This is a genomic window from Breznakibacter xylanolyticus, from assembly GCF_003254275.1.
Lineage (GTDB): Bacteria > Bacteroidota > Bacteroidia > Bacteroidales > Marinilabiliaceae > Breznakibacter > Breznakibacter xylanolyticus.
The window spans coordinates 56,739-114,409 of record NZ_QKZK01000007.1; the positions used below are offsets into that span (position 1 = coordinate 56,739).

General features: G+C 48.2%; 50 protein-coding genes and 1 pseudogene (1 of these 51 only partly in view). 29 read left to right on the top strand and 22 right to left on the bottom strand.

What is annotated here, in order from left to right:
• From LX69_RS17710 to LX69_RS05555, 4 genes are all read left to right on the top strand, one after another.
• A protein-coding gene (locus tag LX69_RS17710) for a hypothetical protein (RefSeq protein WP_221621285.1) crosses the window boundary here: on the top strand, positions 1 to 444 show its 3' portion. The gene continues 1,056 nt to the left of window position 1, outside the view; the window shows 444 of its 1,500 coding nt (coding positions 1,057-1,500); the start codon falls outside the window, past its left edge; its stop codon occupies positions 442 to 444.
• Positions 445 to 536: 92 nt separating this feature from the next.
• The gene (locus LX69_RS05545; RefSeq protein ID WP_170124250.1) at positions 537 to 1,361 is read left to right on the top strand and encodes a phage portal protein; all 825 of its coding nucleotides are present in this window, start codon (positions 537 to 539) and stop codon (positions 1,359 to 1,361) included.
• Positions 1,362 to 1,675: 314 nt separating this feature from the next.
• Positions 1,676 to 2,326 (top strand): phage portal protein, encoded by a 651-nt coding sequence (locus tag LX69_RS05550; protein WP_262509752.1) that lies wholly within the window; start codon positions 1,676 to 1,678, stop codon positions 2,324 to 2,326.
• Positions 2,326 to 3,957, top strand: coding sequence for an ADP-ribosyltransferase family protein (locus LX69_RS05555; protein WP_111444839.1), 1,632 nt, complete (start codon positions 2,326 to 2,328; stop codon positions 3,955 to 3,957). Before LX69_RS05550 ends, LX69_RS05555 begins: the two co-directional genes overlap by 1 nt.
• Before the next feature lie 350 nt (positions 3,958 to 4,307).
• Here LX69_RS05555 and LX69_RS05565 read toward each other — a convergent pair whose 3' ends face one another.
• Both LX69_RS05565 and LX69_RS18335 read right to left on the bottom strand, forming a co-directional pair.
• Positions 4,308 to 4,703, bottom strand: a complete 396-nt coding sequence (locus LX69_RS05565; protein ID WP_111444841.1) for a hypothetical protein — start codon at positions 4,701 to 4,703, stop codon at positions 4,308 to 4,310.
• An 18-nt stretch (positions 4,704 to 4,721) separates the two neighbouring features.
• Entirely contained in the window at positions 4,722 to 4,961 is a 240-nt protein-coding gene (locus tag LX69_RS18335) for a type II toxin-antitoxin system HicA family toxin (protein ID WP_394336309.1), read from the bottom strand.
• Positions 4,962 to 5,067: 106 nt separating this feature from the next.
• Between LX69_RS18335 and LX69_RS05575 the strand changes: the two genes are divergently transcribed.
• From LX69_RS05575 to LX69_RS05660, 19 genes are all read left to right on the top strand, one after another.
• Complete coding sequence (locus LX69_RS05575; RefSeq protein ID WP_111444842.1) at positions 5,068 to 5,682, top strand: hypothetical protein; 615 nt, start codon at positions 5,068 to 5,070, stop codon at positions 5,680 to 5,682.
• A 21-nt stretch (positions 5,683 to 5,703) separates the two neighbouring features.
• The gene (locus LX69_RS05580) at positions 5,704 to 6,234 is read left to right on the top strand and encodes a hypothetical protein (protein ID WP_111444843.1); all 531 of its coding nucleotides are present in this window, start codon (positions 5,704 to 5,706) and stop codon (positions 6,232 to 6,234) included.
• 7 nt (positions 6,235 to 6,241) lie between these two features.
• Complete coding sequence (locus LX69_RS05585; protein ID WP_111444844.1) at positions 6,242 to 7,330, top strand: major capsid protein; 1,089 nt, start codon at positions 6,242 to 6,244, stop codon at positions 7,328 to 7,330.
• A gap of 42 nt (positions 7,331 to 7,372) precedes the next feature.
• Positions 7,373 to 7,693: a DUF6706 family protein gene (locus LX69_RS05590; RefSeq protein WP_111444845.1), complete on the top strand. Its 321-nt coding sequence runs from the start codon at positions 7,373 to 7,375 to the stop codon at positions 7,691 to 7,693.
• A 2-nt stretch (positions 7,694 to 7,695) separates the two neighbouring features.
• Complete coding sequence (locus LX69_RS05595; RefSeq protein WP_111444846.1) at positions 7,696 to 8,007, top strand: hypothetical protein; 312 nt, start codon at positions 7,696 to 7,698, stop codon at positions 8,005 to 8,007.
• Positions 7,998 to 8,492 carry a hypothetical protein gene (locus tag LX69_RS05600; RefSeq protein ID WP_111444847.1) on the top strand — a complete coding sequence of 165 codons (495 nt, stop codon included), beginning with the start codon at positions 7,998 to 8,000 and terminating at the stop codon, positions 8,490 to 8,492. Before LX69_RS05595 ends, LX69_RS05600 begins: the two co-directional genes overlap by 10 nt.
• 2 nt (positions 8,493 to 8,494) lie before the next feature.
• Entirely contained in the window at positions 8,495 to 8,872 is a 378-nt protein-coding gene (locus LX69_RS05605) for a hypothetical protein (protein ID WP_111444848.1), read from the top strand.
• 2 nt (positions 8,873 to 8,874) lie between these two features.
• Positions 8,875 to 9,378: a hypothetical protein gene (locus tag LX69_RS05610; protein ID WP_111444849.1), complete on the top strand. Its 504-nt coding sequence runs from the start codon at positions 8,875 to 8,877 to the stop codon at positions 9,376 to 9,378.
• A 62-nt stretch (positions 9,379 to 9,440) separates the two neighbouring features.
• Positions 9,441 to 9,821: a hypothetical protein gene (locus LX69_RS05615; protein WP_111444850.1), complete on the top strand. Its 381-nt coding sequence runs from the start codon at positions 9,441 to 9,443 to the stop codon at positions 9,819 to 9,821.
• Positions 9,805 to 10,206: an N-acetylmuramoyl-L-alanine amidase gene (locus tag LX69_RS05620; protein ID WP_111444851.1), complete on the top strand. Its 402-nt coding sequence runs from the start codon at positions 9,805 to 9,807 to the stop codon at positions 10,204 to 10,206. The genes LX69_RS05615 and LX69_RS05620 overlap by 17 nt, the downstream gene beginning before the upstream one ends.
• The gene (locus tag LX69_RS05625; RefSeq protein WP_111444852.1) at positions 10,203 to 10,673 is read left to right on the top strand and encodes a hypothetical protein; all 471 of its coding nucleotides are present in this window, start codon (positions 10,203 to 10,205) and stop codon (positions 10,671 to 10,673) included. The genes LX69_RS05620 and LX69_RS05625 overlap by 4 nt, the downstream gene beginning before the upstream one ends.
• 41 nt (positions 10,674 to 10,714) lie before the next feature.
• Positions 10,715 to 10,849 carry a hypothetical protein gene (locus LX69_RS18230; RefSeq protein WP_262509751.1) on the top strand — a complete coding sequence of 45 codons (135 nt, stop codon included), beginning with the start codon at positions 10,715 to 10,717 and terminating at the stop codon, positions 10,847 to 10,849.
• 2 nt (positions 10,850 to 10,851) lie between these two features.
• The gene (locus LX69_RS05630) at positions 10,852 to 11,118 is read left to right on the top strand and encodes a hypothetical protein (protein ID WP_146260648.1); all 267 of its coding nucleotides are present in this window, start codon (positions 10,852 to 10,854) and stop codon (positions 11,116 to 11,118) included.
• Between the two features lie 11 nt (positions 11,119 to 11,129).
• Entirely contained in the window at positions 11,130 to 14,645 is a 3,516-nt protein-coding gene (locus LX69_RS05635; RefSeq protein ID WP_111444854.1) for a tape measure protein, read from the top strand.
• Positions 14,642 to 15,421, top strand: a complete 780-nt coding sequence (locus LX69_RS05640; protein WP_111444855.1) for a hypothetical protein — start codon at positions 14,642 to 14,644, stop codon at positions 15,419 to 15,421. Before LX69_RS05635 ends, LX69_RS05640 begins: the two co-directional genes overlap by 4 nt.
• Positions 15,418 to 20,145 (top strand): hypothetical protein, encoded by a 4,728-nt coding sequence (locus LX69_RS05645; RefSeq protein ID WP_111444856.1) that lies wholly within the window; start codon positions 15,418 to 15,420, stop codon positions 20,143 to 20,145. The genes LX69_RS05640 and LX69_RS05645 overlap by 4 nt, the downstream gene beginning before the upstream one ends.
• 50 nt (positions 20,146 to 20,195) lie before the next feature.
• Positions 20,196 to 20,594, top strand: coding sequence for a hypothetical protein (locus tag LX69_RS05650; RefSeq protein ID WP_111444857.1), 399 nt, complete (start codon positions 20,196 to 20,198; stop codon positions 20,592 to 20,594).
• Positions 20,591 to 20,917 (top strand): hypothetical protein, encoded by a 327-nt coding sequence (locus tag LX69_RS05655; RefSeq protein ID WP_111444858.1) that lies wholly within the window; start codon positions 20,591 to 20,593, stop codon positions 20,915 to 20,917. Before LX69_RS05650 ends, LX69_RS05655 begins: the two co-directional genes overlap by 4 nt.
• A complete protein-coding gene (locus LX69_RS05660) occupies positions 20,914 to 21,462 on the top strand; it encodes a hypothetical protein (RefSeq protein ID WP_111444859.1) in 549 nt (182 codons plus the stop codon). The genes LX69_RS05655 and LX69_RS05660 overlap by 4 nt, the downstream gene beginning before the upstream one ends.
• Before the next feature lie 222 nt (positions 21,463 to 21,684).
• On the opposite strand, the gene hemE is transcribed toward LX69_RS05660, so the two are convergent.
• From hemE to LX69_RS05695, 6 genes are all read right to left on the bottom strand, one after another.
• On the bottom strand, positions 21,685 to 22,722 hold the full coding sequence (gene hemE / locus LX69_RS05665; protein WP_111444860.1) for a uroporphyrinogen decarboxylase: 1,038 nt from the start codon (positions 22,720 to 22,722) through the stop codon (positions 21,685 to 21,687).
• A gap of 125 nt (positions 22,723 to 22,847) precedes the next feature.
• Entirely contained in the window at positions 22,848 to 23,834 is a 987-nt protein-coding gene (gene hemB, locus LX69_RS05670; protein ID WP_111444861.1) for a porphobilinogen synthase, read from the bottom strand.
• Between the two features lie 91 nt (positions 23,835 to 23,925).
• Complete coding sequence (locus tag LX69_RS05675; RefSeq protein ID WP_111444862.1) at positions 23,926 to 24,684, bottom strand: uroporphyrinogen-III synthase; 759 nt, start codon at positions 24,682 to 24,684, stop codon at positions 23,926 to 23,928.
• A gap of 164 nt (positions 24,685 to 24,848) precedes the next feature.
• On the bottom strand, positions 24,849 to 25,769 hold the full coding sequence (gene hemC, locus LX69_RS05680; RefSeq protein ID WP_111444863.1) for a hydroxymethylbilane synthase: 921 nt from the start codon (positions 25,767 to 25,769) through the stop codon (positions 24,849 to 24,851).
• A gap of 81 nt (positions 25,770 to 25,850) precedes the next feature.
• Positions 25,851 to 27,122 (bottom strand): glutamyl-tRNA reductase, encoded by a 1,272-nt coding sequence (gene hemA, locus LX69_RS05685; RefSeq protein ID WP_170124253.1) that lies wholly within the window; start codon positions 27,120 to 27,122, stop codon positions 25,851 to 25,853.
• Between the two features lie 316 nt (positions 27,123 to 27,438).
• Positions 27,439 to 28,200 (bottom strand): SGNH/GDSL hydrolase family protein, encoded by a 762-nt coding sequence (locus tag LX69_RS05695; RefSeq protein WP_221621286.1) that lies wholly within the window; start codon positions 28,198 to 28,200, stop codon positions 27,439 to 27,441.
• A gap of 147 nt (positions 28,201 to 28,347) precedes the next feature.
• Here LX69_RS05695 and LX69_RS05700 point away from each other — a divergent pair, with 147 nt between their 5' ends.
• The 4 genes from LX69_RS05700 (at position 28,348) to LX69_RS05715 (ending at position 35,629) form a co-directional block, all read left to right on the top strand.
• Positions 28,348 to 30,414, top strand: coding sequence for an OmpA family protein (locus LX69_RS05700; protein WP_111444866.1), 2,067 nt, complete (start codon positions 28,348 to 28,350; stop codon positions 30,412 to 30,414).
• Between the two features lie 12 nt (positions 30,415 to 30,426).
• On the top strand, positions 30,427 to 32,583 hold the full coding sequence (locus LX69_RS05705) for a hypothetical protein (protein ID WP_146260649.1): 2,157 nt from the start codon (positions 30,427 to 30,429) through the stop codon (positions 32,581 to 32,583).
• Positions 32,584 to 32,800: 217 nt separating this feature from the next.
• Positions 32,801 to 34,810 (top strand): DUF2264 domain-containing protein, encoded by a 2,010-nt coding sequence (locus LX69_RS05710; protein ID WP_111444868.1) that lies wholly within the window; start codon positions 32,801 to 32,803, stop codon positions 34,808 to 34,810.
• A gap of 102 nt (positions 34,811 to 34,912) precedes the next feature.
• Positions 34,913 to 35,629: a PmeII family type II restriction endonuclease gene (locus tag LX69_RS05715; protein WP_111444869.1), complete on the top strand. Its 717-nt coding sequence runs from the start codon at positions 34,913 to 34,915 to the stop codon at positions 35,627 to 35,629.
• On the opposite strand, the gene dcm is transcribed toward LX69_RS05715, so the two are convergent.
• Positions 35,615 to 36,859, bottom strand: a complete 1,245-nt coding sequence (gene dcm / locus LX69_RS05720; protein ID WP_111444870.1) for a DNA (cytosine-5-)-methyltransferase — start codon at positions 36,857 to 36,859, stop codon at positions 35,615 to 35,617. The genes LX69_RS05715 and dcm overlap by 15 nt on opposite strands.
• Before the next feature lie 216 nt (positions 36,860 to 37,075).
• Here dcm and LX69_RS05725 point away from each other — a divergent pair, with 216 nt between their 5' ends.
• On the top strand, positions 37,076 to 39,946 hold the full coding sequence (locus tag LX69_RS05725; RefSeq protein WP_111444871.1) for a TonB-dependent receptor: 2,871 nt from the start codon (positions 37,076 to 37,078) through the stop codon (positions 39,944 to 39,946).
• A gap of 101 nt (positions 39,947 to 40,047) precedes the next feature.
• Here the strand turns inward: LX69_RS05725 and LX69_RS05730 are convergent, their stop codons facing one another.
• Positions 40,048 to 41,337, bottom strand: coding sequence for a T9SS type A sorting domain-containing protein (locus LX69_RS05730; RefSeq protein WP_111444872.1), 1,290 nt, complete (start codon positions 41,335 to 41,337; stop codon positions 40,048 to 40,050).
• A 483-nt stretch (positions 41,338 to 41,820) separates the two neighbouring features.
• Positions 41,821 to 41,916: pseudogene (locus LX69_RS18340) on the bottom strand (acyltransferase); the annotation flags it as partial.
• A gap of 214 nt (positions 41,917 to 42,130) precedes the next feature.
• On the opposite strand from LX69_RS18340, the gene LX69_RS05740 reads away from it, so the two are divergent.
• Positions 42,131 to 42,520 (top strand): SRPBCC domain-containing protein, encoded by a 390-nt coding sequence (locus tag LX69_RS05740; RefSeq protein ID WP_111444938.1) that lies wholly within the window; start codon positions 42,131 to 42,133, stop codon positions 42,518 to 42,520.
• A 307-nt stretch (positions 42,521 to 42,827) separates the two neighbouring features.
• Here the strand turns inward: LX69_RS05740 and LX69_RS05745 are convergent, their stop codons facing one another.
• The 11 genes from LX69_RS05745 to secE all read right to left on the bottom strand — a co-directional run bounded on the left by LX69_RS05745 (position 42,828) and on the right by secE (position 57,623).
• Positions 42,828 to 44,519: a glycoside hydrolase family 3 protein gene (locus LX69_RS05745; RefSeq protein WP_170124254.1), complete on the bottom strand. Its 1,692-nt coding sequence runs from the start codon at positions 44,517 to 44,519 to the stop codon at positions 42,828 to 42,830.
• 224 nt (positions 44,520 to 44,743) lie between these two features.
• On the bottom strand, positions 44,744 to 45,958 hold the full coding sequence (locus tag LX69_RS05750) for an exo-beta-N-acetylmuramidase NamZ family protein (protein ID WP_111444874.1): 1,215 nt from the start codon (positions 45,956 to 45,958) through the stop codon (positions 44,744 to 44,746).
• A gap of 12 nt (positions 45,959 to 45,970) precedes the next feature.
• Positions 45,971 to 46,282: a DUF3467 domain-containing protein gene (locus tag LX69_RS05755; RefSeq protein ID WP_111444875.1), complete on the bottom strand. Its 312-nt coding sequence runs from the start codon at positions 46,280 to 46,282 to the stop codon at positions 45,971 to 45,973.
• Between the two features lie 109 nt (positions 46,283 to 46,391).
• Entirely contained in the window at positions 46,392 to 50,654 is a 4,263-nt protein-coding gene (rpoC, locus tag LX69_RS05760) for a DNA-directed RNA polymerase subunit beta' (protein WP_111444876.1), read from the bottom strand.
• A 79-nt stretch (positions 50,655 to 50,733) separates the two neighbouring features.
• Positions 50,734 to 54,543 (bottom strand): DNA-directed RNA polymerase subunit beta, encoded by a 3,810-nt coding sequence (rpoB, locus tag LX69_RS05765; protein WP_111444877.1) that lies wholly within the window; start codon positions 54,541 to 54,543, stop codon positions 50,734 to 50,736.
• 101 nt (positions 54,544 to 54,644) lie between these two features.
• Positions 54,645 to 55,022 (bottom strand): 50S ribosomal protein L7/L12, encoded by a 378-nt coding sequence (gene rplL / locus LX69_RS05770; protein WP_111444878.1) that lies wholly within the window; start codon positions 55,020 to 55,022, stop codon positions 54,645 to 54,647.
• A 41-nt stretch (positions 55,023 to 55,063) separates the two neighbouring features.
• Positions 55,064 to 55,579 carry a 50S ribosomal protein L10 gene (rplJ, locus tag LX69_RS05775; RefSeq protein WP_111444879.1) on the bottom strand — a complete coding sequence of 172 codons (516 nt, stop codon included), beginning with the start codon at positions 55,577 to 55,579 and terminating at the stop codon, positions 55,064 to 55,066.
• A 29-nt stretch (positions 55,580 to 55,608) separates the two neighbouring features.
• A complete protein-coding gene (rplA, locus tag LX69_RS05780; RefSeq protein WP_111444880.1) occupies positions 55,609 to 56,304 on the bottom strand; it encodes a 50S ribosomal protein L1 in 696 nt (231 codons plus the stop codon).
• A gap of 19 nt (positions 56,305 to 56,323) precedes the next feature.
• Positions 56,324 to 56,767 carry a 50S ribosomal protein L11 gene (gene rplK, locus LX69_RS05785; RefSeq protein WP_111444881.1) on the bottom strand — a complete coding sequence of 148 codons (444 nt, stop codon included), beginning with the start codon at positions 56,765 to 56,767 and terminating at the stop codon, positions 56,324 to 56,326.
• 104 nt (positions 56,768 to 56,871) lie between these two features.
• On the bottom strand, positions 56,872 to 57,411 hold the full coding sequence (nusG, locus tag LX69_RS05790) for a transcription termination/antitermination protein NusG (protein ID WP_111444939.1): 540 nt from the start codon (positions 57,409 to 57,411) through the stop codon (positions 56,872 to 56,874).
• 17 nt (positions 57,412 to 57,428) lie between these two features.
• Positions 57,429 to 57,623, bottom strand: a complete 195-nt coding sequence (gene secE / locus LX69_RS05795; RefSeq protein WP_111444882.1) for a preprotein translocase subunit SecE — start codon at positions 57,621 to 57,623, stop codon at positions 57,429 to 57,431.
• Positions 57,624 to 57,671: the final 48 nt, after the last annotated feature.

Sequence of the window (57,671 nt, forward strand, 5' to 3'; positions counted from 1 at the left end):
GCAAACCTGTTGAAACATCCATCCAACAAAGCCTTCATTGACACCATTGGCGAAGGTGCCGGGGTTTATTCCCGTTTGGATGAACTGGGCTACAAAAACGCCTTTTCGTGCAAGTTCTCGGAAGGAGCCGAAGGTTTGACTGATGTGACAGGAGTTTATCGATTCGCCAATATGCGGGCATATTTATTCTGGGCTGTTCGTGACTGGTTAAACCCGGCCAATGAGCAAAACCCTTGCCTCCCTCCTTGCGACGAATTAACCGAAGAACTCACTGAAATCAAATGGAAATTCCAGTCAAACGGCTCCATCATTATTGAACCAAAGGACGACATCAAAAAGAGGTTGCGACGATCCACCGACTATTCTGATTCATTGGCCAACACCTTCTATCCGCACGACAAAAGGGAGGAAGAAGTGCAGGATTTGAGCGGGGTGTTTTTTTAATCGTTCACTTAATGGCAAATGGTGACAGATTAAACCCTCGTCCCATTATTGTCTGTTTTTTCGTGGTCTATCTTGGCAATCAAAAAAAGGTCATGGTCATAGCAGACATCCTCGCCCTCACTCCCGACGAAGCTTATAAAAAGCTGACAGCCAAAGCAACCCCAAAAGTATCAGCCGAAGATATTGCCAAGCAAATCGACCCGCTCCAACATGATGTGTTCGACGAATCGAAACGCCCCAAGAAAACGGTCAAAAAAGCCACAGGCAAAGATGCAGCCGGAAATATCACCTATTCCGACAAACAGGAAGAAGTGGCCAGGATAGCAGTACCACTTCAAATGTTGATAGTCGAGCGAACCATTGGCTTCGTACTCGGAAACCCTGTTAAGCTGCGTTCAGATGCAGAAGGTGACAAGCAAATAAGGCTGGTTGACATGGTGAAAAAATTGTGGAAGGATAACAAACTTGACTACAAGAACCGTGAATTAGCTCGAACGCTATTCTCAGAATGTGAGGTGGCCGAGTTGTGGTATTTGGCCAAGGATGAAGAATATTGGGAAAACGCGAACACTAACCTTCGCCCAAAATGCAAGCTCCTGAAACCATCTGACGGCAATAAGCTCATCCCCCTTTACGACGAATATGGAGACATGATGGCCTTCTCTCGCGAATACTTAATCGAGAGGGATGGAAAAAAGATAACGGTTTTAGAGACCTACACAGCGGAAAAAACCATCGTATTTGAAAAGGGTGAAACAGTTACCATCGTAAAAGAAGAAACCAACACATCCAAAAAAATCCCTGTCGTTTACTATCAGCAGAAATATCCGGAATGGCACAAAGTTCAAGTATTAACCCATCTTGCAGCTTTCCATCCAAAATTCATTAAAAAAACACCTTTTTTCACCTCAAAATAGGCTCTTTTGCTCTATTTGCTTTTGTAATACATTGATAATCAGTGTCTGAATTTTCGAAAAATCATTTGTAGTACACAAGGGGGTATTGTATATCAGCGGTTTACATGTTTACTTTGGGGCATGTATTTCAAAGTATCCATGCGCACCAACCCCGAAACGGGAATCTATAGCGGTTATTACCGTGTTTAGTGGAGAGCTAGCGTCATTACGCTACCTTTACAAAGCGAAAATCTGTAGTACACAAATCCGAACTCGAAAATGAACAATTCATTGAAATACAGGCGCTGGCTTTAGGATAGCTGCAAAATGGGTTAATCAACCGATTGGAAACGCTTCTATCCAACTTTGCCGACACCAACGACTACTTTGGGTCGCCAATGATTGCAGTGACAGGTAAGGTGTTGGGGCTTGCCGAAAAGGGAGAGCAAGGGAAAGTTTTACAAATTGAAAAAGAGGGAAATGCCGAGTACTTGTCATGGGATCACGCCCCCGAAAGCGTGAAACTTGAAATTGAAACCTTATTGGAACTTATCTACACGTGCACTCAAACACCCAACATCTCATTCAGTCAAATGAAGGGATTGGGGAACCTATCGGGGGTGGCTTTAAAGCTCATGTTTATGGACGCTCACATGAAGGTGGAAAATAAAATTGAGCTGTTCGGTGAAATGTTTCAACGCCGTTTAAACTTGATTAAAGCCATCTGTTCTAAGGCCGTTGACACATCGTTAGAAGCGGAAGCCAAACTGCTCAACATCGAGCCTGTGTTCAAGCCTTACATGCCCCGAAATGATAAAGAGGAAATGGACACACTCACAACAGCAACGGGTGGCAAAGCAGTTCTGAGTCGCAAAACTGCAATCACCAACAACCTGTTTGTATCAGACCCCGATATGGAATTGGAAGAGATACTAAAAGAAGAAGCAAAAGAGAGTCAACTGGACGCACTTGAACCCACTGAATGATGGAAGAAAGATACAACAATCGGCTTGGGAAAGCATACCAAACCATCATCCGGAAAATAGCCTCCCTTTACGGAATAACCTCCAACGAAGCGGAGGTTTTCTATTTGAGCCAAAAGCCGGCACTCAGGAAACAGTTGGAGGCGATGGTTCAATCACATTTCGAATCGATTTCTGCCAACATAAAAGCGGCAGCATTAGAAGCCTGGGCGGTTTCGAGCATGATGTACGAAAAAGAAGCAGGCAAGCGACCAGCAATTCTCCTGAAGGGGCAAGCGGCCAAAGATGCGACCAAAGCATTCAACGAAGCAAAAGCAAAGTATTTGGCCGATTTGGACAAAAGGCTATCCAAGCGGGTATGGAAATGGGAAAAGCAATTCATGTCCGAAATTGAATTAACCATGCAGGTTGGCTTTAAAGAAGGAGCCAGTGCCGCCAAACTATCAAGGGATGTCCGGCAATATCTTAACAATCCGGAGAAACTATTCAGGCGAGTTCGTGACGAGTTCGGGCAGCTCCATTTGAGTAAAGCTGCGGCTGCTTACCATCCGGGGCAAGGCGTTTATCGGAGCAGCTACAAAAATGCCCTCCGAATGACAGGCACCGAAATAAACCGTGCCTATCGACTTGGCGAGCACCATAGGCGGTTGGCCGATCCGGAAGTGGTTGGCATCGAAGTAAAGCTTTCAAATAACCACACATTGAATGGAGTTCCATTTACCGATATCTGTAACCACTTGGCAGGAAAATACCCGAAGGAGTTTGTATTCACAGGATGGCATCCGAAGTGTCGTTGCAAAACGGTTTCCATATTGGTAACTGATGAAGAGTTCGACAAGATAACAGATGACATTTTAGATGGAGGGGATGGGAGAATAAAAAGCGTAAATGAAGTAAAAGACGTACCCCAAGGCTACAAAGATTGGTGTGATAAAAATGCCTTTAGAAGTCGTGGGTGGAAAGATAACCCATACTTCATCAAAGATAACCCAGAGTACAATCCACAGTTTTTCAACGCCCCAAAATTTACGGAAGCGGGAAAGGTGTTTTTCCGTCATCCTTCAACCCATAAGGCCATTGAACGGATGGATACGCCTGAATACAGGAAGAAATATCCCAAGCACACCAGTTTGGAACTTGGAGCGATACACCATTACACTCGAAGTAATACCATGGCTTACCGCGATTTGAATAAATCGTTGGTGACCGGGAAGATGGATGATTTCAACAGTGCGTTTTCGGAACTTTTGAGCAGCGGGTTAAACAAATTGCCCGATTTTGAAGGAGTTGTGTACCGAGGGTCGATATTAAACAATGCGCAACTATCAGCCTATTTGGATGCTCACACCAGAGGAGCCAGCTATACGCATAAGTTTTTTACATCGGCAAGCAAAGACAATGTTGTGGCCAAAACCTTCCAGAACCTTAGACGATTAAAAAAAGGTGAAACGAAGGTATCGTGTGCGATTCTGAGCAAAAGAGGAAAAAATGTGTCTGATATGTCCGAGTTTAATGGTAAATTTACAAGGACAAATCAACAGGAAATTATCTTCGATAAAGGTGCAAAGTTTGATGTATTAGATTATAGCATAAGCGAAGACGGGGTTTATAGAATTTATATGGAGGAATTGTAATATGCGCTCATTTGATTTCCAAAAATTCTGCGAAGAAGACGACAATCGTCAGCGCGAGTGGGAAGCCCTCCCCGAAGCGGAGAAGGAACGGCAACGCCGTGCTCTTGCCGGATGGGCAGACCGGATAGAAGCCGAGAATGAGGCTTTAGAATTACAGGTGAGAATGGAGCGAGGGGAAATAGTTGATTAGCGGTATATTCCCATCAATGAAGATGTGTGAAAAACAAAAGGTAGTCTCGAAAGGCTACCTTTTGTTGTGGCGCAAGGAACAATATTGCCATCATTCCAGCATAAGCCACCGGCGGTCAGTGACCATCTAGGACAAAGTCCTTTGCAAATATAGTTAAATACTAAACAGAGGAAAGTTCACGCCCTAAACGGTGAATCCCTTCAATGATCTTTTTCCTCTGTTCGGGGCGAGGGTTTCGGATGCCCATCGCATAATGGCCTATTTGTTTAACATTGATGCCGGTTACGCGAGATATTGCACTGCGTGTGACAACCCCATCAAGATTATGCAATATGGCGGATATTTCAAGTTGGTATTCCGTTTCGTAACCGCCACTAACCAGCCACTGTGGGGCATCGCCCTCATCACCTTCTAAGTGGAATTGCAAAGCATCGGCAAAGGCTTTCTTTGCCCCTTCAAACGTTTTTGAGGTTGCAAATACCGCACCGCCTGCCTCACCTGTTGCAGCAACGTAGTTGTCACCGCTCCAGCTTATTTTTACTATTAGTTTTTTCATGCTCCAATTTTTACGGATTCATTTCCATCCGGCCTGTTTCCAAATGCTGTTCAAAATCTCCTGGTCTATGGTGTCACTCGGTTTCTGATTAACAGTTACCGCACCTTTTTTTGTTGGATGTTTAAATTGCCGATGGCTTCCCTTTTGCCTGTGCAGGAACCAACCTTCATCTTCTAACATCCTTATCACTTCTCTGACCTTGTACTTTTTCACCTGAGTCGATGTGTGTTTATGCAAAGATAGTAAAAAGACTATCATTTATGCAAAGGCATTCACCGTTTTTCAATCGGTGAAAGCATAACCCCCTCATTTCTTTGCCCTCAATAGCACCACGGATAACTTGCCGGTCAAAACGCACGGTGCTATGAAAGAAAAAATACAGCAGTTGTTGAGGGCCAAATTTTCCGGAACTCCAACCATCGTAATCGACAGGGTGGCCGACCACTTAAGCCAAACTGTTACCGAAGAATCACAACTCGAAACCGCTATTGCCGGGGTCGAACCACTTGTGACCTCATTTGCCACCATCCTACAATCCGAAACAGACAGACGTGTTACTGATGCCCAAAAGAAAGCGCTGGAAGCTTTCCGAGCCAAACACGGATTGGACGAAAACGGCAAACCCATTCAAAACCCCAATCCGAACCCAACCCCAGGGGGCGGTGATGACAAGCTCGCCAAGGAACTTGAAGAGATGCGGAAGCGTCTTGACGGCTATGAAGCAAAGGAGAAAGCAGGTATGCTGCATAACTCTTTGAAGTCGAAACTGGCCGAAAAGAAGATACCGGACACCTTCATCAAGGGACGCACGGTGGAGAGCGAAGAACAAATTGACGCTGTGTTGGCCGAGATTGAAGCCGACTACACCAGCGTAAAGCAACACCTCATTAACGAAGGTGTGGTTGGAGACGCCCCTCGCAACCCCATTGGCAACCCCAGTAACGTGGATGCTGATATTGCATCATGGGCGAAGAGTTAATCATTTTAAACACGTATCAAAATGGCAATCGGATTTAAAAAAGTCTATTCCACAGAGGGAACGCCTGTTTTCCAAAAAGTATTGGAGAATGCACAGGGTGGTTTCACCCTCGACATGACCGGATTGACCTCGGGAGAGGAAATCCCCAAAGGCGCACTATTCATCTATGATGAATCGACCCGCAAAGCAACCTATGTACGAACAGCAAAAGTGCATGAAACGGTTGCAGCACAAATAGCAGTGAAAGTAAGCAAAGGGCATAAAGTAAAAGTTGGTGATTCACTGGATGGGGTGGCCGTGAACGCCATCAATACCGCCAATGCCGACTACGACACCCTGACCATGGCCTCCAATGTTTCGGCAGATGCCGGAGATATTTTGGCCACTCATGCCACAACAGGTAAAACCACTGGGTTAGGATTTGATGCTATAACAGCTGAAGAAAATGCAACCCTCTCGGTTGTGATTCGCGGCACTGCTTACGCACGTCGTATCCCTCCAGTGGCACAGGAACAACTTCCTGCAACTCTCATTTTGTCAAACTCTTATTAATTAAACAATGGCAGATAGAATTAAATCCATTTTCGGTCCCTATTCCGAGAAAATGCAGGTGATGATCGACACCGCGAAAGACAAGTTCGCGCCCGTGTGGTTCACCAAATATTTAGATTGGGGCACACCAAAAACCACCCTAACCTTTGAAACAGCCATTGGTCGTTCAAGAATCGAAGCCGCTGCTTCTGTGGTTGATCGCAGCGCCTCTGCCCCGCTCCGTGGCCGTCCCGGATTGGAGAAACTTCGCGGTGAAGTACCAGCCATCAAGGAGAAATTCGCCATGACCGAGAGCGACTACCGTGACTGGGAAATGCTTAAAGCCATGAGCGTAAACGATGGCACCAAGCTCAAAGCGTTGCTCGACCTGTTGTTCAACGACGTGAAAAAGGTGGGTGATGCATCTCTGAAACGCCTTGACTTCATGGTACTGCAAGGGATTTCAACAGGGAAAATCAACCTTTCGTTGACCAACAACCCCGATGGGATTGTGACCGGAGAAATTGACCTGCTGATGCCTGCCGAAAACAAACGCAGCGTCAGTGAAAAGTGGTCCGTTTCAGCAACCGCCACGCCAGTTACCGACATTAAAAATGCCGTGGACGCAGCCGAGGAAAGAGGAATTGCGTTTGAGAAAATCTTGATGACTCGCAATACATTCTGGAAGTTCCAGAAGTGCGATGAAACCATCAAGATGCTGAACGGCTTCTTCAGGTTGAACACCAACCAAAAGCTGCTGCCCACCTTTGCTCAGGTGAACGAATACCTTCAGGCCAACTTGCTCCCAACCATTGAATTGGTTAATGAAGCCATTGGTATTGAGAAAGACGGAAAGATCAGTGTGCAACGTCCGTTCGAGGATACAGCTGCCGTTCTTATCCCGTCAGGTAAATTGGGCATTGTGCATAATGCGGTTTGCATCGAGGAAATGAAGCCTGTGGCAGGTGTGTCGTATGCCAAATACGAACGGTCGTTAATTTCCAAGTGGTCGCAAAACGACCCATTTGGCGAATACACAGCCGTGGAGCTGAACGCCTTCCCAGGCATCGAGGCCATTGATTCCATCTTTATCCTCAACACCGAAACCAAAGCCTGACCCAACGGGCAGGGATAACACCCTGCCCTTACCTTTTGAGCCATGACGAACCTTGAAGCCTTAAAATCGAAAGTTGCCGGTTATCCATTATCGGAGAACACATTTTTAACCGCATTGACCGACAGAGCCATTCAGCCAACGGAGGAATATAGCGGGAAGAACCGAAATTTTGAACTGGCCATGGCCGATGTGTATATCGTGCTAGCCACTTCGGTAAACGTGTCCGAGGGAGGGTATCAACTAAGCATCACCGATAAAACCAATTTCGTGAAGATTGCGGGCAAGATTTACGGAGTTTACGGGGAGCCAAACCCACTCAAAGACGATGAGCCAGCCATTTCAAATGCATCCAACCTATGGTAGTAATGCAATACCCCCATTCTATCACCATCACAGCAAAGGGAGCAACCGGCATAGATGGGGATGGAAATCCAACAGAAGGCGCGACAACGGTAGTTTTCACCGGAACGTGCCGAGCCGAAGCCAACGGCACTGGGCAACTGCTGAGAGGTGACGATGGCAGTGAAATGAATTACTCATTCACAGTATATCTACCCAAGATGGAAACGGATATTTCGGCCAACTCAGAAGCCGAAATCATCATTGGCAACATGACCATTAAAGGCAGTGTGAAACGTCACAGCAATGGACAGCTAAACTCACGGTTATGGGTATAAGGGGAAGTTTTAGGTATTCAGATATCGAGAAAGCATTAAAGAGCGACCTAATTGCCATTGAAGCGAACATCATCCGCATTATGAAGCGATGTGGAAATGAATTTGTGACCGATGCAAAAAATGGCCTTAACATCTCATCTTCTGCTTTCCCTAAAGGAGACTACAAAGATCAGACTGCCAATCTTAGAAGCTCAATAGGCTATGTTATCATGAGAGATAATGAAGTGATTGAGCAGAACATTGATGGAACAGGACAAGGAATGTCGGCGGGTCTTGCAGCTCTAAGAGCCAGGCAAAGTGGAACAGGATATCGGTTGATTGGTGTTGCAGGGATGGAATATGCTTCGGCTTTGGAATCGAAAGGATATAACGTGATTTCATCGCAAAAGGAAACAACCCTTATAAACCTCAGTGATAGATTGAAAAAATTCAGCAAACAACTGGGGAAGAAGGGGATGAACATTGATTTTGACACCAATTTTTGACAATGAGAACCACATTCGAAGTCATACAGCGGGTTTACGACCTGGTTAAAACCGGGGCACTACCAGTTTTCAAGTTGAACAAACTGGGGACTCATAGCGAATATGTGGTGGTGAACGCGATGCCCATGACAGGGGTGGAACTCAAAAAATGCTTTGTCAATGTCAACATCCATGTTGCTGACATCAAAATCTCAGACGGAACCACGGTTGCCAACACAAAACGGTTGGAAGAACTGAGCACTCAGTATGCGGGCATGCTCGAAGAGATTGACACCAACGACATGGCACTATACTACGTTTCGCAGGGCATTGAGCGCGAAGAAGCCCTGAAAGAACATTACGCAAACATCAAATTAATGTGCAAACTAATTGATTTATAACAATGGCAAAATATTCATTTGGACTGAAGACGGTAAAATTCGGCACCCCTACGGGAACGGTTGCCATGCCTGCTGTATTGGAACAATTCGCGATGACGGTGAAAGGCTCATTGAAGCTGAGCGAATCAGAAGCATCGCTCAAAGAGTTTTATGTGGAGGAACAATCGGCACCTGTTGAGCAGGTGATTGCCGAAGACTCCCAATTAACAGCAGAATGGCAATGCTACGACATTGCACCTGCCATCATCACCAAGGTAAAAGGAGGAACGGTTACGGCAGGGGAAACCTCCGACACCTGGGCAGCCCCAGGGAGTTCATCCATCATTAAACTGGCTGTTGAGCTGGAAACGGCCAGCGGTGTAAAGGTGCTCATCCCCAAAGCCTCTGTTGTAGCTCGCTTTGACGGGGCAATGGGTAAAGAGGAATTGTTGATGATGAGCATTAAACTAACCGCTCTTGACCCGGGCGATGGCGGTTCGCCATACTCAATCGTCATTCCCGATTAACGGCAACAATCCTTAACCCTGCCCCGGCTCTGTCCGGGGCTTTAAATTAAAACACCATGAACATGGAATTTATCAGCCTATTGTTGAATCTCGTATTTGGAGGAGGTTTTTTGGTTTCTCTCTTAACAATGAGATCGACACGAAAAAAAGCTGAAGCGGATGCAAAGACATCTGAGTTAGATAACGTGCAAGAAGCGGTGAAGATATGGAGAGAGATGTGTGAGTCGTTGAAGTCCGAATTGGAGGACTACAAGACCTATCAAGGCGAGATGAATGCCCAAATGGAGATGTTACGCCGAGAGGTGGCGCGACTGACAGCGATCAACCATAAGATTGTGCTACTACTGGACAAAATCACACCAGAAAACATGGAACAAATGATAGATCAGATAAAAACAGTTCACGGACATCTAATCCTAAAACCAAATGAGATCAATCAATAAGATTATCATCCACTGTTCAGCAACCCCGGATGGGCGCGTCGTTTCTGCTGCTGAAATTGACAAATGGCACCGGCAAAGAGGCTTCGCCATGATAGGGTATCACTATGTAATCGGCCTCGATGGCAGTGTGGAAAAAGGACGTGATGAAACCCAAGTAGGTGCGCATTGTGAAGGACAGAACAGCATCAGCATTGGCATCTGCTATATAGGAGGACTGGATCACAACGGAAAACCAATGGACACACGCACCACTAAACAAATATCGGCCATGCACCTATTGATAAGAGAGCTTAAAAAGAAATACCCTCAAGCAACAATTCACGGGCACAACGAATTTGCAAGGAAAGCATGTCCTTGTTTTAACGTTAAAAACGAGTTTAAATGAACACCACCGAAACTAAAGCCGGCCGCACCCTCACGGAGCAGCCGGTGCGGTTTTCCGTCAACGGGAAGCCGTTTGAAATTACCGGGCTGACGCTTGGGACGATTATACGCATGAGCACCATTTCGGCGGGGTTTGCCCATATCGATGGGAATCAGGCTGTGGTTCCGGCCATGCTTGGCAATAGCGGCAACATGAAACCCTTGTGCCGATTGCTGGCCATTGGCATTACCAACGCCCGACCGGCGTGGTGGAACCTGTTGGCACGATGGAAGGAGTGGCGATTGAGTTACTTCCTGCTGTGGCACCTCAACGCAGGGGAGATATTTCAACTCACATCGGTACTGGTAAAGCAGATGAACACGGAGGCTTTTTTTTTCACTATGCAGTTGATAAGCGGAGCGAACATCCTGAGAAGCACAAAGGCAGCCGGGGAGGAAAAACCATCTGGGGAAGCATTGCCGGAATAGCTAAAAGTTTCGGCTACACGGTGGACTATATTTTATGGCAAGTGAGCTGGGTAAACCTGCAAATGATGATGAGCGACATGCCGTGGTATGACTACGACAAGACCAATGACGACGTGGTGGAGGTCGCCCCGGAAGACGAGATTAACATGCTAAAGAAATTCGCAAAACAGAAATGAACATGACCAATCCGGATATCAGCCAATCCATTGTCAGAGCCACGCTAATAGCCGAAGCGGAACGCCTGAGTGCTAAAACCGTTGCTTTTATTGCTTCGCGCATAGATGCAGACTGGCACGAAAGGTTAAAACAACACGACTTAAAGCCAATTCGGGACAGATACCCCGAATTAACGGATCACATCAACGCACTCATTCAACTGCATAACAACGTGGCGATGGCCAAAACCATGAACCTGCCATCTTTCCCAATCGTGTCGAACAATTAAAACAGCCAATTATGTCAAGCCTGCAATTTGAAGCCCACATAGACATCAGCCAAATAAGAAGAGAACTCGCCGAAATGGAAGCGCGCTTTCAAAGGACTACTCAATCAGCATCATCGAGTGGGCAAGAAATGGATGCCACATTTAAAAAGATTGGTGCAGCCATGGCCGGCTATTTCACATTGACGGCCGCCAAAGGATTCCTGGACCAGGTGATTGCCGTGCGGGGCGAATTTCAACAGCTCGACATCGCCCTGCAAACCATGCTTGGCAATAAGGAGCAAGCAGACAAGCTAATGGCTAATGTGGTTCAACTGGCCGCTAAAACGCCATTCTCACTCACCGAACTAGGGCAGGGTGCCAAACAGTTATTGGCGTTTAAAACACCAGCTGAGCAAATCCCCGATACGTTGCGCCGCATTGGTGATGTGGCCGCCGGGGTATCGGTGCCTGTTGGCGATTTGATATCGGCTTATGGCAAGGTATCGGCAAAAGGCAAGATGCAGGCTGAAGAGCTGAATCAGTTTGCCGAGCGCGGTGTTCCCATCATCAGCGAACTGGCGAAAGTGATTGGCACCACCGACGATGCCATTTATAAGATGGCCGAACAGGGCAAGATTGGCTTTGGCGAACTGCAACAGGCCATCGTGAACATGACCAACGAGGGCGGCCAGTTTGCCAACATGATGGAGAAACAGGCTGAATCGCTCACCGGGCAGCTGTCGAACCTTGGTGATGCTTGGGATAGGATGTTGAATGATGTCGGGACATCCAGTCAAGGCATGATTTCGGGTGGCATTTCAGGGTTAACATCGTTGGTTGAGAATTATGAAGTGGTTCTAAAAATTCTGGGGCTGATTATAACCGCCTATGGCACATACAAAGGTGCAATAGTAGCAGTTGCGATGGCTGAAAAGGCAAAACTGGTAGCTACACAAGTGCAAGAGTACATCAAGATGGCACGAGCTTTAGGTGTGGCCACAGCCAACCAAATTGCTTTTAATAGAGCAACATTAATCAATCCATATGTTGCAGTCGCAACCGCAATTACGGGATTGGTAGCAGCAATGATATTCCTCAATAAAACAACGAAGGAATCCATTGGTGTTAGTGCTGATTTTAAGCGAAACCTAGACGACGAACTAAAATCCGTTGAAGGCAACTTTAAAGCGCTCAAAGGAACCGCAGAAGGAACAGAAGCAAGACGCATCGCTATTGAGAATATCAACAGCAAGTATGGGGAATATTTAGGAAATCTTTTGACTGAAAAATCCTCGTTAGAAGATATCCAGAAAGCACAAGAAGCCGCGACGGTTGCCATTGCGAAAAACATGGCGCTTAAATCGCAGGAAAAGGAATTAACCAGCTATAAGGATGCTGTAAAAGAAGCAGAAGAATCATATTCAAAGTCGCTCAAAAAGATTTTCGATAAGACATCTGCGTCAAGTGCAGCAAAAGGGGCGGCATCTGCTGCCATAGATGCATATATTGAGGAGTTATCAAAGACAAACATTGGAGCAGGGGCGCGTTTCGATTTTGAATCAATATGGGGGAAATTAGGTCAAAATGGCATAAACATAGCAGGGTCAGATCGAGCCGTGATTGACCTGGGGTATGCTGTTACCGAAACAATCAATGCGCGGCAGTCAGAGCAAAAGGCTATGGAAGACCTGAATGCCACTTATGATGCCTATTTAAAAAAAATTGGCATCATTGACAAAACGGAACCCCCAAAGGTGGAAGACGGCAAAACGGGAGGTGAAGATAAGGACAATGCCTACGACGGCGACAAGTACCGCAAGACATTGGCCGAGCAAAAGAAAGCCTACGACGACTACGTGGAGGCGATGAAAAACGCCCGCCCCGAGGACGAAAAGGCACTTGAAAAATACTATGCCAACTTAAAGAAGCAGGGGGATGATTACAAAGCATACCTCAACAAACAGCTACAGGTACACAAAGGGAATGTAGATGCCACAGCCGCCATTTACCAGGCAGCCGCCAAAGGAGGCGTCATCCTCAATGGGAAGGAAGACTTTAAATCAATGTCCGGCAACACCGACACATCAAAAGTGAAGGTGACGGATATCAAGAGAAGCGCCGCTGTGCCGCTTGAGTTTAAGAAGCTCGCCGACTACTCAGAGAAAGCAAAGCTGAACGCAGAGAAGTTGCGGAAAGAAATGGGTATGCTGAGTAAGGCCGAAATTGGTGCCGGTCTCATCGAAGGCGCCAACGCAATGAGCGAGATGGCTCGCTATGCCGGTCAGATGGATGAAGAACTGGGGAAGGCCTTGCAATCGACCGCCGATATTGTGGGAAATGTGGGGAATGTGGTGGCAGGAATGGCAAGTGGAGATTACTTAGGGGCAGCCGTTGGAGCTGTAGGAGTGATGGCCACAGTGAGTTCACTGTTTGACGACTCAGCCGCCAAACAGGCCGAAGCTGCCCGACGAGCCGAGAACACACGACAACAATACGAGCTTCAAAACAGAGCGTTGGAATATCAGATTGAACTGATGAACACACTCTCGGGCACTGACAGGACGCAGGCGCAGGTAGACACACAGAATCTAATAGAAGAACAGATTGCCAACTTAGATGCAAAGGCAAAAGCAACACAGATTAAGTTTGGCGAACTAGGGCAATATCAAGTATCCGTCAAAGGAGCCGAAGACTTGATCAGATTAATGGAAGGACGAGGTAAGTACAATACGGAGGATCTGACGGGTAGTAACATGTTTGCCATTGGTATCAATCAGATTAAGAAGAATATTGACGAGTACAACTCTGTGGAGCAAATGGTCAACCATGGTCTCAATGTTAAGAATCTGGAAGACATACAAAATCTCATCGACGAATATACAGCCAAGAAAAAACAACTTGCCGAGTTCTACGAAGAAGCCTCCGGAACCACAACCGATGCCATCACCGATTCCATCGTTGAGGGATTCCGAAACGGCCAATCGGCAGCCGACAGCTTGGCCGAGCACACCAAGGACTCGATGAAGAACGCATTGATTGAATCGTTCAAAAACACATATGTCACGGCAGCGGCAGCCAATATAGTGACGAAGATAGGCGAAGCGATGACTGACGGGCTGGTAACACAGGACGAACAGGACGACATTAATGCAGCGACACAAACGGCAGCCGAAGCAGCTGAAAAGGGGATGAAAATCTACACCGATGCTTTCCGCAACATGTACGGAGAGGATTTATTCAGCTCCGACACCGACTCCACCGAAAGCGGCTTGGCCGGAGGCATCCGCAAGGAGATGACCGAGGAAACCGCTTCGCGATTGGCCGGGCTGTTCAACGTGATGAGCCTCGACACCCGCAGCATCCGCGACAACATGCAGCTAAACCTTGCCAACAACGTGCAGCAGTTGAATCAGATGATCGCCATAGAGCTCAACACGGGACGGACAGCCGTGGCGACAGAAGCGACGGTGGCAGCGCTCAACAATGCGATAACAGAATTGAGGTCGATTAAAACCAACACATCAAACAACCGGAGGGGCGAAGGATGATCACGATCAACACACATCCCCTCACCTACTGGGGGTTGAAACCGATACGGTGGGATGACACGCTAAGCGTGAAAGGCATCTTTGACATGCCAAAACGCAAAGGCGACACGGAGCGCAGTTGGGGCACGAGCATCGAAGCCTTTACCGATGCTGCCGACATCGTGTTTGACGGGCGAACCATCACCATCAGGGCACTGGCCACGGGGTCAATTAAAACCGTTGTGGATGCGTTTGCGAGTTACCTCAAGACAAATACGCTCACGCTTGGCACCGACTTTTCGAGCTTTAGCGTCATCCTGAAGGACGACATCAAGGTGACGAAAGTCAACGCCCAGGCGGCGACCGTGGAAGTGAATCTGTGGCAGGAAACGGTACTGTTTGGCACACCATCGGGCGCCACAGGGGGCACGGGCTGGAGGATTGACGGTTACAACTTCAAGGACTTTGGGTTGAGCGCCTTGAAATCATCTGATTATCTCGACACACCTAAGCGAATCGAGGTCAACACGACGGCTTTCTACACCATCACCACCTATCGAGAAGCACGAGAATTGACCATTGAATGCCTGTTGAGAGGCACCGCAAAAGCCGATTTCTGGAACAAGCTGCAAAAGCTTTACGGCTTACTGGCCGGTGCCGGCACAAGAACGGTGACATTCCCCGACTCTTCTATTTTTAAAGGATACGTGCGAGACGGGGTGAACTGCAAGCGGGTGAACATCATCAACGGGAAGGTGTTTGCCGAACTCACACTTAAATTCAGGGAGGTACAATGAACATCAACATATACAGAGCCGGCAGTGTGGTGACCACCCTCCCGGTGGCCGACAATGCCGAGTGCAAGCGCAACATGCAGGGGGTTGATGAAATCACCATGGAGGTGGTGCAAACCACAGGCAGTATGCCGGTGCAGATTGGGGACTACATCATCTTCGAGAATCGAAACTACTACCTCAACCAACCTGCCACACTTGAGAAACGCAGTGAGGTGGAGTATCAATTCAGGCTCGTGTTTGAAGCCAACATCTACACCCTGCTCAATAAGTTGTTTCAACAACCAGTGACGGGTCGTGGTGACTTTGCCCTTGTTGACGACCTGAACGGGTTTGTGGATGTGTTGCTGGAAAACATCAACGGCATTGACAGCGGGTGGACGAAGGGGAGCATCCCCACCACCGAGCGCAAATTGATGACCTTTGACGGCGAGACATGCCGGGCGGTAATGAATCGACTGGCCGATGATTTTGACGTGGAGTTTGTGGTCATCGGTAAGCAAATCGCCTTTTACGACATCTACGAAACCGCCACGTCGTTGGTATTCGAGCACGGCAAAGGGAAAGGGTTGTACCAGCTTACCCGCGAGAATGTGGACAGCGACAACACCGTGACACGTGGCTGGTTTTGGGGATCGACAAAGAACATCGACTACACCTACCGCAACGGTGAAACCCGCCTGATGTTTACCAACCCTGCCACAGGCACGAACCGCATTGACAACTTTGGGGAATTTGCCAAAGTGGTGGAGAAGCAGGTGATTTTTGAGGATGTGTGGCCGCACTTCACAGGTACGATCGCCACGGTGAGCAACAACACGACTACCCGCACCCACTCTTTTACCTGCCCGCAGATTGACTTTGACGTGGAACTTCAGTTGATGGAGGGGATCACAGGTAAGGTGTTCTTTAAGTCGGGCGATCTGCAATCGCAGGAATTTGAGATTAAGAGTTACGACCACGCCACTCGCACCATCACACTCATTACTTACACCGATGAGTTTGGCGGGGTGTGGCCGAATGCGAGCTTCATGCCCCGTGTGGGTGACCAGTTCACGTTTATCGACATCATGATGCCGTCGGCTTACGTGGCAGCGGCCGAAGCCGAACTGGCAGCCAAGGCAGCCGACTGGATGGCTTACTACTCGAAGCTGCGGGTGAAGTACCGCCTTGACCTCGACCCTCGATATTTGCGCAACAATGCCATCACGCTCAACCTGGGCGATGTGGTGCGCATAATTGACTCGGCGCTGGGCATCGACCGCCAGATTCGCATCACGTCAATTGAGAAGGACATTGCGAACCCCTACCGGGTGAAGTGCGAAATAAGCAACATCCTCGAAGAGCGCTGGGATAAGAAGATATCGAAGAAGGTGCAGGAAGCCATCAACACGGCCAAGTCGGCAACGGAGAAATCGTCGTCGATAGCCGGAAGTGCGGCGAGTGCGTTTTTCAGGCAATATTTTGAAATCAAGGGAACCGCAGGTGTCGAACGCATTGAACCGAAACTCACCTTCAGAGGACAACTCCATGCCCCCACATCCATTGCCTATCCCGGCATCGCCATCAGCAACGACAGCGGCACTGTGTTATCACGCCTTTACCGCAGTAACACCAACGGGGTGTGGTACATCGACGGTAATCAAATCATGACCGGTGCTAATATTCTCAATGCCCTATTAACCGGTTATGTGGTTGGCACCGATGTCGCAGTTGTGGCATCCGATACGATACTGGCAGCCATTCAAAAAATTCAAGGTCAGATTAATAACAGACCTAAGTACAATGAGAACGCAACTATAACTGGGGCATGGACATTCAATCAGTGTGTTACAATTCCTGTCAATGGGGGTAAGTTTCTCCAAGGCGGTGATGATGTAGGGTTATATGATGTCAATGTGCCCAACACCCTTGGGGTATATGGTGAACAGAATCAAACGGTTGGTGCTATCCAATTAGGTAGTCAAGGCGTTAGTATTATGGGGGATGCTGGTAATCTGTTGGTAGGTGGCGGTATCGGGATTGCAAAAACAAATAGTAATAGCCCCGTTGGAATCAGTCTATGGGATGGTTATAGCAACGTAAATGGAATTATAAATTATGGAATGTTCTTCGCAAACACCAATGTACTTGGTGGCCATGGCCACATTCCAACAGCGTCCGATAAACATGCAACCTATCTAACCATGAACAACGATGGCACGGCATGGGGTTGGATATTCGCCAATCGTGCTAACGGTCAGAACGTTGCATCACTCACAACCGATGGACGATTGGTGACAAAAAACACAATAACAGCAGGTGACGGGGCAAGTGGCGTTGTTTTGAATAATAGTGGTGGAATTGAAATATACCATGCATCAACCCCTTACATTGATTTCCATTACGGAAATAATGCAGGAGACTTCACCAGCCGTATAATTGAATCTGGTCTGGGGCAAATAGACTTCCTTCACAAGTCAAGATTTCAAAATAATCTATCAAGCATATCGTATTCAAGTGGTTTCGCTGGTATGGGTTGGCAGCTTGAATACGGCAATACTGCCCAAGCCACACTAACCGTTGATAATCTCTATGTGAGAGGTTCAATGAATGTATATGAATTGGTTGTAAATCAGGTTAGAGCAACGAACGGGTCACTATGGGTGAGTGATTCATGCAAGGCGATTTATGTAAAATCAGGTAGTTTCTACGATTTTACATTTGATGACGATGGAGGTCGTTCACCACGTCCGTTCAGAGAAGGTGATATTGTTCAATGTCAAGTTTTTGATGGGAAAAATGTAAAGAAATTGGTAGGTATCGTTAAAGACTTGAGTGGTTATGCTAATTCAGGCTTCGGCCTTCAAAAACCACTATTAGAAGGTGATAGTCAGTTAGTTGCTGGACAAGTCTATGATTTTGTCAGAATCTCATCTGTATCAGATACTAATAGACAAGGCGCATTATACTTGACAAGCTCAGACCAATCAGCACCATTTATGGATGTAATTGATGGTGACTATACAACAATTAACGCACCCAACAAGATAAGATATATTCGTGATTGGATGTGTGGTAATAGCATTGATGGCGGTAATCACTGGATAGAGATTCAAGCAATTGATTATAATGGAGTTAATCAAGCCTATCAAAAACCAGCATGGGGAAGTAATACACTAACTAATCCATCCAATTTAACCAATAACTCACTCAATTGGGAGGCTTGCGGTACACAATCACTTGGTGGTGATGAGTATGTTGTTGTTGATTTGCAAGTAGAATATGATATTGAAAAGGTTAAAGTATGGCATTATTACTATGACAATCGCACCTACCACCATACTAAAACAGAAGTATCCGCAGATGGCGTTAACTGGTACTGTATCCACAACTACATCATCCACGGTGAGTACGTTGAGACATATGACGGTCGTACATATGTACTTGGTAATAAGCGGACAAAGGCACGATTGGGACAACTCAGCGGGATTGTTGATGCTAATTATGGACAACTCAGCGGCTTTGGGTTATATGCCGAAAACGCATATTTAACGGGTGGTATTGTCGCCAAATATGGTCGAATAGCTAATTTCACAATCAAAGATGATTGGATGCTGGGTGGCGATGAATCATTTCTCAACAACATCTCTAATGGTCAAGGTGTTGCGATAGGGAAAGAATCATACAATGACTTTCCTGGGATGTATGCAGCGTGGAATAATGGTGCTGGTGTATATGGTAATGTGTCAATGGGAAAGATACTTAGACACGGTGTGGCGTGGGATAGTAAGATAGGTTTTAATTTCTTTCACAATAATCAAACACTGTTCGAGATATCAAAAAATACAAGTAGCGGTGAAATAATAGCACTGATCGCAGGGTTCAATTTCTCGGCAACCCGTCTATGGGCTGGTGCTGACTGGGGTGCTGGTGCCGGTCTTGGGTTGTATAATGAAGGCAATTATAAGATGTTTCACGCCTACAAGGACACGTCAAACTATGTCAGAATGGGTTATGGAATTGATGGTGATAGTGACTGGGGGTTGAATGGTGTGGTGAGTGGTAGTAGTGTGTTCAAGTTAGGATTAACCAATCAGATTGCAGGGTTCACGTTCACAAACAATAAGTTATCAAGTAATGTGTTCGAGATTACATCAAATACGGATAACTCATGGATTTCATTCTTTCAGAGTTCCGCAAAATATGAGAGTAGTAGTGGAATCAAGTTCTTCCGTGATGGAGAGCAGGTTGCAACAATAGCAACAGGTGGAGGGAATACAGGCCGAAAGTGGGTTCGGTTTGGGAATAATAATTCAGGAATCTCTGTTGATACCAGTGATTCTACATTGAAGAAACAAGTTGAATTGTATGGTGCTGTTAAAATTAACGGTGCTATGATGGTTGGATATGCTGACCCCACTATCACTACCACATCATATACATTGGGTGTGGATTACCTTAAATTCTCCATCATTGATGTTAAGTGCACAAATTATGATTCAAAAATATCCCTGCCACAAAGCGGAGACATATATGATTACTTTGGAACAGTAAGTTCGGGAAAGGGTACTATTATAACGCTTAGAAATCACCATGAATCAACATGTAACCCCTATTTCTATTGGTTTTATGACAATAATGGAACATGGATTAATTTTTCAAATGCTCAGCAAGTTGGTAAGGGGGATTCAATGACGTTCGTTTGGGACGGAAGTTATTGGTTATTAATTAATAGACAGCACTAATTATTAAGGGGGTGGTTAATTCCACCCCTTAAAAAAAAGACAATCATAATATGAATCAAACAAGCATCAACAATCTCTTCCGTGCTTTAGAAGCGAAGGAATCAGACGGTACCCCGACGATACAGGGGGACAACAAGGCAGAGGTGATTAGTAAATTGCTGGCCCGCCTGAGTGAATACACGCCCGCCGACGTACAAGATTCGTTGGGTTATCATGTGCGCGCACTGGGGTTGCACAACGAGCAAGGCAAAATCATCACGGGGAGTGAGCGAGAGCAGATGATCGCATCCCACGTGTCGGTGTTGACCTCCACGTGGAATAACACCGACATACAAGCGGCGGCCATCCTTGACTCGCTGACCCTGAACGACAGTTTTAACCCCGAAATCCGCACCATCGAGGGAACCAACAGAAAAACACTGAAAACCAAATTAATCGAATTGTTATGAGCAAAAAAAACACCACCATCGAATTGAGCGTGTTAGAACGCATTCAATTCCTACAATTGTTACCCGAACAAGGAAATTTCACCGACTTACTGCATGCCAAAAATTGCATGAAAAAAGTAGAAATTGGAAGCGAGGAAGCCGGCCGCCTGGCCATCCGCTCCGAAGGAGATAAAGTGCGATGGAACACGGAAGAGGAAAAACCTCTTACTGTATCACTCACCCCCGTAGAGCTCGAAGTGATCCGCAAACAAATCGACAAGCTCGACAAGGAGGAGCGCATCCATATCTCGATGTTTGATTTGATCGAAAAATTGACGGTATGAAACAACTCCTCTCCTTAACCCTCTTGCTCATCGTCGCCCTTATGCTGCTGTGCCTTTGCGGGTGCAGGAGCAAAAAGGAGATGAGCGGAGCATCCAGCACAGAAACAGATCATTCGTCGTCGAGCGAGACCGAACGCTCAACGACGGACGTCAACACTGGCAGCATCACACAGCATGCATCTGGCTCTGAAACCATCAATGAGACAACGACGAAGTTCCGAACCGAACGCGATGCAGAGGGGAATCCGGTTCCTGTCCCAACCGAAACAACCACGCGAACGACCACGCGAAATGCGGCATCCTCATCTCACGAAGAATTCGACAACCAATCAACATCAGCCGAAAAATCGTCATCAACTGAAAATTCCAAAGCCGCAAACACGAACCGATATGAATCATCAAAAGCGGTCAAATCATCGCCATTGATTCGGTGGTGGGTGTGGTTAATTGTCGGTGGCGTTTTCGGGATGATTGCATGGATTAAGTTGAAACCTCCTAATTGGTTGAGAACGGGTTTGAGTTTTTTTCGTAAGTTAGGGTCGTGAATTTGTGAGTAATGACAAGAGATAAAAAATCGACATCGTTTTACGATAGTTGCACGAGATCTTAAACAAACAACACAATAGATTGTATCATAATACAATACAAACCAAAAGCGACTGTTTCGTAAACAGCAGGCCGGGGGTTCGAGTCCCCCTATTGGCTCAAAAAAACAACAAACCCCGAATGTTATAAAAAACCTTCGGGGTTTGTTGTTTTTATCTTTTTTACCGATTCCATGAAGCCTGCTTCACCCAATCGACCACAAATTTGACATTCTCAAACGGGATGTCGGGCAACAAGCCGTGACCCAGATTAAAAATCCAATCGTGATGAATTCGGCCAAAGGCCAGATATTTTTCAAGTTCCTTTTCGATGACCGGTTGCGAAGCATAAAGCAGTCGAGGATCGAGGTTGCCCTGCAGTCCAATAGCCGGGTGTACCAACTGACGAGCTGTGGCAAGCGGCATGTGCCAGTCGATGCTCACAAAGTCAGTCATTTCGGGCGTAATGGCAGTAATGCCATAACCCAAATCCTTGGGCAAATAAATGGTCTTCACCCCTGCCCCACGCACAGCCTGCAAAATTCGCGCGGCACGCGGCAAAATCAGATCCACGTATAAATCCTGAGGAATGAGCCCGCCGTACGTCTCGAACAATTGAAACGCATCGACGCCATGCTTCACCTGATTGAGGGCATACTCAATGGACATATCAGTGAGGGCATCGAGGATGATTTCAGCCTGATGTCGCTCTTTGTACAAAAATTCGATGGCATGCTTAAACGTAATGTCCCGCACATTGTCGCGAAACATAAAGCAAAACACCGTGAGCGGCGCACCGCAAAACCCAATGAGCGGCGTGTTAGGGTTGCGCGTGGCCACAATGCGGTCGATGGCACGATACACATGCTCAAGCTTTGAAGCATCGGCCTTGAGCCCGGCCAGCGGATTTGCCGCCCGATGCAACGGCGTCCCAAACACAGGGCCGTGATCGGTAAAATCGAGTTGCATGCCCAAGGCCTGAGGTACCACCAAAATGTCAGAAAACAAAATGGCAGCATCCACACCCAAATCATCAATGGGCAACAGCGTAACGCGGGCAGCCAGGTCGGCATCTTCCAACAACCCGGCAAACGTATGATTGGCCTTAAGCTTTAAGTAGTTGGGCAACACCCGACCGGCCTGCCGCATGAACCACACGGGCGGCCGCATAGCCGACTGGCCGTTGAGCGTGGCGATAAAGGGATTTTGGAATGATGTCATATAAATATGATTGTATGGAGTATCAAGATGAAAGACGCAAGACAAAAAAAGGACACCAATCAACGATAATTAATTATTTCTTTCTTAAGTCTTGATACTTACATCTTGATACTTGTGTCTTTTCTCTACTTGATAACCTGACCATTTATCACATCAGCCGCATCCAGCGCATGATAAGTGATGATAATGTCGGCACCGGCACGCTTGATGGAGAGCAGAATTTCCATCATCACGCGTCGCTCGTCAATCCAGTCATTAGCCCCTGCGGCTTTCACCATCGAAAATTCACCGCTCACGTTGTAGGCAGCCACCGGCATTTTGAATTCGTTTTTCACCCGATAGATGATATCAAGATAACTCAACGCCGGCTTCACCATCACAATGTCAGCCCCTTCGGCAATGTCCTCAGCCACCTCGCGAATGGCTTCGTTGCTGTTGGCCGGGTTCATTTGGTACGTGCTGCGGTCGCCAAACTTGGGCGCACTCTCGGCAGCATCGCGAAAAGGGCCATAAAAACCAGAAGCGTACTTGGCGGCATACGACATCACCGGGATTTTCTCAAACCCGGCATCATCAAGTGCCTGCCTGATGCGTCCCACCCTGCCGTCCATCATGTCGCTGGGGGCAATCATGTCGGCACCGGCCTGGGCCAGCGACACCGACTGCGCAGCCAGGGTCTCGATGGTGAGGTCGTTGTGCACATCGCCATCCACAATGGTTCCGCAATGACCGTGCGAAGTATATTCACAGTTGCAAACGTCGGCAATGAGATAGATGTCGCTGATTTCGGCCTTGATGGCACGAATGGCGCGCTGCACAATGCCATTGTGCTCGCAGGCCACATGCCCATGCTCATCTTTGTGCTCGGGAATTCCAAACAGCAGAATGCTCTTCACTCCTTTAGCCACCGCACGTCGGCACTCTTCAACCAACACGTCCACCGACATCTGATAATTGCCCGGCATTGAACGAATGGGATTCTTTACGCCCGTACCCGGGCACACAAACAAGGGGTAAACAAGGTCATCGACACGCAGATGCGTCTCGGTCACCATGCCTCGCAAAATAGGATTGTAGCGCAAACGGCGCAAACGGGTTTGTGGATATGACATACGAATATTTAAAAGAACATCTAAAGCCCCCAAAGAGAGAGCTAAAGAGGAAATTTAACGTTTGATTCAAAAAAAAGCGTCTCGAATCAACCTACCTCACATTTAGCATCTTCTTCGATGACAAGACCGTGATTTGCTTCAATAACTCTTCGTAGGTTGAGGGATTGGTTGTCACCAACGGTTTAAAACCCAATTGATTTAAAGCAACAGTCGTGACCGGCCCAATGCTGACAGAAGGCAATGATGCAGAAAACAATCCCTCATAATTTTGAGCAAAACTCCTCACGGCCGATGCACTGGTAAAACACACCAGCGGAGGATTTGTTTGCTCCAAAGCCTGAATTGTGAAGGGATTGGATGATTTAACATCAATGGTTTGATAAATGTCCACACGCGAAAACTCACAAATCTGATGCAAGGCCTGGTGAAGCGTCGGCTCAGCCAACTGTCCCACAACGGCAGTCACCTTTTTGCCATGCACCAATTTATTGCGCAACAATTCATCACACATTTGATTGGCAGTTTGCCCCTGTGGCAACCAATTGGCACGGACGCCGGCATTTAATAATTCCTGAGCTGTTTTAGTACCAATACAAATAATGAAACGACCTTGCAGGCGATCGGCTCCACACTGTCCAATGAGTTCGGCAGCCCCTCGTTTACTGGTCAGAATCAACACTTCAGCATCATCAATCAGCTTAAAATCAGCAGACGAGAGCTGCATGGGGATGGTATCAATCATGGGATCTTCAATCACATTCAAACCCAGTTTAAATAAACCCTCCTTTAAAATAGAACCACTATCACTGGGATGGGTTAAAATAACTGTTTTGAATGGCTGAATTTTCATACGATTATGTTTTTATTTTTCTCAACGGATAACATTAACTCATCAACAATCATCCTCGTGTGTGAGAGTCAAAGATCTGCACAGCAAAAGGTTACAAATAACACAGCTCATGTATTTTCCTCTTTCGGAGGGATGCAATACAGTGCGGCACCAAGCAAGTAAAACTACTCAATATTTAGAAGATCATCACCACCTTGTTGTTTTATTCGTTGCGCCAAATCTCGCCCAAGCAATTCAGCCTCTTCAACGGAGCCTGTCACCAGGTCTCTCAACACGACCGAACCATCAATTGCTGCAACCATACCATATAGCGTGATGAGGTCATGATTCATCACTGCATGACTTCCAATCGGTACGTGGCAACCTCCCTGTAATTCATTAAGGAACGCACGTTCAGCCATAACCATCGACGCGGTAGCGGAACAGTGCAAGGGGGCAATCAATTGCATCACATCAAAAGCACCATCCAATAACTCGATAGCCACAGCCCCCTGTCCCGGAGCCGGCACAAAGCTGACAGGTTCCATGAGCATATGAATTTCATGGTCGTACCCCAGACGGATGAGCCCGGCACCGGCCATCATCATGGCATGGCAATAGCCATCGTGCATCTTACGCAAACGAGTGTCCACATTGCCGCGAATGTCCACCACCTGCACCTTGGGGTTGATGGCTTTGATTTGTGCCCGTCGTCGCAAACTGGATGTGGCAATGGTGTGCTCCTCGGTCATCTGCTCCAATGACAACCCCACACGCGACACCAAAGCATCGCGATACTCGCCCCGCGAGAGGATGGCGCCCACCCGGGTACCTTGTGGCATCACCGTGGGCAAATCCTTGAGACTGTGCACGGCCATGTGAATATGACCATCAAACAATTGATCCTCAAGCTCACGGGTAAACAAGCCTTTATCGCCGATTTTCGACAAAGCCACATCCAGCACCCGGTCGCCTTTGGTGCTGATGATTTTTAATTCGAAACACAGCTGCGGATGAGTCGTTTCAAGCAATGCCTTAACATGATTGGCTTGCCACAACGCCAATTTGCTGCCTCTGGTGCCGATGTATATGATTGAAGATGACATAACCTTGATAATAACGGGTGTAAACAAGAAGATATAAAAAAAACGACAGATTGCACTGCACCAAACGGGCAACGCAGGTGATCAAACCTGCTTTTCAAAATCGCGAAACATCTCCTCAAGCAGCTTCACTTTTTCGATGTCGCGACCGTCGCGGGTAATGTCGCGCATTTGCTTAATAAACAGACGGGTAAATTTACCGCTCAGGTAATCGCCATAATCTTTCACAGCCTCAGTGGCAAGAATCTCATTGCCCGGATGGGTATAATTGGATGCCAGATGATGATGCACACGCTTCAAAGCCCCCGAAAGCGACGTGATGGTTCCGCTCAATGCCCGAAAACCGAGCCAATCTTCAAAATCGAGCGCCTGTTGCTCAATGATGTAACCGGCCACTTCCAGTTCACCTTTCCGACGATCGAAATTGGTACGCACCTCATTTTCCAAATGGTCGAGGTCGACCAGGGTAACCCCGGGCAACTTGACCACATCGGGCTGTATGTTACGTGGCACGCACAAATCGATGAGTAACAACGGACGACCCTGGCGTTGCTGCAGGATGGGCTCCAGCAAGGCAGCCGTGAGCAACGGCTCGCGTGATCCGGTGGTGTAAATGGCCACATCCACCTGTGCTAAATATTCATTCAACCGATTGAAATCAACGGCCGCAGCTCCTGTTCGCATCGCCAGAGTCTCGGCCTTGGCAAGGGTGCGATTGGAGATATAAAGCTGCTTGCATTTTTTCTTTTTCAGGTTCAAAGCCACCACAGTACCGGTTTCTCCGGCCCCTACGGTCAGAGCCCTGGCGCTTTTAAAACACCCCAGCTTTTGACCAACCAAGGCCACGGCAGCCGAACTCACCGACACAAAGCCGCGGTTGATGACGGTTTGGGTACGCACTTTCTTGCTGGTTTCGAAGGCCTTTTGAATCAAACGAGAAAGCACCGGCCCCATGATGCCGTCGTTATGCATCTGAGCAAAGGCCAGCTTAATTTGTGAAGCAATTTGATATTCACCCAAAATCATGGAATCGAGCCCCGTGGCAACCATAAAAAGGTGCCGAATGACCTCACCATCTTCTTTCAAATAAAGATGAGAAGCCAAATGAGATGCCTGATAATATTGAAGAAACAAATCACGAACGGTCAGCAAAATACGCTCATCCGTCCCCTCGGCCATGGCTTTTTCGACATAAAGCTCGGTGCGGTTGCAGGTGCTCAACACAAAAATCCCATCGAGCGGGCAACGGCTGTTGATGTACTGATACAAATGGGGTGCGGTGTCGGGATTGATAAAGAATTGCTCCCTTATCTCGACCAATGCTGTATGATGACTAATCCCTATTAAACCTATCATTACGGATAATCTATGGCGCAACCGCTGTGTGAATTGAACTGCAAAAATAGCCATTCAGAATGGAATTGGCACGTATTTTAGTTTTAAATAAGGATAAAATTCCTCATTCAGAAGAGGGATTGGGGTTTATAGTTTCATGCTTAAAGATTAGATTTGGGAGTTTCAATTATATAACCATGGGAGTGACAAAATGTTTAATCCTCTCAAAAAACAGAGTTTTAACATTGACGATTGAAGATAATAAAACAGACACTAATCTAACAAAAAAGGAATAGAGACAACATATTAGACAAAGAGAGTGTAAAAAAAGACAAATTCACCACCCCATGGCCTTGAGCCACTCCCGGGCAATGAGTTCGTGCCCTGCCGGCATGGGATGAATGCCATCCCAAATCCAATTGGCCACAGGCGCCTTCTTCAATGCCTCATCAAAAGGGTGTTGCAAAGGCACAAACACAGCGCCATATTCATTGGCCAACGCACGCACCACCATGCGGCGCGATTTCGTTTCACGCTGCCACACCTCGGGATTGGCATCCACACGGCTGCCGGGCAATAAAAAGGGCTCACACATGACGATGCATGCCTGTGGCAGCGCCGCCCGGGTGCTGTCGAGAACCGCCCGGTAGGTGGCCTCAAACTCATCGATGGATTGTGAAAGATAACCATTGGCAATGCCATGCACATCGTTGATGCCCACCAGAATGCTCACCACATCGGGCTTCAGGTCGATGCAGTCGGTTTGCCACCGCGCGGCCAGGTCGGCAATGGTGTTGCCGCTGATGCCACGGTTATAAAACATGGCAAAGCGCCCGGGCTGCTCAAACCATAGTCGGGCGGCCAGCATTTGCGCGTAGCCGTGACCCATCACATGATTCCAGTCATTATCGCGCGTGCGGTTGCCGTCGGTGATGCTGTCGCCGATGAACAATACGGTGAGCGGCGATGAAGATGACTGCTTGGTCTGTTTTTTTGATGAACGCGATTGTGCCGATACAGGCATCATCAATAAAGCACTTAACAACAGAGCAATCATGCGCTTCCAAAAGGGAAAGATGGAATTCATAGCTGTTTGCATGGGGTATAATTGGAATTTTGGTGTCCCGAAAATAGTCATAAATCAACAAACAGCATCCACATCAAAAAAAAGCTCCACTTCCCCACCCAACTTAACAAATACCATTACTTTTGAAAATCATTCATACAACATTGTTATCCAAACCAAATGCAACAACCACTTTTTACTCTGATTCACAAAAGGCGTCACCATTGGCTGGCCACAGTGATGCTGGTGTGCAGTATGGCCTTGAGCCGGGCTCAGGAAATCCTGCCCCAAACCGTTGGCTCATGGCCGGGCCTGCAATCGTTCGCCATTAGCGAAGACGAACAGACGCTGCTGCTCATCATCCGCGAAGGCGGCAACCACAAATTCGTCGAAACGCGCCAAACACCCAACGGATGGAGCACCCCCACCCCCATCGAAACACTCAACCAGGCGACCGGTGGCAGCCCCACCGTTGGGGGACTCAAACTGAGTTACAACGGCGAACGTCTGCTTTTTCACGCTGCATTGCCCGACAGCAAAGGCGGCACCGACCTGTACCTGTGCGAAAAACAAAATGGCCATTGGGGATCCCCCATTAACCTGGGCGCCCCCGTCAACACAGCAGCCGATGAGCAGTACGGTTGCATGAGTGCGGGGCTCAATCGCCTCTTTTTCGCCAGAGGCGTCGCGAGCAGCACCTTCAAAAAACCCAACGACACCCCCGACTGCCAAACCCTAATGGTGGCCGTGCGCGACACAAAAAACCAATGGAGCACCCCCACGCAGCTCCTCGACATGATTAACCGCGGTTGTGCCCAAAGCCCCTCCCTGGCAATTGACGGGCAAACGCTCTTATTTGCAGCCATCGACCCCGACAACGACAAAACCGGCTTCGACATCTGGTTTACCAAAGAAATTATGGAAGATGTGTGGTATCTGCCCACCGTGGTGACCGAAACCACCTCAAAAGAGACCGACTTTGCCCCCCAAACGGCCGGTAAGCAGCTCTATTTCATCCGACAGGTCATCAAGAAAAAAGAGGCCATCAACACCCTCATGAAAGTGGCTCTGCCCACGGCCGCTCTCCCCTCGCCCATCCGACCCATCAAAGGAAACATCACAGCATTGCCAGGGCACACACCTCAGGAAGCCACCCTCAGCGTGTTCAACCCCACCACACTGGAAGCGCTGGGAACCTACCACAGCAACGCGAGCACAGGCACGTTTGAACTGCCGCTACTCAGCGGGCGCAACTATCTGGTAGAGGTTCGTCAGCCCGGCTTTTCGTTCGCCTCATTCACGATCGACCTGCGCGACACATCAGCCAACACCGCCCCCCGCCACATTGAACTGTTCAAACAAATAGAGTTGGAATTATCGGTCTTCGACAACGAGATATTCCGGCCACTGAAAGCCGATGTGACGATTGCCGATGCGGCACTACCATCGCAAACCATTGCCCCGCAGACTCGCCAGGAGGGGCGTTACGCCTTTACGCTGCCATTGGGACGCGAATACGTGGTGGCGGCGCAATGTCCGGGATTCGAAAGCAACTCATTTCGCTTCAACCTTACGGGCGATGTGGTGTTTGAAGAATTCAAACGCAACATGCCCCTGGTGCCGCTCAAACATCCCTTTGAAGTGTTTATTTGCGATGCACAAACACGTCAACCCGTGCCGGCCGACCTAAAAATACAGAATCTGAGCCGCGAAGAATCGTTTCGTATTCCGGCAGCCGAGGTCATCGATGGCCGCATTCAACTGCATCTTCGACACAACGACCGATACGAATTTACGGTGCAGGGCGTGCAAGGCTACTCGTTCTTTAACCGCGTGGTCGATTTGAGTCGCGAAAACATCTTTAACCTCACCGCCGAACTCATTTCACTGAGGGAAGAAGCGGCCATTCGCCTCAACAACATCCTCTTTGGCACCAACTCATCGGTGCTCGCGGCCGAGTCGTTTCCGGAACTCGACCGGGTGATACAACTCCTGCGCGACAACCCCGGCATGAAAATCGAAATTGCGGCTCACACCGACAACGTGGGCAACGCGGCCTTTAACATACTGCTGAGCGACCGCCGCGCGCAATCGGTGGTGAGCTACCTCACCGACAACGGCATTGCCCCCGACCGACTCATTGCCAAAGGTTACGGACTGTCGGTTCCGTTGGTGCCCAACACCAGCGATGCCAACCGCGCCCAAAACCGTCGCGTCGAATTTAAAATCATTGGCCTTAACCATTAATCGACATTATCTATGAATATTCGATTTTTAAAGATGCACACGTGCTCCGCCATCGCCATTATCAGCCTGATGATCGCCCATGGTTGGATGGGAACAACATCGGCACAAATCACCAAATACGACGAAACCCTGCAATCGATGGCCAATGCCTCGCCCAAGCAGCGTTATTATCGTTTTTTTCAGTTGCAAAAACAGGACAACCAGTTTGCCAACACATACATTCATCTGGCCGATGCCTGTGAAAGAATTGCCGTCAGCCTTGACCCGCTGCGCCAATACGACCGCATCAACCATTGGATGGGCAACGCCAAGGTGTATTATCAGGTATTTCCCATTTATTTGAACGATAACGAAGTACGTAAAACAGAGGAATATTATGCACGCTTTGGCATCACCCCGTCGGAAAAACGGCTCAACAACCCCGATGTGCTGACCTACGTGAACAAACATGCCACGTTTTGCAATCACTTTCAGGATTCTCTCAAAATGGTGTTCAACACACTGGAACAATCCAAAGAGCATTACAACCGGGCGCTGGCCATCTTCACCAACCTGTGCAGCCGTTACGAAAATCTCAACGAAGCGCTGCTACAAACCACCCCCGCGCTTCTACAAAGCTTAGATGAGATGGACAAGGAATTCAACCAGTCCACGACCTTGTTTACAGCCTATCAACAGCTGATTGCCAAATTTCCCATTGGCAACTACAAACAGCAATACACCCTTCGCCCCATCGAAACGTTCAGGCTGGATGGCCTTACCGCCAGCGATTTCCTATCCAACCAGTTCACCCTGTGGAATTACACCGACTGGACGACCCGGTTTCGCGAAGTGTACCAAACAGACATTGAACCGCTGCGCGACGAAATAGTGGCGCTGCATCGCATGTTCGATGCCAACCGGCGCCAAATTGCGCCACGCGACACCATTGACGAATCGACCCGACTGAGCCGCGCCGACGACCTGTTCTTTTTCAGGTTGGGCAAGTACGACCAGAACTCGCTGGTGCGCGAACTCTTTCGTTATGAAAATGCCTTGCAGGAAATGCTCCTGCTGGCCAAATCGCCCCTCAATCAGATTACCGACAGCACTCTAGCCGTATATAACCGCAAGATGCGTTACACCTACCGTTTGGCGATGCAAACAGGAAAGACCCGGCAACGCCTCAACGACCTGCAACAAAACATCACCCCCGAACGCATTCGACGGTTTAATGACTTTTTCAATTCGGAATTGAATGGCGAAGCGGGAGTTAAACAATATTGCATTGAACAAACGGCGCAACTATCGCAAACCTTCGACCAGGCGTTGCTGCAATTGAACCGTTATCTGCTGAGCGAAGAAACCACCCGCTCCCTCACCCCTGCCACAGGCTCAAAAGCCGGAACACTGGCCATGACCATCGGTGGCACCAACAAAGCAGGCAGCCATGAAACCTCGCAAGCAGCCATCCATCAGGGACAGGTGCGCTACCTTTCGGGGCAAAGCAACGGCGGGGGCAAACGCACTGCCTTTGTGGCGCGCGTGGGCATCACCGGAAAGGTGGAATGGTTGAAAGAATACGAAATGAAAAACGTGGCCGACAACCGTTGCCCTGCGCTCACTGCCTTCGACGAAGGGTGCATGGCCTTGATTACCGGGAGCAACGGGACCCAACGCACCAACCAGTTGGTGCGTCTCTCCAACGCCGGCAAAGAAATCTACCGTCAAAACCTTCCCGTCACCGCCACGCCGGAATTCATCACCTACGACGACATCAACAAACTCAGCCTGATGGCCTTTAACGATGCCACCGAAACCATCACCCTTTGCCAGGCCGACTCGATGGGCAACACCCTTTGGCAGACGCCACTTCCGGTCACCGGAAAAGTGGTGAGCGTGATCAAGCCCGACTCGATGTACGTGGCATTTATCAACTTCAGCAAGCAACAACTCACCACGGCCGCATCCACCTCATTGGGACTGCTGGCAGTCACCATCGACCCGTCCGGTAAAGTAATCAAGGCAACACCCCTCACCAGTTCATCACCATTGGTATTTGAACGGGTATTCCCCATCTCGGGCAGTGAAATCAGCCTCCTGGGCTATCGGGGAACCCCATCGCAACGCATCCCCGCCTACCTGGTGATGAAACCCGATGGTGAGGTGGTATTTAAAAACTTTGACTAAAGATTCAATGTCGTTTGGTTAATGTTATTCAAGCGCAAGACAAGAAGACAATTAGACATCAGACAGAAAAGAGTTATGAAACCACACGACCTCGTCTGAAAAACTGCGTCAACTCACCATCTTTCCCTTCGTATTAAAGCGCTTCTTCTCATCACGAAACAACATTGATCTAAAATTCTGAATTCATTACACGTGACGTCTCAATTCCACACCATTTATGAAAAAAAAATTCCTCACCTTCTCAGCCATCCTTTGGCTTACCGCCACACTTGCGGCACAAACTCACAGCAACACCTTCGAAATTCGTGAGCCCGACTACCAACGGAGTCCCTTGTCGGGGATGACACGGCAGCACTGGATGGATGCCGCCCATTACGTGCTCGAGGGAGCCTTTTCGTACATCCACACCATGGATGATGCCATGAAGTTCCCCAAGCAGCACGCCATCACATACCCCCATCGCGACAACCAGGTGCCCACCGAGAAACTCGAGGGACTGTGCCGCACCCTCTTCGTGGCCGTGCCGTTACTCAAAGAGAATCCCGACTTGACGCTCAACGGCATTCGCGTGGCCGATTACTACCGCCACCAAATAGGGCTACTCATCGACACGGCCAGCCAATCGTTCATCACCCCGCGCGCCCCCTCGGGCGGCCCCAACCAAAACCTGGTGGAGTTTGGCGCCCTGGCCATCTCGCTCATGAGCGCCCCCGAAGTGCTGTGGCATCCCCTGGCCGCCGACCAAAAAGAGGCGCTCGCCCGCGTGATGCTCAGTTATGGCGATGGCCCCACCGTGCCTTCCAACTGGAAGTTCTTCAACATCTTTATCATGAGCTTCTTTAAGAGCCAGGGCTATGCCATCAACGAAACACTGCTCACCGAATACCTCGACAAGTCGCTGGCCGACTACCGTGGTCAGGGCTGGTACAACGACAACCCGGCTTACGACTACTACAGCATGTGGGCCTACCAAATGTATGGCATGACCTGGGCGCATTTGTTCGGCAAGCAACACTACCCCCAATATGCCGAACGCTTAGTGGCCAACTTCAACGACTTGCAGGGCAACTACCCCTACCTGTTCGACCGTCAGGGACGCATGATCATGTGGGGGCGCAGCATCAGTTATCGCTTTGGCGCCATCGTGCCCTTCCCGCTCATGGGATTCGAGAACCGACCCGAAATCAACTACGGCTGGATGCGTCGCATCGCCACGGGAACCCTGTTGCAGTTTTTACAGCACCCCGATTTTATGCAAGAAGGGGTGCCCACGCTGGGATTTTACGGTCCCTTTGAGCCCGCCGTGCAGATGTACAGTTGCCGAGGAAGCGTGTACTGGGGTGGCAAGGCCTTTTTAGGATTGTTGGTTCCGGCCGACAGCCCCTTTTGGACATCTACCGAAAACAATGGCGCCTGGGACGATGAACTCAAGCCCGGCAACGTGTACAACCACTTTCAGCAAGCCAGCAACATTCTTATCACCAACTACCCCAATTTGGGCGCTTCGGAAGTGCGGGCGTGGTGTCACGAACGGGTAGCCAAAGACTGGCAGAAATTCCGCTCGACCGAGAACTACAACCGTCTGGCATACAACAGTGCCTTTCCCTGGCAGGCCGACGGCGCCAATGGCGAAGTGGCCATGAACTACCGTGTAAAAAACGATGCCGGACAGTGGGAAGCCCTGCGCCTGTTTACCTTCACCGGTTTCAACAACGGCGTTTACACCCGCCGGGCTGTGCTCGAAACCAACGAGAAAGTCTCCTTTAACCTGGCCGATGTGCCCTTGCCCAATGGCATTTTGCGCGTGGATCAATACACGGGTACTGTTCCCGCAGAGTTTCGCCTGGGGCACTACGCTTTGCCCAAACTCGACAAACCCATTACCCGCGAGACCCGAAAAATTAAAGGCACTTCGGTAAGCATCATCAACAATGGGCAATACCAACTGGCACTGGTGCTCGTGAGCGGATGGAGCGACGCACTCACGGCCGACGCCACCGGCCTGCACCCGCAAAGCAACCACAGCACTGTGCAGATGGTCACCGACCGTTGCAACGCCGATGCCGCATTGCCCAAAACTTACGTCACCCTCATGCTTTGGAAAGATGCCAACCAATCGTTTTCCAAGGATGAGTTGATGCCCGTGCGCCACATTCAACACGATGCGAACACAAAACTGGTCGTCATCACCCTGAAAAATAAACAGGTGGTGAAGGTGGCTTACTAATATCCCCCAAACCCCTCAAGGCTTTAAAAACCTTGAGGGGTTAAAAAATCCCACCATTGCAATCCAATCAAATTTCAATTTTAGAGAAAAGCAAAGCCATTCATGAAAACTAAACAAGCATTAATCGACAGTATTGTTGAATATTTTCGAGTAAAGATTTTTGAACAGCATATTCAAACGGCATTGACAGTTCACTCCAAACTAAAGAGTTATAACATCAACCCGATCGTTGCGAAGTATCTGTCGGTGGTCATTGAAGGAAATTACACACCGGAAGGGATCGCGAAAGCTCTGTATTACCCGAGAGTACTGGGAACGTCGATCAACACATCTTTCGGCACACGCATTCAGGATATGTTTGTGGAATTGGGAATCGCTAAAGGCTCCATGATTAAAGGGATGGACATCGAATTCATTGACAAAACCGACAACCGTCAAAAATGGTGTCAGTTAAAATCCGGACCCAATACCATTAACTCCGAAGATGTAACTCCTTTGATTAAGAAATTCACCGATACCATCAACTTAGCTCGAACCAACAAAGCGCTTGCCGGCATCAACAATACCGATTTTATTGTTGGGGTTTTATATGGCGATAAGTCGGAATTAAGCATGCACTACAAAAGAATTGATGCTCAACATCCCGTCATTGTGGGCACAGACTTTTGGCATCGTGTTACCGGCCATACTGACTTCTACAACCAATTGGTTTCAGCACTTCACGACACAATTCTTGCGCTTGACACAAAGGATTTGTTGAACAAAGGATGTGAGCAACTGGCAAATGAAATAAGAACATCACCCTTATTTCATTTTTAATTCGCCATAGTGATCATTTAAAAACTTAACAATCGAATAACCGACTTCCCGTCCCAGATTAACAGGCACAGCATTACCTATTTGCTTATACTGCTGCGCCACAGACCCTGAAAATTGCCAATCATCCGGGAAGGTTTGGATTCGGGCATATTCACGAACAGTAAAAGGGCGAGTCTCCTCAGGATGACAGCGCTCAGTTTGCTTTTGAGCCGGACTGCAAGTGAGTGTCAGACAGGGTTCATCCCACCCGATTCGTCTGGCCATGCCGGTTTTTCCGCCTCCCAAATAAAAACTTTGCCCCATAAATTCCTTCTGCAAATCGATGGGCAAATCTCTCCAATATCCCTTTTGAGGAACTAACTCTAAAATCTCCCTCTTACGCTTGGGATATTTTGCACCCTCTGATGGAGGCACATCATCATCAAAAAGTTCACCCTTTTTAAGAGCATCACTCAAATTATAGATCTTGCTTGAAGGCTGGGGATATTCATAGATTGTGGAAATATCTTTTCGAATGCCGACCAAAATCAAACGCTCTCGTTTTTGTGGAACCTTATAATTGATGGCTTTTAGAACCTGAATGGGAACCACCCGATACCCTATTTCATCCAATATTGAGATCATGCCCTGGAGTGTTCTGCCATTTTCATGACTCAGAAGCCCCCTGACATTTTCACCAATACAAAGAATGGGATTGACCTCTTTGACAACTCTCGCAAATTCATAGAATAACGTCCCACGGGCATCATTCAGCCCCAGCTTTTTCCCGGCATAACTAAAGGCCTGACAAGGAAATCCTCCGGTGACCACATCAACCTGATCCCGGTATTCTGAAAAATCGAAGTTTTTGATATCACCCTCTAAAACATTCCAGTGGGGACGGTTTTGACGAAGTGTTGCACAGGCCCATTTGTCGATTTCATTTAAGGCGATGCATTTTAACCCCGCTTTCTCTAAGCCCACGGCCAATCCGCCCGCTCCTGCAAATAGCTCCAACACACGATACTCACGATCAGCAACCACAGCATTTGACACTTCAGGGATTTCTTTGGATGCAAAAAAATCATCAAACAAACTTAGAACCTGTTCCTTTTTATAAACCCGATAATTACTCATCGGCTCCCTCACGGCGGTGAGTTTTCCATCCCGATCCCAGCGTCTTAACGTTTCTTTGCTTTTTCCGATTAGCTCAGACGCTTCTGCTAATGTCAAATATTCTTGTGTAACCATATCGTGCAACCTTATACATTGGTTACAAATATACAATGACGAAAGTTTAAAAAAAGGGCTTCACCCATTTTTAATTCTGCACTCTAGCAATCTCTTATTAATCGACTGATTTTAAGTTACGAAAACAGCCGACATCCCAAACCCTCAAGGTTTTTGAAACCTTGAGGGTTTAAAAACTCCCCCCCCTGCGAAGGATTTTCATCAAAAGAGGGTCTAATGGGCTATATCAAAACCGACAACACATATCCCACCCACTGCATGAAACCCTACGTACTACTTGCACTATTGCTGTTCATGGCCGCTAACACCTTTGCCCAACAAGGGCAACTCACCGGGCAAGTCATCGACAGCCAAACGCGCCAGCCCCTGCCCGGCGCCAACATCATTGCCACCAACGAGCGCGACTCGCTCGACAAACGTTTTACCACCACCGACACCGAGGGGCAGTTCGTCCTCAAAGGCGTGCGCGATGCCTCGTACCGTCTGGCGGTATCGTTTTTGGGTTACCAAAAGGCGTCACAGAGCGTGCGCGCCACCGGCCGCCAGCAACAGCTCCCTCCCATTGCCATGGAAGCCCAAAGCGAGAAGCTGGGCGATGTGACCGTCACCGGCACCACCCCGGCGGCCACCCTGCGCGGCGACACCACTGAATACAACGCCAATGCCTACAAAATGAACCCCGACGCCAACGTCGAAGATCTGGTGAAGAAGATGCCCGGCGTGACCGTGGAGAACGGCACCGTGAAAGCCCAGGGCGAAGATGTGAAGAAGGTATTGGTCGATGGCAAACCCTTTTTTGGCGACGACCCCTCAGTAGCCCTCAAAAACCTGCCGGCCGAAATCATTGAACGCGTGCAAATATTCGATCAGCAAAGCGAACAGTCGCAACTCACCGGCTTTAACGACGGGCAGACCTCCAAAACCATGAACATTGTTACCCGCCCCGACCGGCGCAACGGCCGCTTTGGCAACATGATGGCCGGCTATGGCACCGACGACCGTTACATCGGCGCAGCCAACCTCAACCAGTTTAACGGCAATCAACGCCTCTCGGCCGTGCTGATGAGCAACAACATCAACCGACAAAACTTTGGCACCCAAGATTTCCTGGGCGCCATGGGCGGCACCAGCAACTTTGGCAGCCGTGGCGGACGCGGCGGCGGCGGGGGCGGATCGCAAAGCGGCATCACCACCATACACTCCATGGGACTCAATTACAGCAACGAATTCGAAAACAAGCTGAAACTCTCGGGCAGCTACTTCTACAACATCACCAACACCGAAAATGCCCAAACCTCCAGTACCGAGTTCATCCTCAACCCCGACTCGAGCCGCATCGAAGAGAACCAAAACAGCTCGGAGGTGGATAATCACAACCACCGCATCAACGTGCGCGCCGAGTGGGACATCGACTCGATGAACACCCTCATCATTGTTCCCTCGCTCAACTTTCAGGACAACACCTCACTGTCGGGCAACGCCGAAACCCAAGGCTTCCGCATTGGCGGCATCGATGAACTCCGCAACCGCTCGACCTATCGCAGCGATGCCGAAACCTCGGGCTACAACCTCAACAACCGCATCACCTATCGGCACAAGTTCACTAAAAAGGGGCGCACCCTGTCGGCCGACGTCAACACCTCGCTCAGCCGACGCGAGCCACTGAGCAGTTCGCTGAGCGACATCACCTACCTCACCACCGGCCTCACCCGCCTCACCGACCGCCGCACCATCACCACCAACGACGGCCTCACCCTGACCACCAACCTGGCCTATTCCGAACCCTTGGGCGAGAAGAGCATGTTGCAGCTCAACTTGGGCAACAGCACCACCCACAACGAGGCATTCCGCCAAACCAACGATTTGGACGACCCAACGCATCAATACCTGCAAATTGACTCCCTCTCCAACAAATACAAAAACCGTTTCATCACCAACAAAGCCGGGCTTACCTATCGGTTTAAAACCAAAAAAGTGAACCTTTCGGCCGGCGTGGAGCTGCAAAACGCCAACCTGAGTGGCGACCAAACCTATCCGCAAGCGGCACAAACCGACAAGCAGTTCACCAACCTGCTGCCCAACGCCTACGCCAACATCCGACTGACCGACATGCAGCGCATCACCATCAATTACAACACCTCCACGGCGCCCCCCAGCATCACGCAGTTGCAAAACGTGTCGGAATACTCCTCGAACCTCACCCGCGTCACCAAGGGAAATCCCGACCTGGAGCCCCAGTACCGACACAACATCACCTCGCGGCTGATGCACGTGAACAAGGAAACACGATCGAACTTTTTTGTGCTCTTTGGCGGCTCCATCCTGCAAAACAGCATTGGCAACGCCACCATTTACCTCGACACCATTCAAATTGTCACCCCCGTAAACAAGGGTACCGGCTACACCCTGCGGTCGATGGCCAACTATGGCCGCCCCAACAATGCCATCAAATGCAACATCAACCTGTCGGGCGGCTACAACTACGGGCGCACGCCGGGCTTTGTAAACGGCAACGCCAACACAGCCACCACCAACGCGTTTAGCCTGGGCGGCGTGGTGAGCAGCAACATCAGCGATAAAATCGACTTCACCCTCTCGTCAAACGCCACCTACAACGTGGTGCACAACACCGTGAGCAGCCAAACCAACAACGAGTACTACTCACAAACCTCATCGTTTCGTTTCAACTGGATGTTTTGGAAAAACTTCACCCTCCAGAACGATGTGGCCAACACCCTTTACCGCGGTCTCTCGTCGAGCTTCAACCAAAAAATCACCGTGGTGAACCTGGGCATTGGCAAAAAGATGTTTAAAAACAACGCCGGCGAACTGCGGGTGACGGCCTACGACTTGTTTAACAACAACACCTCCATTTCGCGCACCATCACCGGCAACCAAATCACCGACCAGCAAAGCACCACCCTCAACCGCTACGTGATGGCCACCTTTACCTACACGCTTCGCAACTTTAAGCGAGGCGAGATGCCCGAAAACCCCGGACGCGATGGCGGACGCTTCCGTCCCGAGGGGATGCCTCCCGGAGGCAGAGGGGGCATGGGCCCCATGGGGCCGCCGCCGGGCATGTGAAACGCCTCATCAACAAACAAAAACCGCCGGAAGCCATTCAGCTCCGGCGGTTTTGTTGTTTGTTAATTTGACCTTCACGGCAAACTTATCGCATTGACGATTTATTGGATCACAATTTTCGTCGATGATGTTTGACCACCATCAACAATCACAGCGATGTAAATGCCTTTATGACCCGACAAGTCGATGGGGGTTAAGCCGTCAATAAGACGTTTACCCACGACTGTTTTGCCCGAAACGTCAATAATTTGCACCGTGGCATCATTGCCCAAGTCGTCGCTAAAATAAATAAGTCCTGATGTAGGATTTGGATAAATCATGTTTTGACTAACAGTATTGCTGCCAATTCGGGTTGAAGTACCAAATTCGTAAGCCCCCATATCAATAACCCCTCCGACCACTCGGGCATTACCGGCCATATCCGAGGATAACACGGTAATATTCGTCGAAGTACCCGCATTAATACACGCAGTTCCCTGTACCAGAGCCAATGGATATTTACCCACACCAGCAAATGGCGAAGCCGACAAACCAATATTTCCATTGCTACCAACCAGTGCATGACCTGTTTCGAATGCACAGTTTTTAAATGTACCGATACCATTATAATCTATACTCTTCACATTATTGACAGCTCCTTTGGCAGTGTTACCGAATACAATACAATTAACGATCAAAGAAGAAGATGCACACAAAATCCCACCACCATCATTTTCCTCTGTACATTGATTTTGTGTGAAAGTACAATTAAAGAAATTGGCCTCGCCTTCGATGTCGGCACCTCCTCCATGCTTGGCACTGTTACCCGAAAACAAACAATTAATAAATGTCCCGCCAAGTGCTAACACGCCCCCTCCCGAGTTGGCATAAGCAGAACCGGTAACATTGTTGTTTAAAAACTGACAGTTCTTAAACAATCCACCATCACAACGCACGGCTCCACCTTGCCCGTCACTGTTCGAGTAGGCAATATTATCTCGAAAAATACACTGATCGAATTCGGCAACTCCGCCAAATGAACCAATATACAAATAAACTGCCCCTCCCCAACCAATACCAATGCCTCCATCTTTTGACGCTTTACCATTCTGCAGAATAAGGTTCTTGAAATAATTGTTGGTTGAACGTTTGTATTGCGTAACATTAAAAATTCGTCCCAAAGCACCTCCGTCAATAATCACATTACCCCTGTCGCTCCCATCAATGGTAATACTTTTGTCTGATAAAGAAATCTCACCGGCAAGATCCACTCTATCGACCGCAAATTTGATAACATCACCGGAAGCTGCATTCTTAATGCAATATCTCAACATTCCAGCCGTGGGAGTTGACACGTTATCGGTCGTCTCGGTCACCGTAACAGTTGCAGCCATGGCAACCGAAGCCACCATGCCTGCCAAAAGAAAGAATAGTAATTTTTTCAGACAAATAATGTTTTAATGGTTTTTATCGAATACAAAACAAATCAAATAAACGCTGAGACTCGCAAAGGCGCTGAGTTATTTTGTTACGCCTTGCGTTTAAATAACAAATCACATCACTCAAAAGAGTTATATAGCAGCCTTACAAAAGCATCAGATGTGAGTCTCAAGATACAAGACATGTTTCAACAAGACAGATTCAGGTCAAACAGCCGCTGTTTAGGCTCAAGTAAAAATGATTGAGCTCAAACGGCCGCGGTTTAGACTCAAGTAAAAATGATTGAGCTCAAACGGCCGCGGTTTAGACTCAAGTAAAAACGATTGAGATCAAACGGCCGCGGTTTAGCCCCAAGTAAAAACGATTGAGATCAAACGGCCGCGGTTTAGCCTCAAGTAAAAATGATTGGGCTCAAACGGCCGCGGTTTGAGCCGACACAGATAATCAACACTAAATGCGATTGTCCCATCAGTTTCAAACACCACGGCCGTGTTGTGATAAAGCCCCGGTGCCCGTCGTTCAAAGAGGGATGTCACCAACACTATTTTCAATTCGACAGCCAATGCCCCATAAAACCGGGTCGATGGCTCCCGGATGGGACTTGTTTTACCAATCCGACTTTTAAGGTTTTCATGTGTAAAAAAGCATTAAGACATGAGAATCAAGACGCAAGACATGAGGATTTTAAATCATTGGCTACGCCAATCTCCATGGCCCGAACAAATCATTATCTTTGCCCCAATCCATAAAAAAACAGAATCGCCCATGGCACTCAAAGACTTCAAAACCCGCATTAAAATAAAAGCCGAACCGCAAGACGTGTACGCGGCTCTCACCAACCCTTTCACCATCGAGTTGTGGTCGGGCTACCCCGCCCAAATGAGCGAAGAACCCGGCTTTGAGTTTTCGATGTGGGAGGGCGACATCGAAGGCAAAATCCTCGAAACCATTCCCAACCAAAAAGTGGTGCAACAATGGTACTTTGGCGATCAGGAAGAAGCCTCGGTGGCCACCATCAAGCTGTTTGCCGACGGCCCCCAAACACAGGTGGAACTGGTGCACACCAACATTCCCGCCGACGATTTCGACGACATCACCCAGGGCTGGAAGGAGTTTTACCTGGGCGCCATCAAAGAGTTTCTGGAGATTGAGTAGACATCCACAAACGAAAATAAACGCTGAGGCAAAATAAACGCTGAGGCGCGAAGGCGCTGAGTTGGTTTGATGAATAGATTGCGTTTAAATATGAAAGCAGATAACTCAGCATTTAATCATCGTCCGCTACTTAACAAACTAAGAACTAACGCTGAGTTGCAGTGAGATAAGATGAGAACCAGTGAGGAAAAGAAGCCTCAGTGCCACTCGGTAAAAGAATTATACGGTAGACGCCAAGGCACAGAGCATCAAACTCTGCGTCTTGGCGTCTTGACGTTTATCTCTACCCCCGCGATCGCCCCAAGCCTCACTTCCCCTGGCCGCACCGCCAAAGGTTGCTCACCGTCACCGGCAAGCGCCCCACGGGCGTCAGCTGCCCGCTCAAATAAAGGGCAGCGGCCTGAAAAGCTTCGGGCACGGCCTCGTACACCAGCACCACTTCGCGGGCACGTTCAATGTTTTTAAGTTGATGCAGGCGATAGGGCGAATCGGCCACCACCACCCTCACGCCGTTGTGCTGCCACAGCCAACGCCAAAGCGGCGCCAGGGCGGCATCGTTCCACACCTTGCGGGCATCGGCAAAGCCTCCGGTGCAGATGACCACCTGGGCATGACGCCCCAACTGCTGACGAATCACCTCTCCCTTGGCTCCCACCACCAGATTGAGCCGTTTGGCGGGTCGATGCGCCGCAATGCTGTCGGCCAGCGCCTTGCCCCCGGGCATTACCAACAGCAGCACTTCGGTCGAATCGGGCGTCAGCGCCACGGTATCGGCCGCGCCGGGCAACACGGTGAGCGCGGCACGATAAAGATCGGGCAGCAGCGTGGCATCCATGCCACTGTTGATGCGCGTCACCAGACTGTCGTTGGGCTCGGGCAACGGAGCGCCACAGCCGGCCCACAGTTTCAGGGCAAGCGCCTTTCGGCATTTGCGTTCAATGTCGCACCAGGTGAGTTCCCCGGCATCGATGGCCTGCTTCACCGAAGTGATGGCCGCCCCAAGGTCCTCGGTGCTCTCTACAATGTCGTTGCCGGCCGCCAGCGCCAACGCATCCACACGGCCGGGCTGTCCGGCCTTTTTCACCCCCTTCATGTTCATGGCATCGGTAATCACCACACCCTGAAAGCCCATGCCATGGCACAACAAATCGGTGAGCATGGGCTTGGAAAGCGATGCGGGCAACCCCCGGGTGGTGTCGAGGGCGTTCACCTCGAGGTGCGCCGACATCACGCCCATCACGCCATTTTTTATCATCGCATCAAAGGGCACCAGCTCCACCGTATCGAGTCGGGCGCGGGTGTGCCCGATCACAGGGAGAGCCAAATGCGAGTCGACATCCGTATCGCCATGCCCGGGAAAATGCTTGGCCACGGCCACCACCCCGCCATCCTGCATCCCGTGCATCAAAGCCACCGCACGACGCGCCACCTCATGAGGATCTTCGCCAAACGACCGGATGCCAATCACCGGATTGGCCGCGTTGACGTTCACATCGGCCACCGGCGCAAAGTTGACATGAATGCCCAAGCCGCGCAACTGACGCGCCGCCTCATCGCCCGCACGATACAACAGGCGCTCGTCGGCAATGGCGCCCAGGGTCATGGCCTTGGGCAATGCCCGGATGCCCTTCACGCGCATGGCAGCCCCCGTTTCGCCATCGATGGAATAGATGAGGGGCACGCGGCTCACGGCCGATGCCTGTGCCGAAAAACGCACGATGTCGGCCGCCGTATTTCGCATGTAAAGCAGTCCGCCGGGCTGAAAGGTCTGCACCAGCGACATCACGCGCTGCACCGACTTGGGGTCGTGCAAATTCTCAGTCATCAGCCAAAACAACTGGGCAATGCGCTCGTCGGGCGTCAAATGATGGTAGATGGAATCGACCCGGGGGTCATTCACATACCTTAAAAAATCATTGCGCTCACCCAATGCCTGCGCCCGGGCCATCCATCCCACACACAGCATGACAGCCAACAGGGGTATCCGAAATAAATTCATTTGGTAAAGTATCAAGATGTGAGTATCAAGACGCAAGACAGGAACGTTATTAAAGCTCATTTAAAAGAAAGCTCAGCGTCAGTTCTTTTGGTTACGCTGAGAAAGATGAGTTCACACTGAGTTACACTGAGGTTTCCTTCTCCTCACCGTTTCTCATCTTATCTCAGCGCTACTCAGCGTCAGTTCTTAGAAAGTCACGCCGAGGAAGATGAGTTAACACGGAGTCACGGCCGATACAACAAATACTTCTCCCGCAACGCCCGGTAAACCTCCAGTTTCGGTTGCCACGATGCCCTGATTTGCGCCTCACTCATCCCGGCATCAATTTGCTTTAACAGCGCATCGGTGCCGGCCAGGAGGGTAAAAAAGTCGGGGCGATTGACAAAAGGGGAGACAGCCGTCCATCGGGAACGAAAATCGAGCAGAATCTTCAGCGTAAAAGGCGGAATGGGGTCGGCCGCACGCAAATCGATGCCATAACACGTTTTGCCCTTGTGCAACGGATTACTGTCCATGCCGGCAATGGCCTGGGGCGTGAAGGTAAATGCCCCCATGGCCGGGTCGGGATATCCGGCCACCTGAAAGGGAAACGCCGTGCCCCGTCCCACGCTCACCGGCGTGGCTTCAAAAAAACACAACGAGGGATACCATCTTATGGAGGCATAATTGGGCAGGTTGGGCGATGGTTTTACCGGCGGCTCGTAACGCAATTGGTGGTCATACCCCGTCATAGGTACCACGGTGAGGCTGCACGCGCGTTCACCGGCCAGCCATTTCTCGCCATTCACCATGCCGGCCAGCTCGCCCACCGTAAGCCCGTGCACCACCGGAATGGGATGCATCCCCACAAACGAACGGTGTTTGAGGTCGAGCACCGGCCCATCCACATAGTCGCCGTTGGGGTTGGGACGATCCAGCACCATCACCCCCACCCCGTTTTCGGCACAGGCCTCCATCAGGTAGTGCAACGACGAGATGTAGGTATAAAACCGCACCCCCACGTCCTGAATGTCAAACACCACACAGTCGATGCCCCTGAGCTGCTCGGGGGTGGGCTTTTTGCGACTGCCGTACAGCGACACCACGGGCAGCCCGGTGGCCTCGTCACGGCCGCCATCCACCTTGGCACCCGCATCGGCATCGCCCCTGAAACCATGCTCGGGCGAAAAGATGCTCACCACCTTCACCCCGCGTCGCAACAAGGTGTCGGCCAAATGAACATTCTTCACCATCGAGGTATGATTCACCAGCAAAGCCACTCGTTTGCCATCGAGCTTGGGCAGATACACGTCCATGCGTTCCGCGCCCAACACCAACGGCTCTCTCTGGATAGATGCTGTGGTGGCAGGCACACGGGGCGACTGCGCACATCCCGCGTGAAAAGCAGTCACACAGCAGGCCACCAGCAACGTTGGACGTAAAAAATATGGTATTCTCATGCTACGCCAGTGTTATGCCTGTGCCGTTGGCCCGCCAAAAGGCATGGGCATTGAGCCGCCGGGTTCGCTGTTCTTGATGGGGCCATGCACGGCCTCATACTTGGCCACATTGTCTTTGAGGGCCATCATCAGGCGCTTGGCGTGCTCAAGCGTGAGAATGATGCGCGACTGCACTTTGGCCTTGGGCATACCTGGCATCATGCGAATAAAATCGACCACAAACTCGGCCGGGCTGTGTGTGATGATGGCCAAATTGGAGTAGATGCCTTGTGCCACGTCGTCGGTTAACTCAATATTGATTTGTCCGTTTGCTTGCTTTTCCATATTGCTTAGATATTTTAGTTTCAATCCGGGCTAAATTAACACATTCGCCCGACACCATAAAAAAAGAGCCACCCTTGGGCAGCTCTTTTTTAGTATATCAGGGAAAAAATTAATCTTCCACCACTTGTTTTCCGCTCACGCGATCCATTTCTTCCTGCGAACCGACAATGATTTTGTCGAAAATACGCTGGCCTGTACCGGCCGGAATCAAGTGACCGCAAATCACGTTCTCTTTCAAACCGTCGAGGTGATCAATCTTGCCCTGGATAGCGGCTTCGTTAAGCACCTTGGTGGTTTCCTGGAACGAAGCTGCCGACATGAAGCTCTTGGTTTGAAGGGCCGCACGGGTAATCCCCTGCAACACCTGGCTCGAAGTGGCCGCAACGGCATCACGGGCTTCAATCAACTTCTGGTCGCGACGTTTCAACTGAGAGTTTTCGTCACGCAAACGACGGGCGGTAATCACCATACCCGGACGCAATTGAGAATCGCCGGATTCAACCACGATTTTCTTGCCCCAAATATTGTCGTTCTCTTCCATGAACTCGATTTTGTCCACCACTTCTTTCTCAAGGAAACGGGTATCACCCGGATCGTCAATCTCAACCTTACGCATCATCTGACGCACAATGATTTCGAAGTGTTTATCGTTGATTTTCACACCCTGCAGGCGATACACATCCTGTACTTCGTTCACAATATACTCCTGAACGGCAGTAGGTCCTTGGATGGCCAGAATGTCTGAAGGCGTTGTGGCACCATCCGACAATGGAATACCGGCACGCACATAGTCGTTCTCCTGAACCAGAATTTGCTTAGAAAGTGGCACCAAGTAACGTTTCACTTCACCGTTCTTCGATGTGACCACCACTTCACGGTTACCACGTTTCACTTTACCAAAGCTCACTTCACCATCAATTTCAGAAACCACAGCCGGGTTCGATGGGTTACGCGCCTCGAACAACTCGGTAATACGTGGCAGACCCCCGGTGATATCACCGGTTTTACCCACCGCACGTGGAATCTTGGCCAGAATTTGCCCCTGTTTCACTTGCTCTCCATCTTCAACAGAGATGTGGGCGCCCACGGGCAAGTTGTAGGTTCGCATCACTTCGCCATTGCTGTCCAAAATCTGCATCGCAGGGTTTTTGGTCTTATCGCGGCTTTCAATGATCACCTTCTCACGGAAACCTGTCTGCTCATCCGATTCCTCCTTGTAAGTCACCCCTTCGGCAAGACTGTCAAAACGGATTTTACCGGTTTTTTCGGTAATGATCAGCGCGTTATATGGATCCCATTCGCAAATCACGTCACCTTTCTTCACTTCGGCACCGTTTTTCACAAACAATTTGGCACCATAAACGATCGGGTGAGTAATCAGCGTGATTTTGGTATTCTTGTCGATGATGCGCAACTCGGCCAAACGACCAATTACCACATCTACTTCGCTGCCATCTTCCTGAACGGACGATACTGTACGAAGCTCTTCAATCTCAACAATACCATCGTATTTGGTAATAATGCTGTTTTCAGAAGTAATGTTCGAAGCAGTACCCCCCACGTGGAACGTACGCAGTGTCAACTGTGTACCCGGCTCACCAATCGACTGTGCGGCAATCACACCCACAGCTTCACCCATCTGCACCATTTGACCGGTAGCCAAGTTTCGACCGTAGCATTTCGCACAAACACCTTTTTTCGATTCGCAAGTCAATACCGAACGAATCTCAACTCGTTCGATGGGCGACGCTTCGATGGTTTTACATGCTTCTTCAGTAATTTCATCACCGGCTTTCACAATAATGTTTCCGGTCAACGGATGATACACATCATGAACCGACACGCGCCCCAGGATACGCTCCGAAAGTGTGGCAACAATTTCCTCATTGTCCTTAATGGCAGCTGCACTCAAACCGCGCAAAGTACCACAATCCACTTCGTTGATGATCACATCCTGCGAAACATCCACCAAACGACGAGTCAAATAACCCGCATCGGCAGTTTTAAGAGCCGTATCCGCCAAACCTTTACGAGCACCGTGGGTAGAGATAAAGTACTCCAATACCGACAGACCCTCTTTAAAGTTCGACAAGATTGGGTTTTCGATAATCTGACTGCCTTCGGCGCCAGACTTTTGAGGCTTAGCCATCAAACCACGCATCCCGGAGAGCTGACGAATCTGCTCTTTAGAACCCCGTGCTCCCGAATCCAACATCATGTACACCGAGTTGAATCCCTGACGGTCGCTGCTCAATTGCTTCATCACCGTTTGTGTCAATCGTGCGTTCACATGCGTCCAGATATCGATAATCTGGTTGTAACGCTCGTTGTTGGTGATAAAACCCATGTTATAGTTATTGATCACCTCTTCAACCTCGGCATAACCTTCGTCCACGAGGGTTTGTTTTTCGGCAGGAATGATCACATCATCAAGGTTAAACGACAAACCACCCTCGAATGCCATGCGGTAACCAAGGTTTTTGATATCGTCGAGGAACGCTGCCGTACGGGGCGTACCACACACTTTATGTACATTACCAATGATGTCACGAAGCGATTTCTTGGTCAACAATTCGTTGATAAATCCAACTTCGCGTGGAACGAACTCATTGAACAAGATTCGACCAACGGTACTTTCAACCATCATCAGTTCAGGCTCACGATTTTCGTTCAAATCGTAAGTTTTCACCTTCACGTTGGCGTGCAACTCCACTTTTCCTTCGTTAAAGGCAATCTTCACCTCTTCAGGCGAATAAAAAATCAAACCTTCACCTTTCGCGCCGGCACGTGGCTTGGTCATGTAATACAGACCCAACACCATGTCCTGCGAAGGAACGGTAATAGGAGCACCGTTAGCTGGGTTCAAAATATTTTGCGATGCAAGCATCAACATCTGTGCTTCCAAAATTGCAGCATTGCCAAGGGGCAAATGCACAGCCATCTGGTCACCATCAAAGTCGGCGTTGAATGCCGTACACGAAAGCGGGTGCAACTGAATTGCCTTTCCCTCGATCAACTTAGGCTGGAAGGCCTGAATACCCAATCGGTGAAGTGTTGGAGCTCGGTTCAAAAGAACGGGGTGACCTTTCAACACATTTTCAAGGATATCCCAAACCACCGGATCTTTTCGGTCAACAATTTTCTTGGCCGACTTCACGGTCTTTACAATACCGCGCTCAATCAACTTGCGGATAATAAATGGCTTATACAGCTCTGCAGCCATCCCTTTGGGGAGACCACATTCGTGCATGCCCAATTCAGGGCCAACCACAATTACCGAACGAGCCGAATAGTCAACCCGCTTACCCAAAAGGTTTTGACGGAAACGACCTTGCTTACCTTTCAAGCTATCGCTCAGCGACTTTAAAGGACGGTTCGAATCTGTTTTCACCGCATTGGCTTTGCGCGAGTTATCGAACAACGAATCCACAGCTTCCTGCAACATCCGTTTTTCATTACGCAAAATCACTTCGGGAGCTTTAATCTCAATCAAACGTTTCAAACGATTGTTGCGAATAATCACCCGGCGGTACAAATCGTTCAAATCGGAGGTAGCAAAACGACCACCATCCAAGGGCACCAAAGGACGTAATTCGGGTGGAATCACGGGCACCACCTTCACCACCATCCACTCAGGCTTGTTAATCCCTTGTGATTCGCGGAAACTCTCAACGACCTGCAAACGCTTCAAAGCCTCATTTTTACGCTGTTGTGAGGTCTCAACGCCGGCACGGTGACGCAAATCATACGACAACTCATCCAGATTGATGCGCGACAACAACATTTCGAGAGCATCAGCCCCCATTTTGGCAATAAATTTATTGGGATCAGTATCGTCGAGGTGAATATTTTCTTTGGGCAAAGAATCTAAAATATCCAAATATTCCTCTTCCGTTAGAAAATCGAGCTGTTTCACACCATCCGATGCTTTCACACCTGGCTGAACCACCACATAACGCTCGTAATAAATAATAGAATCGAGTTTTTTAGAGGGTAACCCTAACAAATATCCGATTTTATTAGGCAACGAACGGAAATACCAAATATGAGCTACCGGTACGACCAGTGAAATGTGCCCCATGCGCTCGCGGCGAACCTTTTTCTCGGTCACTTCCACACCGCATCGGTCACAAACAATCCCTCGGTAACGAATACGCTTATATTTTCCGCAATGACACTCATAATCCTTCACCGGGCCGAAGATGCGTTCGCAAAACAAACCATCGCGTTCAGGTTTATAAGTACGGTAGTTAATTGTCTCAGGCTTCAACACCTCACCACTCGAAAGTTCCAACACTTCCTCGGGAGACGCTAAACCGATAGAGATTTTCGTAAAATTGCTTTTACTTTTGTGATCTCTTCTGAATGCCATATAATTGACTGTTAATTTTTTATAATTCAAATACCAATTGGTGAAAACTGTTCTTCACAGCTTTCACCAATGTAATGGCTTATTCAAACGTAATACTCAAACCTAAACCGCGCATTTCGTGCAGCAATACATTGAGTGACTCAGGTATACCAGGCTGTGGAAGTGGATCGCCTTTCACAATCGCTTCGTATGCCTTGGCGCGTCCCATCACGTCATCAGACTTCACGGTCAGGATCTCCTGAAGAATATTGGCAGCACCAAAAGCTTCGAGTGCCCAAACCTCCATTTCTCCAAAACGCTGCCCCCCGAACTGAGCCTTACCACCCAACGGCTGCTGGGTAATTAACGAATAAGGACCAATAGAACGTGCGTGCATTTTGTCCTCAACCATGTGTCCCAGCTTCAACATATAGATAATCCCTACTGTTGCAGGCTGGTGAAAACGAACACCGGTACCACCATCGTAAAGATAAGTTTTACCCCATGCCGGAATTCCGGCCTTATCGGTCCATGATTTCAGATCTTCGTTAGATGCACCGTCGAAAATTGGAGTGGCAAATTTCACACCCAACACATCACCGGCCCAAGCCAACACCGTTTCATAAATCTGACCAAGGTTCATACGCGAAGGCACACCCAATGGGTTCAAAACAATATCTACAGGTGTTCCATCCTCAAGGAATGGCATATCTTCAGCACGAACCACGCGCGAAACGATACCTTTGTTACCGTGACGTCCGGCCATCTTATCACCCACTGTCAACTTACGTTTTTTGGCAATGTATACCTTGGCCAACTGAACAATCCCGGCGGGCAGTTCATCACCAATGGTCACATTATACTTTTGACGTTTCTCTTTCGACTCAAACTCACGATACTTATTGACATAGTTATGAATAACCTTAGCAATCAAATCATTCTTATCCTTATCGGTCGTCCACTTATGAGGATTCACGCTCAGATAGTCGATATCTTGCAGGATTTTTTGAGTGAACTTGGTCCCTTTGGCAATCACATCCACGCCCAAATAATCCTTCACACCTTGCGAAGTCTTACCATTAATCAGCGAAAAGAGTTTATCCACCAAACGACCTTTCAGTTCATCAGCAGCACGCTCTAATTCCCCATCAATTTTAGCCAACAACGCTTTTTCATTGGTGCGCGACTTACGATCCTTCACATTACGTGAAAACAACTTTTTATCAATAACAACACCATTAAGCGAGGGAGAAGCCTTTAATGAAGCATCCTTAACATCACCGGCTTTTTCACCGAAAATGGCACGAAGTAATTTCTCTTCAGGCGTAGGATCACTTTCTCCTTTAGGCGTGATTTTTCCGATAAGGATATCACCGGGTTTCACCAACGCCCCAATACGAATCAAGCCATTCTCATCCAAATCTTTAGTGGCCTCTTCGCTTACGTTAGGAATATCGGAAGTCAATTCCTCTAATCCACGTTTGGTATCGCGAACCTCAAGCGAATATTCATCGATATGAACCGATGTAAAGACATCGTTACTCACCAATTTTTCAGAAATTACGATCGCATCCTCAAAGTTGTAACCTTTCCAAGGCATGAAAGCCACTTTTAGGTTACGCCCGAGCGCCAACTCACCATTTTGAGTCGAATAACCTTCGGTAAGGATTTGTCCTTTAGCCACACGGTCACCCTTCATCACCAACGGCTTTTGATCGATGGTCGTATTTTGGTTGGTTTTCTGATATTTCAACAATCGATAACGAACCGTTTCAGGCTCAAAGCTGACAAACAACTCATCTTCCGTTTTATCGTATCGAATTACAATCTCTTCGGCATCCACATATTCAACCACACCGTCACCTTCTGCAACAATATGGGTGCGTGAATCGCGAATCAATTTACCTTCCAGACCAGTCCCCACAATAGGCGCCTGAGGACGCAACAAAGGCACAGCCTGACGCATCATGTTTGATCCCATCAATGCACGGTTCGCATCATCATGCTCAAGGAACGGAATCAACGAAGCTGCAACCGAGGCAATTTGGTTAGGTGCCACATCCATCAATTGAACCTCTTCAGGCCCAACCACCGGATAATCGGCTTCCAAACGCGACTTAATACGAGGGTTCACAAAACGTCCATCATCATGCAATGGGGCATTGGCCTGAGCGATGATTTTATCCTCTTCCTCTTCGGCCGACATAAATATTGTTCCGCCATCAGACAGATCAACAACACCACTCTCAACCTTACGATAAGGCGTTTCAATAAACCCTAAATCATTAATTTTTGCATAAACACACAACGAAGAAATCAAACCGATGTTTGGCCCTTCAGGTGTTTCAATGGGACACAAACGCCCATAGTGAGTATAGTGTACGTCACGCACCTCAAAACCGGCACGCTCACGCGACAAACCACCGGGTCCGAGTGCCGACATACGACGTTTATGAGTAATCTCGGCCAACGGATTGGTTTGATCCATGAACTGAGACAAAGCGTTCGTACCAAAGAAACTGTTGATCACAGAAGACATGGTCTTGCTGTTAATCAAGTCAATAGGTGTAAACACCTCATTATCGCGAACATTCATCCGTTCACGAATGGTACGAGCCATCCGCGCCAAGCCAACACTAAATTGACTGGCCAACTGCTCACCAACGGTTCTTACGCGTCGGTTGCTTAAGTGGTCAATATCATCCACATCAGTTTTTGAGTTTATCAACTCAATCAGATACTTAATAATGCTGATGATATCTTCTTTCGTCAGCACCCGGGTGTCCATTGAACTTTCCAGGCCTAACTTTTTATTAATTCGGTAACGACCAACTTCACCTAAATCGTAACGTTTATCCGAGAAAAATAACTTATCAATAACGTCACGCGCTGTAGCCTCATCAGGTGGCTCAGCATTCCTTAATTGTCGATAGATGTGTAATACTGCTTCTTTTTCTGAGTTACAGGGGTCTTTCTGTAACGTATTGTAGATGATGGCAAAATCAGCAAGATTCTGATTCTCTTTGTGCAAAAGAATAGCCTTCGTGCCAGAGTCTACAATTTCATCAACGTGATGATCTTCTAATATCGTCTCACGATCAATAATCACCTCGTTACGCTCAATTGAAACCACTTCGCCGGTATCTTCATCCACGAAGTCCTCAATCCAACTCTTCAGCACCCTGGCGGCCAACTTACGACCCACCACTTTTTTGAGTGCCGTTTTGTTCACTTTGATTTCATCGGCCAAGCCGAAAATTTCCAAAATATCCTTGTCTCCTTCAAATCCGATTGCACGCAACAGGGTGGTCACCGGTAATTTCTTCTTCCGGTCAATGTAAGCATACATCACACTGTTGATATCGGTCGAGAATTCAATCCAGGAACCTTTAAAAGGAATCACACGGGCTGAATACAACTTACTGCCATTGGCATGCACACTCTGACCGAAAAATACACCGGGAGAACGGTGCAACTGAGAAACAACAACGCGCTCAGCACCGTTAATGATAAAACTCCCCTTGGCAGTCATATACGGGATTGTCCCAAGGTATACATCCTGCACTACTGTATCAAAATCCTCGTGCTCGGGATCAGTACAATAAAGTTTTAACTTGGCCTTCAGTGGTACACTGAAAGTCAAACCGCGCTCAATACACTCTTCAATGGTGTATCGGGGCGGGTCAATTGAATAATCGATAAACTCGAGTACAAAATTGTTACGCGTATCAGTAATTGGAAAGTTTTCCAAAAACACATCGTACAATCCCTCGTGCTTACGATCTTCGGGGGTAGAACCCAATTGAAAAAATTCTCTGAAAGACTTTAATTGAACCTCCAACAAATCAGGATATTCCAACTGATTTTTGATGGAAGCAAAGCTAATCCTTTCGGAAATATTTGGAGTCATCTATCAACAAATTAAGTGAACTTAACATTTTAAAGCACAAAAAGGTTTAGGAACCCAACTGATGATTGGGTCCCTAAACCGTATCCTATCGCAGGAAGGAATTACTTAAGTTCAACTTCAGCTCCTGCTTCTACTAATTGTGCTTTTAATGCTTCAGCTTCTTCTTTAGATACTTTTTCCTTGATTGCACAAGGAGCTTTATCTACCAATTCTTTAGCTTCTTTCAGTCCAATACCGGTCATTTCTTTTACCAGTTTAACGATAGCTAATTTAGAGCCACCTGCAGACTTAAGTAATACGTCGAATTCAGTTTGAACGGCGTCAGCAGCGTCACCTGCACCAGCAGCAGGAGCAGCAACAGCTACAGCAGCAGCTGCAGGCTCGATGCCATATTCATCTTTAAGGATCTGAGCCAGTTCGTTAACTTCTTTTACAGTTAAATTTACTAATTCTTCTGCAAGCTTCTTGATATCTGCCATTGTTGTATAAATTAAAAAAATGTTTCGAAATTGTTGTTTAATTATTTATCTCCTAAGGTCTTAAGCAATCCGTGAATTGTAGTACCACCCGATTGAAGAGCAGACACAACATTTTTCATCGGAGACTGCAGCAAACCTACTACCTCACCAATCAGTTCCTCACGAGACTTGATGCTCACCAAAGTTTCCAATAAGTTACCGCCAACGTAAACACATTCTTCTACGTAAGCACTCTTGATAACTGGTTTCTTTGTTCTTTTGCTAAAATCTTGAATCAATTTAGCAGGTAAATTACCTGTATTGCTAAACATGATTGCAGAGGTTCCTTTCAATGAAGGCATTAATTCCTCGTAACTCCCTTCGCATTGTTCTAATGCTTTGCGAAATAAGGTGTTTTTAACAACTACCAATTTCACACCTTGATTAAAACAAGTACGACGAAGATTACTGGTCATCCCGGCATCCATTCCAAAAGTATCAGTCACATAAAAGTGGCTATACTCTTTAATAGACGCTGATAAATCCTCTATAAGTGTACTTTTATCTTCCTTTTTCATGATTTTTTAAACGTCTGAAAAATTTAACATTAAGCTTCTACCGATTTGGCGTCGATCCGGATGCCCGGACTCATCGTACTTGACAAATAGATGCTCTTGATATAAGTACCTTTTGCAGCAGAGGGCTTTAACTTATGAATCACATTTACGAACTCACGCACGTTTTCTGTGAGTTTTTCGGGAGTAAATGATACTTTGCCAACTGTAGAGTGAACAATACCGAATTTGTCAACTTTAAAGTCAATTTTACCGGCTTTCACTTCATTAACAGCTTTAGCAATATCCATGGTCACTGTACCGCTCTTAGGGTTCGGCATCAAGCCTCGGGGACCGAGCACACGACCCAACTGACCCACTTTAGCCATGATGCTGGGCATGGTGATAATCACATCAATATCAGTCCAACCACCTTTGATTTTTTCGATATAATCGTCCAAACCAACATGGTCAGCACCTGCATTGCGAGCCTCTTCCTCCTTGTCGGGCGTACACAATACCAACACACGAGTTTCTTTACCCGTTCCGTTTGGCAAGGTTACAACGCCACGCACCATTTGGTTGGCTTTACGCGGATCAACCCCTAATCGAACGTCAATATCTACCGAGGCATCAAACTTGGTGGTGGTAATTTCCTTCACCAACGCAGCTGCTTCTTCGATAGCATATTGCTTAGTGGCATCAATTTTTGCTAATGCTAACTTTTTATTCTTTGTTAGTTTTGCCATTTTTCCAAAAAGGGTTAAATTAATTTTTACCAGGGAATTGACCTTCAACAGTCACACCCAAACTGCGAGCAGTTCCGGCGATCATGGTCATGGCCGAATCCAATGTAAAACAATTCATGTCAGTCATTTTACCTTCTGCAATGCCTTTCACTTGATCCCAAGTAATGGAACCAATCTTTTTACGGTTAGGCTCGGGTGATCCACCCTTTGCCTTTACCGCTTCAAGAACTTGAACGGCTGCAGGAGGAGTTTTCACAACAAACTCAAAAGATTTGTCAGTGTAAACTGTAATTACTACAGGTAAAACCTTACCAGCTTTTTCCTGAGTCCTGGCATTGAATTGCTTACAAAACTCCATGATATTAACCCCTTTAGAACCCAATGCAGGGCCTACCGGTGGTGAAGGGTTTGCTGCCCCTCCTTTTATCTGTAGCTTGATAAAAGTTTGTACTTCTTTAGCCATTGTAGCAATCCGTAATTGATTATTAATAAATAGGTTAGAATTTCAATTGCCATGTAATAACAAGTAAATTACTTATTATGGAAGCATTCAATACCATGAGCCATCTACTCTTTCTCAACCTGTAAAAAACTTAATTCTAATGGAGTCTTACGTCCAAATATCTTCACCATCACCTTCAGCTTGCGCTTCTCATCATTAACCTCCTCAATGATACCGCTGAACCCATTGAATGGTCCATCAGTCACTTTCACTGATTCACCAGGATAATAAGGTGTTGTAATAGACTCTTCACTTGTCGTAAGTTCATCAACCTTACCTAATATCCGATTTACTTCCGACAATCTCATGGGAGTTGGTTCATCACCTCCCAAAAAACCAATCACATTAGGGATATTACGCAAGATGTGAGAAATCTCACCAACCAAAGCTGCTTCAACCAGCACATATCCGGGAAGATAAATTCTTTCTTTGCTGACTTTTTTACCGTTGCGTACTTGAAATACTTTTTCAGTAGGAATCAACACTTGAGATACATAATCAGTCAACTTTAAAGCAGCAATTTCACTTTCAAGGTATTCTTTTACCTTCTTTTCCTTGCCACCAATTGCTCTGAGGACATACCATTTTTTCTCAACTTCGGCCATTTTGTTGCCCTTCAATATTAATTAAGCAGTTTATAAACCTGTTCAAGGATATTTTCAAACCCAAAATCCATTACAAAAACAACTCCTGCAATAATCACAGATGCAACCATCACAATAACAGCACTATTGGTCAATTCAGACCATGTAGGCCATGAAGTTTTTGTAACCAGCTCACTACGAACATCCTTGAGATAAGCAACAATTTTATTCATTGATAGAAATTTTTCCGAGGTAAAAACCTGTGATAATCAGGTCTTGAA

Bases quoted from the DNA above. Each gene is read 5' to 3' on its own strand.
- LX69_RS05545 (WP_170124250.1), top strand. From the start codon at position 537: ATGGTCATAGCAGACATCCTCGCCCTCACTCCCGACGAAGCTTATAAA.
- LX69_RS05555 (WP_111444839.1), top strand. From the start codon at position 2,326: ATGGAAGAAAGATACAACAATCGGCTTGGGAAAGCATACCAAACCATC.
- LX69_RS05565 (WP_111444841.1), bottom strand. From the start codon at position 4,703: ATGAAAAAACTAATAGTAAAAATAAGCTGGAGCGGTGACAACTACGTT.
- LX69_RS18335 (WP_394336309.1), bottom strand. From the start codon at position 4,961: ATGATAGTCTTTTTACTATCTTTGCATAAACACACATCGACTCAGGTG.
- LX69_RS05575 (WP_111444842.1), top strand. From the start codon at position 5,068: ATGAAAGAAAAAATACAGCAGTTGTTGAGGGCCAAATTTTCCGGAACT.
- LX69_RS05580 (WP_111444843.1), top strand. From the start codon at position 5,704: ATGGCAATCGGATTTAAAAAAGTCTATTCCACAGAGGGAACGCCTGTT.
- LX69_RS05585 (WP_111444844.1), top strand. From the start codon at position 6,242: ATGGCAGATAGAATTAAATCCATTTTCGGTCCCTATTCCGAGAAAATG.
- LX69_RS05590 (WP_111444845.1), top strand. From the start codon at position 7,373: ATGACGAACCTTGAAGCCTTAAAATCGAAAGTTGCCGGTTATCCATTA.
- LX69_RS05595 (WP_111444846.1), top strand. From the start codon at position 7,696: ATGCAATACCCCCATTCTATCACCATCACAGCAAAGGGAGCAACCGGC.
- LX69_RS05600 (WP_111444847.1), top strand. From the start codon at position 7,998: ATGGGTATAAGGGGAAGTTTTAGGTATTCAGATATCGAGAAAGCATTA.
- LX69_RS05605 (WP_111444848.1), top strand. From the start codon at position 8,495: ATGAGAACCACATTCGAAGTCATACAGCGGGTTTACGACCTGGTTAAA.
- LX69_RS05610 (WP_111444849.1), top strand. From the start codon at position 8,875: ATGGCAAAATATTCATTTGGACTGAAGACGGTAAAATTCGGCACCCCT.
- LX69_RS05615 (WP_111444850.1), top strand. From the start codon at position 9,441: ATGGAATTTATCAGCCTATTGTTGAATCTCGTATTTGGAGGAGGTTTT.
- LX69_RS05620 (WP_111444851.1), top strand. From the start codon at position 9,805: ATGAGATCAATCAATAAGATTATCATCCACTGTTCAGCAACCCCGGAT.
- LX69_RS05625 (WP_111444852.1), top strand. From the start codon at position 10,203: ATGAACACCACCGAAACTAAAGCCGGCCGCACCCTCACGGAGCAGCCG.
- LX69_RS05630 (WP_146260648.1), top strand. From the start codon at position 10,852: ATGACCAATCCGGATATCAGCCAATCCATTGTCAGAGCCACGCTAATA.
- LX69_RS05635 (WP_111444854.1), top strand. From the start codon at position 11,130: ATGTCAAGCCTGCAATTTGAAGCCCACATAGACATCAGCCAAATAAGA.
- LX69_RS05640 (WP_111444855.1), top strand. From the start codon at position 14,642: ATGATCACGATCAACACACATCCCCTCACCTACTGGGGGTTGAAACCG.
- LX69_RS05645 (WP_111444856.1), top strand. From the start codon at position 15,418: ATGAACATCAACATATACAGAGCCGGCAGTGTGGTGACCACCCTCCCG.
- LX69_RS05650 (WP_111444857.1), top strand. From the start codon at position 20,196: ATGAATCAAACAAGCATCAACAATCTCTTCCGTGCTTTAGAAGCGAAG.
- LX69_RS05655 (WP_111444858.1), top strand. From the start codon at position 20,591: ATGAGCAAAAAAAACACCACCATCGAATTGAGCGTGTTAGAACGCATT.
- LX69_RS05660 (WP_111444859.1), top strand. From the start codon at position 20,914: ATGAAACAACTCCTCTCCTTAACCCTCTTGCTCATCGTCGCCCTTATG.
- hemE (WP_111444860.1), bottom strand. From the start codon at position 22,722: ATGACATCATTCCAAAATCCCTTTATCGCCACGCTCAACGGCCAGTCG.
- hemB (WP_111444861.1), bottom strand. From the start codon at position 23,834: ATGTCATATCCACAAACCCGTTTGCGCCGTTTGCGCTACAATCCTATT.
- LX69_RS05675 (WP_111444862.1), bottom strand. From the start codon at position 24,684: ATGAAAATTCAGCCATTCAAAACAGTTATTTTAACCCATCCCAGTGAT.
- hemC (WP_111444863.1), bottom strand. From the start codon at position 25,769: ATGTCATCTTCAATCATATACATCGGCACCAGAGGCAGCAAATTGGCG.
- hemA (WP_170124253.1), bottom strand. From the start codon at position 27,122: ATGATAGGTTTAATAGGGATTAGTCATCATACAGCATTGGTCGAGATA.
- LX69_RS05695 (WP_221621286.1), bottom strand. From the start codon at position 28,200: ATGCAAACAGCTATGAATTCCATCTTTCCCTTTTGGAAGCGCATGATT.
- LX69_RS05700 (WP_111444866.1), top strand. From the start codon at position 28,348: ATGCAACAACCACTTTTTACTCTGATTCACAAAAGGCGTCACCATTGG.
- LX69_RS05705 (WP_146260649.1), top strand. From the start codon at position 30,427: ATGAATATTCGATTTTTAAAGATGCACACGTGCTCCGCCATCGCCATT.
- LX69_RS05710 (WP_111444868.1), top strand. From the start codon at position 32,801: ATGAAAAAAAAATTCCTCACCTTCTCAGCCATCCTTTGGCTTACCGCC.
- LX69_RS05715 (WP_111444869.1), top strand. From the start codon at position 34,913: ATGAAAACTAAACAAGCATTAATCGACAGTATTGTTGAATATTTTCGA.
- dcm (WP_111444870.1), bottom strand. From the start codon at position 36,859: ATGGTTACACAAGAATATTTGACATTAGCAGAAGCGTCTGAGCTAATC.
- LX69_RS05725 (WP_111444871.1), top strand. From the start codon at position 37,076: ATGGGCTATATCAAAACCGACAACACATATCCCACCCACTGCATGAAA.
- LX69_RS05730 (WP_111444872.1), bottom strand. From the start codon at position 41,337: ATGGTGGCTTCGGTTGCCATGGCTGCAACTGTTACGGTGACCGAGACG.
- LX69_RS05740 (WP_111444938.1), top strand. From the start codon at position 42,131: ATGGCACTCAAAGACTTCAAAACCCGCATTAAAATAAAAGCCGAACCG.
- LX69_RS05745 (WP_170124254.1), bottom strand. From the start codon at position 44,519: ATGAATTTATTTCGGATACCCCTGTTGGCTGTCATGCTGTGTGTGGGA.
- LX69_RS05750 (WP_111444874.1), bottom strand. From the start codon at position 45,958: ATGAGAATACCATATTTTTTACGTCCAACGTTGCTGGTGGCCTGCTGT.
- LX69_RS05755 (WP_111444875.1), bottom strand. From the start codon at position 46,282: ATGGAAAAGCAAGCAAACGGACAAATCAATATTGAGTTAACCGACGAC.
- rpoC (WP_111444876.1), bottom strand. From the start codon at position 50,654: ATGGCATTCAGAAGAGATCACAAAAGTAAAAGCAATTTTACGAAAATC.
- rpoB (WP_111444877.1), bottom strand. From the start codon at position 54,543: ATGACTCCAAATATTTCCGAAAGGATTAGCTTTGCTTCCATCAAAAAT.
- rplL (WP_111444878.1), bottom strand. From the start codon at position 55,022: ATGGCAGATATCAAGAAGCTTGCAGAAGAATTAGTAAATTTAACTGTA.
- rplJ (WP_111444879.1), bottom strand. From the start codon at position 55,579: ATGAAAAAGGAAGATAAAAGTACACTTATAGAGGATTTATCAGCGTCT.
- rplA (WP_111444880.1), bottom strand. From the start codon at position 56,304: ATGGCAAAACTAACAAAGAATAAAAAGTTAGCATTAGCAAAAATTGAT.
- rplK (WP_111444881.1), bottom strand. From the start codon at position 56,767: ATGGCTAAAGAAGTACAAACTTTTATCAAGCTACAGATAAAAGGAGGG.
- nusG (WP_111444939.1), bottom strand. From the start codon at position 57,411: ATGGCCGAAGTTGAGAAAAAATGGTATGTCCTCAGAGCAATTGGTGGC.
- secE (WP_111444882.1), bottom strand. From the start codon at position 57,623: ATGAATAAAATTGTTGCTTATCTCAAGGATGTTCGTAGTGAGCTGGTT.